Raw genomic sequence first — 57,671 nt, 5'->3', positions numbered from 1 at the left:
ATGGTTTGTTTTATTAATATGAAGATTAATATATTAACACATCTTAAATCTGATTTATAATTAGCTTGCTAAAATATTTAATGCGCAAATTGATAGTTTATTAAAATTTAGATAACTTGTTTAGGGCCCTAAATATTAAGCTTATCAAAGCGACACCAATAAAATTTTTTTTAAGATGGGCTTTATTAGCATGATATATATTAAATATAATGTAAATAATTAGAACATCTGTTTCGTACTATAATGAGTTTAATACCATTATTTAGGTGCTCTAATGCCAAAGGATGCGAATACATTAGTTACGGCTTGGAATCCTGACAAACAGGCAGCTTATGAATTTATAAAAAAGCTTTCTATACAGGCTGTGACAAATCAAGTTGGCAAATGTAAAAATTTTGAGGATTTGTACAATTTTACTGCTGGGCTTAGAAAAAAAATTGCTGAGTTACTAAATCAACCAGATAAAAATGATTTAGGGAGGTTAAGAGTACCAAAAAGTACTTCAGATACAATGAAAACCATCATTGATAATTCGGGTCGATATGCAAGTTTCTATAATGATATTTTAATTTTATTCAAACAAATTGAAGAGAAATATAAGTTAGAAAAAGGAGCAAATTCAGTTCTCCATTACGGCATTTCAGACATAAAAAAAATAAATTCAGTTGGTTACCACATAGTAGAGTACAATGGAATAACTTATTCCACTTTAAATTTAATTCATGCCCAAGATAAAAATAATGCGGATGTAACTTACCTTCGTATTGATCATACTAATGACAGAGATTTACCCAAAATATTCGCGGTTGTAGATACAATTTATAATAGGCTTTCTGAAAACATTAGTGATTCTGAAAAATCGGAATTGATTAAAGAAATAGCCTGGCACCTTGCACAAGGAATGCCATGTTTTAGAGGTAGCGCTGCAATATGCGAAATATTATATGAGGCTCTATTAAATATTAACAATCTAATTAATATATCCAGTTCAGAGCCAAATGATATTCCTTTGGATTTAAAAGCAATTTTTACAGCCTCTCCAGTTGAGTTCTCACGACTTGTATCCATTCAGTCCAAGCAATATCAAGGCACTTTCAGTAAACTTAAACAAGCACTAACTGATTTCAGCCAAATCCAAACAGGCAAAGAAGAACCCTCATTTACATTTTTCCTACCTCAAGGCCAAGCAAGTAAAATTATACCGACAGAGCTCGAGACTAACGCGGCTAAAAAAATTCTTGCGCTGCTAGAGGGTAATCTTGACATTACTTTTACATCTGAAGAAAAAGAACTATTGGAAAAAGGTGCTTTAGCCCAGTTGTTAGATTCCTATAAAGATGAAGATGGCTTTAATAAAGAGCATTTATATTTTTTTACAGCAGAGCAAGAATTAACCCAAAAAAATATACCTTCTTAATTAAAAACTTCTAAGCAAAAGAGGTCTATTGCGCACATAAACAATAAAAAGGTTATTTTTCTCCGGATTAGTCGATAAAAAATATTAAAATTCACTTTATTTAATTTTTAGAATTTAATTGTTATCTAAATTTTTTATCTCTAATTTGTGTTGTTAAGTTATCACATTCTGAATTTTTTTGATTAGAAAGTAATTTTTGACTAAAAAACTTAAATAAAGCTCTGCCTTGATTAATTCCTCCAGTTACATCAATAGGATAAAGTGGGGACATTTTTAGTTTTTTTAATGGTGAACTAGTGTTTAATGAATCCTTTATTAAATTTGTAGATATAGCTTGAGCCTTTCTTTTAAGGGTCTGCGCTTGGCTATAAAGGTTTGTTGGTATAGTCAAAACTCGTTGTATTAAAGGATGTGGTGGGTTATTTTGCATGATAGAAGCCAAAATATTGAGTATGTCTTCTTGATTTAACAGTTGATGAAAGTCTCTTAGTGCTAGCAAACTGCGGCGAACACGCATTAAATAATGAGCGCCACTAGTGTCATTAGTTACACAACGATTAATTTGCCTAGCTAGGGCTGCGTCTATTCCTTCATTATTGTTCAAAAGATTTAATGGGTGTAACAGTTCTTGAAAAACGCCAGCTAATAAAGCAATTTCATGCAATGTCGGTGGCACGAGTGACATTTCACCGAAATCATAAAGCCCTAAATGAATAGTCTTATTTTCCTTATCAATCATTGCGCGAAGCTGGTTACCATGTCTGTCACTATCAAAGGCGCGGCCTTGTAATATGTGGGTAAGTTCGGTAGTAACCACAGCGATTGCAATAGCTTTTTTAATTTCTTGTTCCTCAGCGGTTTGATTAGGCAAATCATTAAATTCAATACCATGCATTCTATCGATTAAACGGTATCCTGGGCCACTTTCAATGACTTGGATAGGTCTCATCGTTACGACGTAGTGTGTTTTATTAATATTAATATCCAAGGAAGAATGATACATTTCTTGGGCTTGCTTAATTTGCTGGGTAGAAATAGTGTGATCCATCTCAGCTTTAGATAAGGTTTGCGCTTCCTCAAGCATAGAGCTTAGGCTATCTTTAAAGGTAAGCGCTCGAGGATGAGTACAGGCATTGATAGTTGCCTTTAAATGCTCAAAACCTTCAGCTGTATCTCTTGCAGCATGTTCGCGTAGTAAGATAAGTACTACTTGTTCACCTGTTTGTAATTCAACTTCTAAAGCCAAATTATAAGATGCTGAACCTAGCAGTTTACCTACATATTTAATCTGACTAAGTGTCTCAGTTGGTAATACCTCTTGCATTAAACGCCATAAATCCCAACGCGGTGGCGGGTTGGCATGTCCTTTAACATGTGCCAAATCGTTGCGTACTGCTTCCGAGGTAGCAGGATGGCTATGAATCGCTTGTGCGAGCTTAATATAGGCAGGACCCATATGTTCACATAAAAGTGCTAACTTTTTACCGGTACTTAAAGTTTGATTACGCTCAGTTGTTTCATTTGATACCACTAACATGCCAGCTAACAAGAGACTACGAGTGTATTTATTTGCGGTATTTAAATAAGCTTTTAAAAAGGATACCGCCAGTTCATCATCTGAATTAGGTCTATGATGCTCAGGAAATAAAGCATCGGCTGCGTAGTTAAAAGTATCTTGATAAGCTTCACTGATGTCTTTTTCAGTTAATACAACGCTTGCTGGAATGACAAGATAATCGATTAAAACTGCCCGTTCAGTTAATGGTCTGTCCCAAAAGGAATGATAAAATAAATAAAGCTTAGCTTTTAAATAATTAACTTTTTCTATTTCATTTAATTGATTAATATCATTATGATCGTTTTGTAAGTATTTTAATAACTTTTTTGCTCGTTTTGTTTTGATTAAAAAAATAGCAAATGTGGTGGCAGTTTGATCCGTTATAGGTTTAGAAATAAAATCCAAAGTAGCTTTTTGACTGTCTTTTGCTTCGGCTAAAAAACGAGTAGCACTTCCTAAACCACTAATAATAAAATCTTTTTGATTATTTTTAATTTCTTTTTCAAACGATAAGTATTTTTCTGGTACCAGTTTAATACCAATATATTCGCTAATTTTTTTCTGAGCCATAATATGATTGGCTAGTAAAGATAGTATTTTTTCATGATCTCTGCTAGCTGCCTTTGTAAGGATTCGATCAATTATTTTTTTAAAAGTATTGAAATAATTTTCTGTATTATCATCTGGCCCATATTCTTTAACAATTACACTTAACCACAAGTTTATGAGCTCATTTTGTAAGATAACATCTTGGCAATTAAAGAAAAGCTCCTCTAAAGTTTGTATTTTATCTTTATTATCTGCAATAGTCTGAATTTTTGCTAAAAGTAAGGAGCCAAAAGTATGCATATCATGATAAAAGGATAACAAATTATATTTTGCGCAACCTTGATAAATAATGATAGCGTCATTGATACTTATTGATGATAGCCTATCTTGACTAGGGCAGGTCCAGCTAATTTCTGTTAAGAGCTCCATGTCGCGTTCAAACATGTAGTAGTTTTTAATTAATTGAAAAAGTTTAGCGGTGTCTTTACTAATCATCTGTAGTTTATTTTCTTGAAGAAAGTTTTGCAAAATATCAAGATAGGATAGCTCAAGCTCATTGTCTTTAGATTTTTGAAAAAACAAAGTAATGTTATCAAGCGATAAGATGTTAGGGATATTAAAGTAATTTATTAAGCATTCTAGGGGAATAGCGTGATGCCTATCAAATTTTTTGACTAATTGGATACATTCTTCATTAGTAAATAAATTAAAGTGTGTTTCATTAAATTTTTGATAAAAACAAAATTGAAAATAGGGCGAATCAAAATTAAGTCTAGCAAGTAAATTATGAGCATAAGGAAGATATAAAGTGGCTAAATCTTTTTTATCTTCTCTACCCAGAAAAAAACTTTTCACAACCTCTTTTTCAGCGGTGCTACCCGTTAAAGCGACTATGGTAAATCGTTCTAGTAAGGCATTGACGGCGTCATTATTACAATTTAAATTGTCGATGCTATCGGGGCAGCGCAGTGCATCTTCATTTAATTCAATAAATTGTTTAAATTGTGTCTCAAAATCTAAATCCTTTTCAAACATGGATATATTAAGCTGATGTTTTTGGGAAAAATAAATAGCTATATCTTTTTTTAGATTCCGTGCATCAACATAATATTGGCTTAAAAAAGGAGGACAGCGAAGGTTGGTACTATAATGATTTGCAGCTAATTCACTCTCTATTAATTCTCGCGGCATAAAATTTAAAACATCAGGGTGAGTTTTAACCCCCATTAACCACAAGCAATGCGGAAGAATTTTTTTTTCTTTAATCATAATGTCTATAAGATTAGAAAACTGATTTTTATTACTAAAAGAAGGCCAATTGATTTTAGTACCTACTTGTGAACCAAAAAAACGTGCTGCGCCAGTTGGCACTGAACCTTGATGCTCAGCCCTATATTGATCTAAATATTCATTAGCATACTTACGTAAATTTTCGTTGATAAAATGATTTTTTAATCTCGGATAAAGTTCTAAGTAGGTTGTAGCAGCCGCTATAATGTCATTAAAATCTTTAGAAGTAGTCACCGTTAAAATGGCATTATAAAATTGTTTAAATGGCCCTAAGGGCTTATAGTTCTGATGCCTATCGATAATATAAGCAAAATCATCATGGTCAACTTGCATTAAAGCCGCATAAATGCGATCAAAACCAGGTACTCTAAGTTGCATTGCTTCAGTTATAAAATCATCAATAGCCGCTGCTTCCTCGCTATTTTCCCAATTAATAGTTAGGCGTCGTACAAACTGACAAAACTCACGTACTCTGCGACTCGGTAAAGTTGTCATTTCATAGGGTAACAATTCTTGCTCTTTTAATGAGCTTAATTGCTCTTTTAATAAATTAATTTTATCAACTGTAGTGCTCTTATCATTAAAGGTAATCTGATAACAAAGTGATGAATTACCAAGCTTCTGATAACTTGATAAATCTTCATATTGTATTAGACTTGTTACATGCCTATTAGGGGTAGGCTTTTTATCTTCTCCGGGATTTAACTCTTTTACAATAGATGCTTTTTCTGCAAAAAAAGTCATGAGATTTTTAATTCGTTGTTCTATGGTAGCAGTCGTGCTAAACATATCTTGACTTGCGCTTGGAATAATTAAACCTGCTTCATCTTCTTTCAATACTTTATATAATGCTTCATTGCGTAAAAAACGTATAGCTGCTTCATTATCTTTGGTTATTTCCCAAGCTTGTTTATCGAGTTCAAATTGAGAGGCAGCAGAAATTTTATGAATAGTTCCTGTACCATAGGTTTCTAAGTAAACTAAATTGACTGCTAAAGAAAATTTTAGCTCACCTAATTTTTCTGGCGTTAGGTTAGTAAAAACATTAGCGTCAACAATTAGTGTGGGTTTAGAGAATCCTGAAAGGGTTGTAACTAAATGAGTAGGTGTTAATGTTAAAAATAGTTTGATAGGCGCCGTAAAGTATTGAGGCCTTACTTCTTCAATAAGTTTTAAAAGTAGCTCTTTAGGCTCAGCTAAATTGTTGTCTTTTAAAGAGATAAGCTGATGTTCCTCTATTAAAGTTTGTTTGAGAGATTTTGCGTCTTTATTTCCCGTCATAGCTAAAAGCTGTGCAGTTTTGTTGAGGTTATCTAAAAGTTCTTTATCATTTCTTTTATAACGAGTAATGGTATAATTGCCATTGAAAAAATATAAATCTTTATGCGATTTCGCAACAAAATTTCCCCAGGAATCAAAAAAGATAGCTTCTTCACCCCATGTCTTACTATCCAACGTGGCATCTAGAGGAAGGTTAATAACTAAAAAAGTATGATTCTCCCCGCTTGGATAATCAATTTGAATTTGAGCGACCTCATCGTCATAAGTTAAAATTTCACGTTCAATTATTTTATATAATGCTAAAGCAACATGCTCGCCACACTGTGCATACTTGGCCTTTGTTTGCTCAAGATAATTACCTTCGCTTAAGGTCAAAATTTTTTCATTAACCTCATTGTTTAAATTGCCTAGGTAAATAAAGTTAGCGTTTTTAGCAACGTTCGAAAAATTTTTTCTATATTCACCCAACCCTGCAAGCTCATGGCCTACAGAATTTAAATTTAAGTTAATAATTTGCAGGCTTTCACCACTTAAAAGCATTTTTAAAATGGACTCAGGATTAAGTAATTCAAGTAGACTTAAAAGTCTAGTATTAAATAATTTTAGTTGCTCAGTTTCTTTTTGAGTAATAGATGAAGTGGAAACTGGATCATTTAGGTTATTAAGGTAAATTTTTATTTCATTAATTTTGTTATTAATTTTCTTAGTGATTTCTAGAAGTAAATTACTTTGATTCATTTCTTTTGACTTAAGAAATGTGTTACCCAGTTGATTTAATTCTTTTAAAAATAAATGATATATTTCTAGAGCTAGTCTATCTTCTAATTTATGCCCTTCACGGTCAACTGCATTAGGTTTATAAGGCAGCTGTTTTTGTATTTCTTCATTAAGCGCTATTAATTGTTGCAATAATTTATCACTATGAGTCACTATGCTTCCCAGGCTATCTAAATGGATAAATTTTAATCAAAATAGAAAAACTTTGGAATATACTAAATTGGAAACTAAGAGTTTCTGAAATGGCAAAAGAATTTAAATAGGCAATGTAATGCGAACGCTTAAACCGCCTTCGTTTCGATTACTAGCGGTAATACTACCATAATGTAAGTGAATAGCTTTCTCAGCAATAGCTAAACCTAAGCCATAACCCCCCGTTTTTTTTTCTCGTGATGTATCAACACGATAAAAAGGACTAAATATTGTTTTTAATTGCTCATCGGGCACGCCTGGGCCTTGGTCTTCAATATCTATAAAAAGATTGGTTTTTTCCGGGTTAGTCGATAAAGAAATATAGACTTTTTTATCATTTGGAGAATAACGCATTGCGTTTCTAACAATATTTTCAATAGCTCGATGTATTAAACGCTCATCGATTAAAAGTTGATAATTTTCGGTAGCAATCAGTTCAATTTTAGCGGAATCTTCACCACATTCAAAATTAGCATCTTCGATAATGTGGTTAACTAAATCTAAAATATTAACTTTTGTTATGTTAAGTTCTTCTGCTGAGCGATCTAATCTTGCAAATTGTAAGATTTCACTAATTAAGTTATTTAAACGCAAACACTCCATATCCATTCGGCAAAATTCTATATCAGCAATGGGAGATGCTTTTTTACGACCTAGTTCAATAGCAATTTGTAAGCGGGCAAGCGGTGAACGTAATTCATGAGAAATATCTTGTAATAAACGCTCTTTCGAGTTAACTAAACCTTCTAGCTGTTCTGCCATTCTATCAAACTCGCTACTTAATTGAGCAATTTCATCTCGATAATGCCCCTTAAACTGGCCAACACGCGTACTTAGCTTACCGGTTGCTATAGATTTTGCTGCAAGACCTAATGAACGTAAAGGTTGAGTTAAATAAACAGAAAGTAAATAGCAAATAAGTCCACTGATGAAAATAGCGATAGTTAAACGAATAGTTAATCCTGCCCAAGGAATAATAACAAAATGTGAAAGTGGTTTTTCACTAACTGCGGCTAACCGATAGGCTTTGCCTGAAGTTGATAAAATTTCATGACTAACAATTAAATTACCGAACTTAAGTAAACCTTCATCAAGTTCCTCATTAACTAAATCAGCAGCTACACTTTTAATTTGGATAGGCGGCGGGGAATTGCCTATTATTTCACCCGTGCTACATAATAAATATAATGTCATTTTTTTAGATTCACCAGTCTGAGCAAGCCATTTTCTAAGGGCTGCATGTTGCCCAGATTCAAAGGTTGCAACGGCAGCATTAGCATAGCTATCCATAAAGACTTGTTCACGAGCAGGTATAGAGGATTTTTGGGCAATTTCACTGGTTACCCAGGCTGTGGTGATAATGATGAGAATAGTTGCGAGCCAAAAAGAAAGGAAAATTTTCCAATACAAGCTACGCATTAAACATATATCCAAACCCCCGGACAGTTTTAACTAAGGGCTCACCAAGATCATTATCACCTAATTTATTACGTAAATTACTGATATGAACATCAATACTACGATCGTAAGCCGTATACTTTCGGCCTAGGGCATATTCTGTTAACTCTTCTTTTGAGAAGGCCTGTCCAGGTGATTTAATTAACATTTCCAAAATATTAAATTCTGCATTAGTTAATTCCATAGGCTGGCCATAATAAGTAACTATGCGCTTAGAGCAATCAACCACAATATTTTGATGTTCGATAATAGGGCGTTGAGCAGGAATCTTTTGTGTACGACGTAAAATGGCCCGCAGCCTTGCAACTAGCTCACGTGGATTACATGGCTTAGGTAAATAATCATCGGCACCAATTTCTAGGCCTACGATACGATCAATATCATCACCGCGAGCAGTAAGCATAAGAACTGGCGTTTCTAAGTGTTCGCGAATAGCTTTTAATACTTCAAAACCATTTAATCGAGGCAACATGACATCTAAGATAATCGCATCAAATGATTGATTTAAGGCTTTTTTGACAGCATTCTCACCATCATGGACACAAACAACATGAAAACCTTCTGGCTCAAGATATTGCTGTAATAAGTCAGTAAGTTCTATATCATCATCAACAATTAAAATGTTACTGTTCATTTAATATTTAACCTTAAACTCTAAGAAGATAATTCTTATCATTTTTGCTTTGAAAAGACAGGTAGGCTGTCTTGATAGAGTTCATCTGCTTTATCGATAGTATTAGCACGTTTATCAAAGCAACCTAATAGTTTTATTCGTCTTGCATCGGCATTTATAACTTTAAATTCAAATTGGTCAATAGTTGTGACTTCACCCCGTTTAGGGAGGTAACCAAAATTAGCCATAACAATACCACCAATTGTATCATATATTTCATCGCTAAAATGAGCATTTAATTGCTCATTAAATTCCTCAATAGGCATATGCGCTTTAATAATATAATGCGAATCTCCATGTTCCTTAATATAGGCTTCTTCATCAACGTCAAATTCGTCTTCTATGTCGCCAATTATTTGCTCAATAATATCTTCAATAGTGACAAAACCGCTAACAGTGCCGTATTCATCAACAACTAGTGCCATATGATTACGATTACTGCGAAAGTCACTTAATAATAGATCTAAGCGCTTACTTTCAGGTACAAAAGTAGCTTGGCGTACAATATCACTTAAGTCAAACTCACTAGCATTTTTAACATGAAATTTTAGTAAATCTTTGGCATGCAATATGCCAATAACATCATCAGAATTATCGCCTGTTACAGGAAATCGTGAATGACCTGAACTGGTAACGATATCAATTACTTTTTCAAAGTCATCATCTTGAGAAATGGTGGTCATTTGTTTTTTAGGTAACATGATATCACGTACTTTCATTTGTGAAAATTGAATGACACCCTCAATCATGCCTAATGTTTCGGCATTAATAAGTGAGCGAATTTGAGCATCACGTAGTAAACTAATTAATTCCTCTTGATTTTGTGGTTCTACTTGTAAGAATTGTTTCAAACGCATAAACCACGAATTAGACTCATCTTCTTTATTCACAAGTTGCATCCTCTTGTTGATAAGGATTAGCAAAGCCAAGTTTTGCTAATAATTTAATCTCCATTGTCTGCATTTGGTAAGCTTCTTGCTCTTTAATATGATCATAACCTAATAGATGCAGTACGCCATGAATAATAATGTGTGCCCAATGAGCCTTAAGCGTTATTTTTTGCTCCCGACTTTCTTGCTCTAAAACATCCGGACAAATTATAACATCCCCTAAGAGGGGATAATCTAATTTAATTTCACTAGGCAAATTAGTAGGAAAAGCAAGGACATTAGTTGGCTTATCTTTTTTTCGATAGAGTTTATTTAATTCGGTAATTTCTACTATTTCTACGAAACGTAATGTTAATTCAGCAATTTTATTATGCTCTGTTAAAGTAAGCTTAACCCAGCTTCTTATTGTGTCTTCAGTAATAGGTAGTGGACTTTTACAAGCTATTTGAATATCGAGGTAATCGGTAATATCGATACTAGGACAATAATCATCCATTTTTTTCCTCCACTTCTCTATCATAAGTTTCTACAATACGAGAAATTAAGGGATGTCTTACCACTTCACGGCTTGTAAACCTATGAATACTAATCTCATCAACATTCTTAAATAAATTAACTGCATGCGAAAGCCCAGATTGCGTTCCTTTAGGTAAGTCTACTTGGGTCATATCACCAGTTACAACGACTTTAGAGCCAAATCCCATTCGCGTTAAAAACATTTTCATTTGCATGGTAGTAGTATTTTGTGCTTCATCTAAAATAATAAACGCATCATTTAAAGTACGCCCACGCATAAATGCAAGGGGAAGAATTTCAATAACATCATTTTGAATTAACTTTTGTGCTTCTTTAAAACCTAACATTTCATAAATTGCATCATAAATAGGCCTAAGATAAGGAAGAACTTTTTCAACTAAGTCACCAGGTAAAAAGCCTAACTTTTCTCCTGCTTCCACCGCAGGCCTTACAAAAACTAAACGCTGTACTTCGCCTTTTTCAAAGCATTCTATAGCTTTAGAGACAGCTAAATAGGTTTTACCAGTACCAGCAGGCCCTACAGCAAATATTATATCATTTTTATCAATACTGGTTAAGTATTCGGCTTGTTTACTATTACGGGGTAGAATAATTTTTCGACTTAATTTAATAGATTGAGCAGAATTCATAGTTGTTTCATTTTCCTCAATAGTGAGTAGAGATTGCACCATATCTGGGCTAATAGGTTGTTCAGCAAGACGGTATAACTTGTTAATAATAGCTTTCGCTCGAAGTAGAGAAGTGGGAGAGGTGGTATATATAGTTAGCTTATTTTGCTGAATTCTTATAGTTAGCTGAAGAGATCGTTCTAACAGAATGATATTTTCATGTAAGACGCCACATAAATTAGCCAAACGCTGCACATTTAAGTGAGGTAGATAAACGTATTCGCTTTGCGGTGTACTACTCAAGTTATGTTTAATAATAATAGATCGTTTATACCTAAAGAATAGTTCAAAAACCTATACTTCTCAAGTGTTTAATAATTATTCAAAAGAATCCCTTATCCTCTACCTATTAAATTTTATGTATTTTTTATGCGGTAATTAGCATTAATATAGTAAAAAATTATAAAATTTAATGATTAAAATTATAGTACTAGTTTTAATAATTATTCATTAATAGAATAAAAAATAATGTATAATTATTATTATTTACTAAATTAAATAATTTTCTTGATTTATAGGACTTAGAAGCAAAGTAAAAATGTTATATTTACCTAAATTTTATATAATTCAATTATATTTCCTAGCTCTAATGAAGTATCGTTTATGATTGATTTGCATTGTCACAGTCATTTTTCTGATGGATTGCTTTCACCTAAAGAATTAATAGAGAAAGCAACTGCAGCTAATCTACAAATATTGGCGTTAACCGATCACGATACTGTAGAGGGCGTTAATAACTTATTAAAAGAAAAAAAACCCAACTCGCTTAAGCTTATTAGTGGTATTGAATTTAGTACGCGCTGGAAAAAATATGACATACATATTATTGGACTAGGAATAGATACTACTAACCTTGCCTTACTGACTTTAATTGATAAGCAAAATGCTAGCCGAATTGAGCGAGCTAAAAAAATTGGCGAAAAATTAGCGGCTATTGGAATTTCTAATGCATATGAGAAAGCATGTCAGCTTGCAGGGCACAATAGGATTGGCAGGCCTCATTTTGCAAAATTATGTGTAGCGGAAGCAAAAACCAGTGATATTCAATTAGCGTTTAAGCAATTCTTACGTCGCGGTAAACAAGCTTATGTTGAAACACCATGGATTACTATTAGTGAAGCAATAGCAGGTATTAATCAAGCTGGCGGACAGGCTGTTTTGGCGCATCCGGTAAAATATCAGCTAACGCAAACGAAATTAAACGAATTAATTAAAGAGTTTAAGCAAGCTGGTGGAGAAGGGTTAGAAATAGTATCTGGCAATGTAACGAAGGAGCAAATAGATCTCGTTGCTCTACTTTGTAAGCGCTTTGAGCTATTAGCCTCAACTGGTTCAGATTACCATGGAGATAATTTATCAAGTATTTCCCTTGGACGGCAAGCAAAACTACCGGTAAACTGTATGCCTATTTGGCACAATTGGAACATCTGACAGGGGACTATATGAGTCAGTTTTTTGCAATTCATCCCGATAATCCGCAAGCACGTTTGTTAAGGCAGGCGGCAAAGATTATTGAAGATGGCGGATTAATTGCTTATCCAACCGATTCAGGCTATGCCTTAGGTTGTAGTTTAGGAAATAAGCCTGCATTAGAGCGAATACGGTTGTTAAGACATTTAGATAAAAATCATAATATGACTTTAGTTTGTCGCGACCTATCGCAACTAGGTACTTACGCCCGCGTATCAAATTCTATCTTTCGCCTTCTAAAAGCATTTACTCCTGGATCTTATACCTTTATTTTAAAGGCGACTCATGAAGTTCCCCGATTAATGTTACATCCTAAGCGGCGAACATTAGGGCTACGTATACCCGATAATAATATTACCTTAGCTCTCTTAGAATATTTTCATGCTCCTTTAATGAGTACGACGCTTATACTTCCTGGCGCAGAGGCTCCGTTAAGTCAGCCTGAGGCTATTCAAGATCTATTAGGAAATAAGATTGATTTAATTATTGATGGCGGAAATTGTGGTTACGAGCCGACAACAGTAATCGATTTAACTGAGGATTATCCGGTAATTTTAAGGGAAGGAAAAGGAGACCCTGAGCCTTTTAAATAAAATTTAAATATTAATAGTGGAATTTTTTTTGAGGTTTTATGTCTGCCTTATTTAATTTAAATAAACGAGTAGTGTCTGGCATGCGAGCTAGTGGCCGCCTACACCTTGGCCATTATCATGGGGTATTAAAAAACTGGCTTACCCTACAACATCAGTATGACTGTTACTTCTTTGCTGCAGATTGGCACGGTCTAACAACTCAATATGATGAACCTGGCTTTATTGAGTCTATTTTGTGGGATATGATAATCGATTGGTTAGCTTGTGGCATTAATCCTAGCTTATGTAAGTTATTTATTCAGTCTTGGGTGCCAGAACATGCTGAACTACATTTACTTTTATCGATGATAACTCCTTTAGGCTGGCTAGAACGTGTTCCCTCTTTTAAAGATCAACAAGAAAAATTACGTGACAAAGATTTGGCAACCTATGGTTTTTTAGGCTATCCCTTACTACAAAGTGCCGATGTTTTACTCTATAAAGCGTCTTATGTACCTGTCGGTGAGGATCAAGTATCTCATATTGAACTGATTCGAGAAGTCGCTCGTCGCTTTAATTATCTATACGGTCGAGAGCCTAATTTTGAAGCGTTAGCTCAAGAAGCCATTGCTAAAATGGGAAAAAAAAATAGTAAATTGTATACTCAATTACGCAGGCAATTTCAACAAGATGGTGAGCTTGATGCATTAAATACAGCACAGGCGCTTTTAGCTAATCAGCATAATTTATCGCTTGGCGATAAAGAACGTCTCTTAGGTTACTTAGACGGTTCTGGTAAAATTATTTTACCAGAGCCACAGTCATTACTTACAGAAATACCTAAAATGCCCGGTATAGATGGGCAGAAAATGTCAAAATCCTATAATAATACGATTAGTTTACGAGAGGAGCCAGATTCAGTAGAGCGTAAAATTTTAACTATGCCAACTGATCCAGCTCGAGTCAAACGCACTGATCCAGGTGATCCAGAAAAATGTCCTGTTTGGCAATTTCATAAAATTTATTCTGCAAATGATGTGCAAGCTTGGGTGCAAAAAGGTTGTAAGACAGCAGGTATTGGTTGTATTGATTGTAAAAGACCAGTTATTGAGTCTATTAATCAAGAATTACAAGCTATTCAAACATCTATTCGTGATTTTGAGGAAGACAGAGGCTCGGTTAAGCAAATCATTGCCGAAGGTAGCGAGGCGGCACGTGATGAAGCTAATAAGACCTTAAAGGATGTGCGTGAAGTCATGGGACTTAATTATTAATGTCCTTAGTTAACGAACAAGCAAATGTTACTATTGCAACAATAAGTGGTAAACCATTTACCCAAATGCCAGCTGATCTTTTTATTCCGCCAGATGCTTTAGAAATTTTACTTGATTCATTTACAGGGCCATTTGATTTGCTGTTGTATTTAATACGACGGCAAAATATTGATATTATGGATATTCCTATTGTGTTGATAACGAAACAATATATGCAGTATATTCAGTTGGTAGAAGACCATCGACTTGAATTGGCTGCTGAGTATCTAGTCATGGCAGCGATGCTTGCCGAAATTAAGTCCAAGCTTTTATTACCAAAAAACCCTCATTTAGATGAAGAGTTAGAGGAAGACCCAAGGCTTGCTCTAGTACGACAATTACAACGTTACGAACAATTTAAACAAGCAGCTGAGGCTATTGATAACTTACCGCGTTGTGAGCGAGATATCTTTCGCTTTAGCATAAATTCACAAGCCTTACCACGCATAATTTACCAGCCTGATGTTACATTAGTTAGCTTAACACAGGCTATGTTAAACTTAATTAAACATCAGGAACATACCAGCAGTCATCAGATTATTAAAGAGACTCTATCGGTTAAAGAGCGAATGCTAACTGTTTTAGAGCGGATAGAGCAGAATAAATTTATCAATTTTTCAGAACTTATTGTGAGTGCAGAAGGCCGTATGGGTATTGTTGTAAATTTATTGGCCATTTTAGAGCTAGCACGGCTTGCGCTTATAAGTATTATTCAAATTGACACGTTTGCTTCTATTCGTTTAGAAGCAAAATAACATCTTTAAAATGTCGCTATTTTTCATGTACACTGTGCTTGCAAAATATTCTTTACTAGCAGCTTGGAAAAATGTGCATGACTAATAATGAGTTAAAATGCATTATTGAAGCCTTATTAATGAGCTCAGAGAGTCCTTTAACTATTGAGCAGATGATGGGTATTTTTGAACCATGGCAGAAGCCTAGTCGAGATTTGCTTAAGCAAATTTTATGTGAGCTTATTACAGATTATAACGAACGTGCTATTGAATTGGTGGAATTAGCAGGTGGATATTGTATTCAAACGCGAGCTCAATATGGCCTTTGGATAAGTCGTCTTCAGGCGGACAAGCCCGTTAAATATTCAAAAGCGTTACTAGAAACCTTAGCCATTATTGCTTATCAACAGCCGGTAACCCGAGCAGATATTGAGGCAGTTCGTGGTGTTGGAGTAAGTACTTCAATTTTAAAAACATTACTTGAAAGAGAGTGGATAAAAATAGCGGGTTTTCGTGATGTTCCAGGAAAGCCTGCAGTGTATGTTACGACAAAGCAATTTTTAAATTATTTTAACTTAACAACGATTGAACAATTACCGCCTTTAAAAGACAATATAGCGTTATCTACTAGAGAAGATACACTAGCCCTTGCAGAAGAGTATATTAAGACATGAGTGCTGAACGATTACAAAAAATATTAAGTCAAGCGGGATTAGGCTCGCGGCGGGAGATGGAACGATGGATTGAACAAGGCTTAGTTCGCGTAAATGGCCAATTAGCTAAACTAGGTGATAGCGCCACTAACAATGATAAAATTACTGTTAAAGGTAAGTTAATTAACAATCCCTTAAAAAAAGAGTTAAAAACGAGAGTACTAATCTATCATAAGCCAGTTGGTGAAATTTCAAGTCGCCATGATCCTAAGCATACACGTACCGTATTTGATAAATTACCTAGACTGCGGCAAGGTCGATGGGTACAGGTTGGCCGCCTAGATATTAATACCTCAGGATTATTACTTTTTACTAATAACGGTGAATTAGCTAATCAATTAATGCATCCAAAGTTTGGTTTAGAGCGTGAGTATGCAGTGCGTGTACGTGGACAAGTAAGCCCGGAGATAATTGCTAATTTGTTAAAAGGCGTGAAGCTTGATGATGGGTTAGCTCAATTTAAGCACATCGAATTTCGAGGTGGCGAAGGTAGTAATACTTGGTACCATGTTGTTTTAACTGAAGGAAAAAATCGAGAAGTAAGACGACTATGGACGTCTCAAGGGGTTGAAGTTAGTCGATTAATCCGTATTCGCTATGGTAATATTACTATGCCTCGTTTTTTAGCACGCGGTAATTATTATGAGCTATCAAAAGAAGAAATAAATTCTTTACTATCCTCTATCTTGAGCTAGGTTCTGTTAAACTTAAGGTAGGTTGGGCCTTAGTTCATAGCTGTTAGATAAGGGTTCAAGTGATTAGAGCAAAGCGGGCAAAGTTGCGTTTGAGTCCTTTTTAGAATCGCCGAAACCATCTTTGCGGCTCGATGTTGGACATCCATGTCTAACAACGTTCCAAAAAGAATTCAAACGCAACTCTGCTTTGAGCATGTAAAGGTTTAAGAAGCTAAGTGCAACTACAAAAATTGCTTAGCGTGAAAGCTATGGGTCAAAGCCCAACCTAAAGTTACTATTTAGTAATTAGTTTTGTTTTATATTGAATTAGAGTTTGTATAATGAGAAATAAGCGCCAGTTAGCTCTTGACCCCCAAATCGCCCAAATTGAAAAATTTAGTCATGATGGCCGTGGTATTGCACGCATTAATGGAAAAATTACCTTTATTGAAGGCGCATTACCCGGCGAGACAGTAAGCTTTCAATACACTAAAATAAAAAAAGATTTTGATGAAGGTAAAACAGTTACTGTGCTAACAGCCTCTAGTATGCGTGCTGAGCCACGTTGTCCTCATTATCAAATATGCGGCGGATGTTCTTTACAACATTTAAATGAGCAAATGCAAATTCAAGAGAAAGAGACGCTTCTGCTGGATTTACTGCAACGGATTGCTCATATTCAACCAACTATAGTTTTACAGCCTCTAGCTAGTTTAAGTTGGAATTATCGTAATAAAGCGCGCTTAAGTGTCCGATACGTAGAAAAGAAAAAAACAAGTCTAGTTGGCTTTAGAGAAAGAAGTAACCCACGCTATATTGCCGAGATTAATCAATGTCCCATTTTAAATACTAAAGTAGATAAACATATACATACCTTAAAACAATTAATTAATTCGCTAGATAATCCTCATAGTATTGCCCAAATTGAAGTGGCTGCTGGTGATGCTCAAGTAGCATTAATTCTACGCAACCTTGAGCCTTTATCTGAGGCTGATGGTGATAAACTAAGGCTTTTTGGAGAAGAAAATGAATTTGTTATCTTCTTACAACCTGGGAATGCACAAACAGTTACCCGGTTTTACCCACTAGCTGATAGTGATTTTTTAACTTACACATTATCAAGCGAGAAATTAACTTTTAAATTTCACCCAACTGATTTTACCCAAGTTAATGCGAGTCTAAATCAATTAATGATTAATCAAGCTATCCAATTAATGGATTTAAAATCAGATGATATTGTCTTAGATTTATTTTGTGGTTTGGGAAATTTTTCCCTACCACTTGCAAAGCGTTGTGCACAAGTTATTGGTATTGAAGGTAGTGATGCTATGGTTTTAAGGGCGAGACTGAATGCTGACAGTAATGGCATTACTAATACCATTTTTTATTCTGCTAACCTGGATAAGCCAGATGGCCTTAGCCAATTTCCTATTAATCAAGTGAATAAAGTTTTAATAGACCCACCTCGTTCTGGCGCCTTAGAAGTTATTAAACAATTAGCACATTTAAACCTCGATAGAATTGTTTATGTATCGTGTAATCCTGCTACCTTAGCCCGTGATAGTGATGTACTAGTAAATCAACTGGGTTATCATTTAAAAGCTGCAGGGGTTATGGATATGTTTCCTCATACGGCACATGTTGAATCTATTGCTTTATTTGAAAAGGGGTGAAATATGGTTAAAGTTAAAGAAAGTACACCCTGGATTACGGAAGATGGCCATATTGATGTTGAACAATGGTTGTCGCAATTAGGTTCAAAAGGTTATTTTCAAGATTTAGATCGCATAAGAAATGCCTGTAGCTTGACCCAGTTAGCTTGTGGTGATCATGCTACTGACGCAGGTTTCTCCTGCTTACAACAAGGCCTATTAATGGCTGATATTTTGGCTGATTTAGAGGTCGATCAAGAGACCTTAATTGCAGCTATTATTTTTGTTAGTGTTCATTATGCAGATTTATCGTTAGATGATGTAGAAGAACAATGTGGTGCTTCTATTGCTAAGCTTGTTATAGGCATTGAAAAAATGAATGCTATTAACAACTTAAAGCCTTTAAGTACTTATCAGCAGCATAATAAACATCAACTCGATAATATACGTAAAATGCTATTGGCCATGGTCGATGATGCGCGAGTTGTGTTAATTAAGCTAGCTGAACGTTTGTGTCTTTTACGCGCGTCTGCACAATTACCAGAGGCTTTACGCAAGCAAATAGCAACCGAAGCAATGGATATTTATGCGCCACTTGCCAATCGGTTAGGTATTGGGGCTATAAAATGGGAAATGGAGGATTTAGCTTTTCGCTATTTACATCCTGATGATTATAAATTTATTGCTAAAGGTTTAAAAGCAAAGCGCTTAGAACGTGATCGATATGTAGACTTAATCGTTGCGGAGCTTAATGAAAAAATTAAAGCTTCAGGTGCTAAGCATTTCGCTGTTTACGGCCGCTCTAAACATATTCATAGTATCTATCGTAAGATGACTAGGAAAAATGTTTCTTTAGAAGAAATCTATGATGCGACTGCGGTTAGGATACTCCTTGAGACGGTTGATCAATGTTATGATGTTTTAGGTATGGTTCATTCCTTATGGAAACAAATTCCCGCAGAATTTGATGACTATATTACAAATCCTAAGGCCAATGGCTATCAATCATTGCATACAGCAGTAGAAGGCCCTGAAGGGCGCGTATTTGAAGTACAGATTCGAACTTTTCAAATGCATGATTTAGCCGAGATGGGTGTTGCTGCGCATTGGAAATATAAAGAAGGTGGAGTAAGCCGTAAAGAAAGCCATGAACGAAAAATTGAATGGCTACGCGATGTATTAGCTTGGCATAAGGAAATGGCTACAACAAGTGGCGTTCCAGAGGCCATGGAAAGAGAATTTTTGGAAGAGCGTGTTTATGTGTTTACTCCAGATGGCGATGTATTAGATTTACCTAAAGGAGTAACACCACTTGATTTTGCCTATCATGTTCATAGCCAAATTGGCCATCGATGTCGAGGTGCGAAAGTCAATGGTACGATTGTTCCATTAACTTATGCTTTAAAGACAGGTGACAGAATTGAAATTCTTACAGGAAAGGAAGAGCGCCCATCTCGAGATTGGATTAATCCGCACCTTAATTACTTAAAAACATCTAGAGCTAAGGCTAAAGTATTACACTGGTTTAAAATGCAAGATTATGATAAGAATCGTGCTGAGGGCCAAGAAATATTAGATAAAGAATTAAAAAATTTAGGTATTAAGGCGGAGCGTTTACATGAGGTAGCTATCTCATTTAACTTTAAGCGTTTAGACGACTTACTTGCAGCTTTAGGGCGAGGCGATATTAAGTTAGGACAAATCCTTCATCGCTTATCACCTGCAGAGGAGATGGGTACTGAACAGCAAGTGGTAGTTAAAACAAAGCCTCTTCCCATTCCAGATTCGCGAGGCAGTGATTTACAAATTGAGGGTGTAGGTAATCTACTTACCAGTATGGCTCGTTGTTGCCAGCCTCTACCAGGTGATGAGGTTATTGGATATATTACCATTGGTCGTGGTGTTTCTATTCATCGGCAGGATTGCCCAAATATTATTCATGCAGGTGAAAGACAACGACAGCGTTTTATTCAAGTTAATTGGGGAAATACAACCCGGGATCATTATGTCGTTGATGTTATAATAAAAGCCTTTAATCGTCCGGATTTATTGCGTGATATCACGTCTTTACTTGCTAATGAACGTGCACATGTTTATTCCTTACAAACCCACAGTAATAAGCAAGATAACACAGCTTTTATTACCTTAAGTGTCGAAATAGATGGATTAAATAACTTATCGCGGCTTTTAAATAAGTTAGAACAGATTCCTAACGTACTTGAAGCACGTCGACAAGTATAAGCTTTACAAATAACAACTTAATAAGACTAACCTTCCTAGTTAAAACAGTTGTAATAGCACAGGTTAGATGTATTAAATCTTAATTTATTGTTGGATATGAGTTCATTTTGGATGAAAAAAACCTTAAAAATTGAGTGTAGTGATCTACACGAATATTTTAAAGTATTTTTTGCATTTAAAAATGTGTCAAGTACAGTCTTATGGTAGGTAGAGCAATCTATTACAAACATTTTTTATCTAAACCATGAAGGAATGCTTTTCGCAAATTTTGATTATGTTAAAATGATTCCTAAAGCTACTTCACGTTGTTCGCTTAGTAAAATGTTATAAGTGCGACAGGCTGCACCAATTGACATTGATTCAAGGCTAATGCGTTGGTTTGATAAATTTTGTAACAATGAAATAGGAGCAAATTTACCTAATAGAGTATGTCCAATAATAATTATATTTGGTTTATGCAATAGTAAAGGTGCTATGTTTTCATCATTTAAGTGTTGAATAGTAGGTAAATTCCAATTATCTATGACGCCATATTTACTTACTACAACATTATTTTGGTAAATAATGGAGTCAATTTTGATTTCTGTTTCGCTGTAACCTTGAATTGCGTATTGGTCACTATTTTCTAAACTAATATGCATATTTATTTCAGTATTAAAAAGTACTATTTCCAGTATAACACAGAGGTAAAATTATGAGTCAATTTTCGCGCATTAAACGCCTGCCACCTTATGTATTTAATACATTGACACAATTAAAGGCGGAAGCGCGAGCGCGTGGCGAAGACATCATTGACTTTGGTATGGGAAATCCTGATCAACCTACACCGCCTCATATTGTTAATAAGTTAATTGAAACTGCAAAACGCCCTGATACCCATCGGTATTCTATGTCAAAAGGTATTCCTCGTTTACGTTTAGCAATGACAAATTGGTATAAAAGAAACTATGATGTTCATCTTGACCCTGAAAAACAGGTACTTACAACGATTGGCTCAAAAGAGGGCTTGGCTCATCTAGCACTAGCTATAAGTGGGCCTGGAGATACAGTATTAGTGCCTGATCCAGCTTATCCAATTCATACTTATGGCTTTATTATTGCTGGCGCTAATGTTAAACAAATACCGTTAAGCGAAGAGCAACAATTTTTACAAGCTATTGAAGAGGCGATTGAGCAAACTTGGCCACGTCCTAAAGCGCTAGTTCTTAATTTTCCAGCCAATCCTAGTACTCATTGTGTAGATTACGAGTTTTTCGTAGAGGTGGTAGCCTTAGCGAAAAGACACAAAATTTGGATTATTCATGATTTAGCTTATGCAGATATTGTATTTGATGGTTACAAAGCGCCTTCCATTTTACAGGTACCTGGCGCTATTGATGTTGCTATCGAAACGTACTCTTTGTCTAAATCGTATAATATGCCTGGCTGGCGCGTTGGTTTTGCTTGTGGTAATGAAGAATTAGTAGCGGCTTTAACACGAATAAAATCTTATCTAGATTATGGTACTTTTACTCCTATTCAAGTTGCAGCTATTACGGCTTTAGAAGGTCCAGATGATTGTGTAAAAGAAATATGTAAACTATACGAAAAACGCCGTAATGTTTTATGTGAAGGCTTGCAAGAGTTAGGTTGGTATGTAGAAAAACCTAAAGCAACTATGTTTGTCTGGGCTCAAATTCCACCTTTTTATCGCCATCTAGGTTCGTTAGAATTTTCAAAATACTTATTAAAAGAAGCTTTTATAGCTGTTTCGCCGGGCATAGGCTTTGGGCCTCAAGGTGATGGTTTTGTTCGTTTTGGCTTAATTGAAAATAACCAGCGCATAAGGCAGGCATTAAGGAACTTAAAGTATCTTTTTAAAAGAGATGGTTATGCAAAAGCAATTTAGAAATTAATTACTATGCTCTGATAGGTAGGTCAGGCTAAGCCCAATAGACCATGAAAAGCTTTATAGCAAATGTAGCCTCGGTGAAGGCCAGTTGGGCTGAAACCTGGGTTGCACTTCGTTTCACCCAGGCTACGATTACGGGATGCCGATTAATTTGTTGGGCCAAGGCCAACCTACCCTATTAAGCGATTTAAAGGTAATAAGATATGGATGTAATCCTCAATGATGATAATAAATCCGGTATAGCGCCAGAAAATTCGAAACCTTTAATCTCGCAGGCGAGTTATGAATTAAATTTTTTAAACGTGTTAGGCTATGAACCAGAAAAGCCACCTTTAGGCGATTTTTTAAGACAGTATCATAGGCTTGAAGGGCAATGGCTTGTTGCTTCGCCAATTTATTGGCAAGCAACCCATAACGATGCTTTTATCATTGCTGCAAACAATGAGCTAGATTTAAATGAGGAAGAAGCTCATAAGTGGTTTAATGAGGTAGCTACTTTCCTTAAAGAAGAAAAAATTTCTCTTTATTATCACAATGCTTATACTTGGCTAATTAAAGTAGATAATAAACCATCATTAAATAGCCCGCCTGTTCAACTTATAATGCGCCAATCGTTAATGCCTTTTATAGAAAAAATGGATACAACACTTTACTGGCAACGTCTATTTACAGAATTGCAAATGTTTTTGAGTAATCATGCTTATAATAATCTACGAAACGAAAAACCTTCTATTAATGGGTTATGGCTATATGGTGAAGGGCAGTTTTCTTTAAATTCAAAAAGGCCTATTTTAACTAATGATGCACAATTATTATTAGTTTTTGCTAGTCAAGTGAAATCATTGGATTTTACACAGGTTATTAATAATAAAAGTATTGTTTTATTAAAAAATTCAAACGAGTTAGACAATGATAAGTTTACACACCAACTACAAGGTAAGTCAGTTAATTGGTTTTGGAATAATATAGCTTATCAAACCGTTAAACAACATTGGTGGAATAAATTATGGAGAGGATTAGTTAATGCTAATTAAACAAAGGAAATTACCGGATTCACTACCTGCCCTAGGCAATATTTCACCTGTTTTACAACGTATTTATGCTGCTCGTGGCATCACTGATGAAACGCAATTAGACAAGCGCTTACAGACTTTACTCCCTTTTAACCAATTAAGTGGTATAGATAAAGCCTGTGCACGTTTAGAAAGTTCGCTGCGTTTAGGCGAGCGAATATTAATTATTGGTGATTTTGATGCAGATGGCGCAACCTCTACTGCTTTGGCGGTATCTGCTTTACGGACTATGGGTGCTGCATTTGTCGAATATTTAGTTCCTAACCGCTTTGAATATGGCTATGGCTTAACACCGGCAATTATTGAAGTTGCTAAAAAATGGCAGCCTAATTTAATTATCACTGTTGATAACGGTATTACCAGCTTAGAAGGTGTCGATGCAGCTAATTCTGCAGGAATTGATGTCATTATTACAGATCATCATTTACCTGCAGAAGTATTACCAAAAGCTTGTGCAATCGTTAATCCAAATCAGCTAGATGACTTATTTCATAGTAAGGCTATTGCAGGAGTGGGGGTTATTTTTTATGTTATGTTAGCCCTACGTAGGCATCTTAGTAATCATGGCTGGTTTGCCGAGCAGTCTTTACCTGAACCTAATATGGCTCAATTTTTAGATCTGGTGGCATTAGGAACAGTAGCTGATGTGGTGCCACTTGATCAAAATAATCGTATCCTAGTTAATCAAGGATTAGCTCGTATTCGCCAAGGTTTATGTAGGCCGGGTATTAAAGCACTAATAGAAATTACAAAGCGTGATGGGCTTCGCCTACGTGAAAGTGATTTAGGTTTTGCGATTGCACCCAGATTAAATGCCGCAGGCCGATTAGATGATATGTCTTTAGGAATTGAATGTTTGTTATGTGAGGATTTTAATCACGCCAAAAAATTAGCAGCACATCTAGATGAACTAAATCAAGAGCGGCGTATTATTGAAGCAGAAATGAAAGAGCAGGCGCTTAGAGCCATTGAGCAATTAACCCAAAAAATTGAATATAATAAGCAGCTTCCTATTGCTTTATGCTTAGTTGATCCTGCCTGGCATCAGGGGGTTATCGGTATTTTAGCTGGCCGCTTAAAAGATCGTTATCATCGGCCGGTAATTGTTTTTTCTGTGGTAAGTGAAACTGAGATAAAAGGTTCAGCACGCTCAATAGCGGCGCTAAACATTCGTGATGTACTCGCTGCAATTGATAAAAACCATCCGGAACTAATTAATAAATTTGGTGGTCATGCCATGGCTGCTGGCTTAAGTTTACATCCGGATAATTTTAATCGTTTTCAACAGGCATTTATTGCTGAAGTTGAAAAACACATGGATATCTCTCATTGTGAAGGATTATTATTAACTGATGGACCATTGGAAATTCATGATTTAAGCCTCGAAATGGCAACCCTATTGCAACAAGCTGGTCCTTGGGGTCAACAGTTCCCTGAGCCTTGCTTCGATAATGAGTTTGAAATATTAGAACAACGCTTAGTAGGTCAGCATCACCTTAAATTAACTCTGGTCCATAGTATAGGCGGCGAGCCTCTTGATGCGATAGTTTTTAATGTGGATTTGACAAGCTGGCCTAATTATAGAGCCAAAAAAGTTCATATTGCCTATAAATTAGATGTAAATAGCTTTCAAGGTCGCTCAAAACTGCAGTTACTGGTAACAGCAATAAAAGCTATAGTATAATTTATGGCTTTCTGGTAAAATAATAAATCAATATTGTTAAAATTTATAACAAATCAAATAGCAGCGTAAGTTGGGCCTTGGCCCAACCTACATTAAGGCCCTAAGTTGGCACTATGTGATTTATTATAAAATCCCTTTTTAATTCTAAAATAGATTATAATAGAATTTTATTATTTGTTGTTCGTATTCTTACATGACTAATGCGCTTCTATCACCACTAGCAATAGCTCCAATGATTGATTGGAGCTATACTCATTTCCGTGTCTTAATGCGACTTATTGCGCCTTCTGCATTATTGTATACTGACATGCAAACTGTAGCTGCTATAAAACACAATCCAAACCGTTGTTTGCATTTTTCACCAATGGAGCGTCCGTTGGCTTTGCAACTTGGTGGCGCCGATAAAGAAGCTTTAGTTACTTGTGCCAAACTTGCGGCAGATTTTGATTATAATGAAGTAAACTTAAATTTGGGTTGTCCAAGTGATAGAGTTCTATCAGGCCGTATGGGTGCGTGTCTAATGGCTGAAGCAGACCATGTCGCTAATTGTATTGCGGCTATGAAGCAGGCAGTAAATATTCCTATAACAGCCAAAACTCGTATTGGCATTGACCAGCAAGACAGCTATGAATTTTTCGCAAATTTTGTTCATAAATTAGTTGCGGCAGGCTGCGATAAAATCATTGTGCATGCAAGAAAAGCTTGGCTTAAAGGTTTAAGCCCTAAGCAAAACCGAACTATCCCCCCGCTACATTATGATTATGTTTATCGAATAAAAGAAGAATTGCCAACAATTCCTATAATTATTAACGGTAATATACTTGATTTATCTGCTATTAGACATCATATGAATTATGTAGATGGTGTTATGTTAGGACGGCTTGCTTGCAAAAATCCATATGCATTAGCAGCTATTAACCAATGGTTTTTTCCTGATGTAGCGATTAAATCGCGTAGTCAAATTATTAAAGCCTATCTTGATTATGTTGACAGTCAGTTTCACCAGGGTGTGCCGTTAAGTATTTTGATTAAACCTATTTTTAATTTTGCACATGGGTTGCCTTTAGCTAAACATTGGAAAGATAAACTAGTTTTAGCGCAACAAGAAAAGGCAGTTTTTTATTTAAAAGAAGCATTAGACTGGCTTAAAGAAAACGAAAATGCTATAGAAAATGAAAGGGAATATGAAGTAGAACTCATTTAGTTTCAATTAATTTTACCTAAGTTTTAAGTAAGAAATGCAAATACTACTTAATTCATTGATATAGGTGAAAAAATGAAACATACATGGCAATTTCACTAGAATTCTAGTAAATTAAGTGGTTTTGATGCAAGACAGTTAGAGGATTATCGAGGCAATGCTAAATACGTTGATTAAAAAGATGTTTGGTAGTCGGAACGAACGTACCTTACGACGCATGGAGAAAGTTGTCGAATCAATTAATGCATTTGAACCCTCAATGCAGAGTTTATCCGATGAACAACTGGCTGCAAAAACACAAGAATTTAAAGCACGATTTGCAGAAGGTGAAACCTTAGATGAAATGTTAGCTGAAGCTTTTGCTGTAACGCGTGAGGTAGCTAAACGAACGCTAGGACTTAGACATTTCGATGTGCAATTAATAGGTGGTATGGTTTTACATGAAGGTAACATAGCTGAAATGCGCACAGGTGAAGGTAAAACGCTTGTCGCCACCTTGCCAGCTTATTTAAATGCGATTAGTGGTGCCGGTGTTCATATTGTAACCGTTAATGATTATCTTGCGAAACGCGATAGTGAGTGGATGCGTCCTATCTATGAGTTTTTAGGTTTAAAGGTAGGGGTTATCTTTCCAGATATGCCTCATCCAGATAAAAAAGAAGCGTATGCTGCTGATATTGTCTACGGTACCAACAATGAGTTTGGTTTTGATTATCTTCGCGATAATATGGCATTTAGTTTGGATGACAAAGTACAACGTGAACTTAATTTTGCAATAGTCGATGAAGTAGATTCTATTCTTATTGATGAGGCACGCACTCCGCTAATTATTTCCGGTGCTGCTGAAAATAGTTCTGAACTTTATATTAAAGTAAATAAGTTAATTCCGTTACTTAAAAAACAAGAAGCAGAAGGCGATGGTGGCGATTTCACTATTGATGAGAAGCAAAAGCAAGCTCATTTAACTGAAACAGGTCATCAACATGTTGAAGAGTTATTGGTTCAGGCAGGGCTCTTAACTCAAGGCGATAGCCTATATCATGCTAGTAATATTATGCTCATGCATCATGTTAACGCAGCACTTAAAGCGCATGCTCTGTTTCATCGTGATGTAGATTATATTGTTAAAGATAATCAGGTTATTATTGTTGATGAGCACACTGGTCGTACAATGCAAGGTCGCCGTTGGTCAGAAGGCTTGCATCAAGCGGTTGAAGCAAAAGAAAATGTTTCTATTCAACAAGAAAATCAAACGCTTGCTTCTATTACCTTTCAAAACTACTTCAGAATTTATAATAAATTATCAGGAATGACCGGTACTGCTGATACAGAAGCTTATGAATTTCAACAAATTTATAACCTTGAAGTAGTCGTTATTCCGACTAATAAGACTATGTGCCGCAAAGATGAAGCTGATTTAGTTTATCTGACCCAACAGGATAAATATCAAGCGATTATTGAAGACGTAAAAGACTGTATTGCACGTAAGCAACCTGTTTTAGTAGGTACGACTTCAATTGAATCTTCAGAATTAGTTAGTCATTTATTAAAGAAGGCAGGAATTAAGCATCAAGTACTTAATGCAAAATTTCATGAAAAAGAAGCACAAATTATTGCTGAAGCAGGTCGCCCAGGTGTGGTGACTATTGCTACTAACATGGCTGGCCGAGGTACAGATATTGTACTAGGTGGTAGCCTTTCTGCAGAACTTGCACAACTTCCCGAAGACACCACTGCTGAAGAACGTGATAAAATTAAGGAAGCATGGGAAGTGCGCCATGAAGAAGTATTAAAAGCAGGCGGGTTACGAATCATTGGTTCAGAACGTCATGAGTCACGAAGAATTGATAATCAATTAAGAGGACGAGCTGGCCGCCAAGGTGATCCAGGTAGCAGCCGTTTTTACTTATCTTTAGAAGATAACTTAATGCGTATTTTTGCCTCCGAAAGAGTTGCAGGTATGATGCGTCGGCTTGGTATGCAGCCAGGTGAACCTATTGAACATAGCTTAGTAACAAAAGCAATCGAAAATGCCCAACGCAAACTAGAAGGACATCATTTCGATGTTCGTAAACAATTATTAGATTATGATAACGTCGCTAATAACCAGCGTAAGGTCATTTATACGCAGCGTGCCTCAATTATGGCTATGACTGATCCTAAAGAAGTAGTAGAGGCTATGCGTGAAGATGTTATAACTAGTTTAGTTGATAGTTTTATTCCACCGCAAAGTATGGAAGATCAATGGGATTTGCCAGGGTTAACTAAAGCTTTAGAAGAAGACTTTCAAATTAAGGTTAATATAGAGCAGTGGGTTGAAGAAGATCATCACATTCAACCTGAGCAGATACATGAGCGTATCCTTGCGTTAAGTAAGCAGCAATATGCGGAAAAGGAAATTCAAGTTGGCCGAGAGATTCTAGCTCAATTTGAAAAATCAATTATTTTGCAAACGATGGATAATCATTGGCGCGAGCACTTAGCAGCTATGGATTATTTACGCCAAGGAATCCATTTACGCGGTTATGCGCAAAAAGATCCTAAGCAAGAGTACAAACGTGAAGCATTCTCATTATTTTCAGAAATGCTAGAAGCTCTAAAATATGATTTAATTCGTATTTTAAGTTCAGTGCAAATTCAAGGCGAAGCAGACGTTAATGCTGTTGAAGAACAGCGACGAGCTGAGCAAGCGCATAAGATGCAGTTTTTACATGAGGATGAATTAGCTAGTGACAGTGAGGAAACCGAAGCTAGTAATTTAATTCCATTTCGCCGCCGTGAAGAAAAAGTCGGTCGTAATGATCCATGCCCTTGCGCATCTGGCAAAAAATATAAAAACTGTCATGGCAAGCTAGCTTAGCTTTAAGCTGACCTAGCATTTTACTTAATATAATAAGGTTGCTACTTTATTAATTAATAAAATCCTGGCTAATGTTTAACTCCTAGATTCCGCGCATAAAGCGCGGAACGTAGGCAATAGAGATTTTGACTATACGCTCTTATCTCAATATTATGACTCGCAGGCTGTGTACAAGCTTAAGTTTTTGATCCTTTTTGAAGTCCTATACATAAGGTGTGGCATGTAGAGGTAAGGTTTTAAATATAAGCTCTCATTTCACCTTAAGAGTATCACCTACGTCCCGCGACTTGTTCGCGGGATCCAGGCCTTGGCTCGATAACTGTGCGGAGAGAGTCTTACATATCGCTTTTTTTAAATGAGCTTAAAAAGGTTTTTGCTAGCTAATTTAAGGTAGGCCAATTAATATACCCTTCAGCGCCGCCACCATACCACGTTGCCTTAGGAGCAGAAAGTAAAGGTGCACCAACTTCAAACCGCTCTACTAAATCAGGATTAGCGATATATAAGCGGCCAAAGGCAATTAAATCTGCTAAATTTTCTTCTAGCGCATGTTCTGCTAAGTCTAGAGAATAGCCATTATTAGCCATATAAAATCCTTTATATAGTTTACGCAATGTAGCAAAGCTAAAATCTTTGGGGATATCCCGAGGACCAGTAGTTACTCCTTCTACAAAGTGAATATAAGCTAATTCAAACCGATTGATTTGTTCAACTAGATAAGAAAATGTAGCCATAGGGTTGCTATCAGCAATATCATTAGCAGGACTAACAGGTGAGAAGCGAATTCCTACTCGCTTACTTGGCCAAATTTTAATTACCGCTTCAATTACTTCTAAAACCAGGCGGCAACGGTTCTCAAGACTACCGCCATAAGCATCTTCACGTTTATTAGTTTGGTCACGAATAAATTGATCAAGTAAATAGCCATTTGCGGCATGAATTTCAATACCATCAAAATTAGCACGCTTTGCACAAAGTGCAGCATGAGTATACTGTTCAATGATATTAGGGATTTCTGCTAATTGTAAAGCTCGTGGGGTAACTAAAGGTTTAAATCCTGACTCAGTAAAAGCTTCACCTTCAGGCTTAATCGCTGATGGGGCAACGGGTAATTGATTATCTATTTGTAAATCTGGATGAGATATACGACCAACATGCCATAATTGGGCAAAAATACGGCCATCTTTTTCATGTATAGCATCAGTTGACTTTTTCCATCCAGCTACTTGCTCATCACTATAAATTCCCGGTGTAAAAGCATAACCCTTTCCTTGTGGCGATATCTGTGTTGCTTCAGAAATAATAAGGCCAGCTGAGGCTCGCTGAGCATAATATATATTGCTATATGGACCAGGAACATCATCTTTACTAGCGCGGCTGCGTGTTAAGGGTGCCATAACAATGCGATTTGGTAAATATAAGTCGCCTATAGTAAGTGGGTCAAAAATATGAAGTTTTTTAGAAATAGCCATTTAATATTTTATCCTTTTAAAAATTAATATATAGCTAACTTTCTTATCTGTAGAATAGCTTAATTACTTTAATAATTAAGAATTAAGTGAAGAAAATTTATATATTGTTTAAAAGGATTTATGTTGACTAGATTATCCGCGTTTAGCAGGAGTAATTAATGGCTAAAGTAAAGTTGTTTTAGAGATAAGCAACTTTTAATCAATAGCGGTTAACGTTTAACTTAAAGAAGTACCTAAGGCAGTTATTTTTATCAAAAACCAGTAAAGTGACTGTTTTTATCACATTTTTAAAAAGGTAATAGTTTTAGAATGAGACCTGAAGGAATAATACCTAACAAGAGTTAATCGATAAAGAAATTTAATGAAATAGTCATATCGTTAATTATAAGTATTAATAGAAGATTTTTGATAAGACTATCTAAGCAATAATGCTATTAAAATTCATTTAAAATACGAAATATGTATAGCCTAAATGCTATAATTAATAAAAGGACTTAATGTGAAGTAAGTTTATGAGTGCTGTTATTTATGAGGGATTAATTAGGGTAGAAAACAAAGTTGTTTTTAAAACTAGTGGAGATGATTTAGATCACTTGATTGCCGCTTTAAGTGTGCACTGTGAGTTAGAAAAATCAGGAGCTGAAGCTGAAATTGTGGAGCTTAATAGCAAAAATGTTGTCTATCGTTGTCATAAGCAAAGTTCTGCCGATGATTAAAAAATTTTATCAATACATTAATATCTCTATTTTCATCTAAAATTAGCAATAATTAGTCCAATTTAAAATTTAATGTTATATAACTTAGGAAATTTCCTATAGTTAATAATGGTCTATGATTCTTTTTCTAGTAGAGGATAAGATAGTAGGTTTACTTATGCCTATAAAATTAGTTTGGAATATTCTTTAACAGAGTTTTGTTTTCCTTTATAAAATTAAAGTTGTCTAAATTATAATTGGCAACAACGCATGGTCATGCTATAACCGCCTTAATTTATCTTATTAATTCTAGTTTTATAAGTATGTCAATTAAAGTCGTTGTTGGCGTTATAATTAATGCACAAAATAAAGTTCTTATTGCTAAAAGGCCTTCACATGTTGATCACGGGGGTTACTGGGAATTTCCTGGTGGAAAAATAGAAGATTTAGAAATTCCTTATGATGCACTGGTGCGAGAAATTAAAGAAGAAATTGGTTTATTAGTACAAAGAGCTGAATTTTTGATTAAAATTGACTATCAATATTCTGTTAAACGTGTCACCTTATTAGTTTATCGCATCACTACTTTTACAGGAACACCAAGCTGTCAAGAAGCGCAAACAGATTTACGTTGGGTTAATCTAAGTGAGTTAAAAGATTATACTTTTCCTGAGGCTAACCAGTCTATCATTAATCTGCTTTTAAACAATTAAGTATCTACTTCAATAGTTATCTCACGCGCATCAGAAAAACCATGATCATCGACAACACGGACAATGAATTTACCCGGTTTGGCCTGCCAAAAATAGGTTTCATCTGGCCGCGTTTTAGCCAAGAATGAATCATTAACAAACCAATATAATGATTTAATATCGCCATCTGTTACAGCTGAAAGAGGAATAGAGGTTTTTGCTAAGCTATCAGCTCGTAAAATATAATGAAGATCTGTTTGGGGGGAGGTAATTTGTGGCTTTAAACCATTGATTGCTTGTAAGGCACAACCTGCTTCAAACTGCGGTGGTGTTCGCCGTTGAATTCCGGCTTGTTTAAAAATAGCTAATAAATCGGAGGGCCAAAATTCATAGATTTCAAAGCGGGTATTTGCATCAAAGTGACAAGTTCTAAGGCCGGTTAATTTATTAATCGCAACTTCGCGATAAATATTGTCAGTTTTGATAGGTGATTTACCTGGAATAAACCAAGTTTTTTCCGAATCATAACAAAATCGAGTTGGTAAAAGTCCAGAGGCTTTACAAACGTTTGTTTTTATAAGGTTTAAAGAATGTAAATTATTAGGTAAAGAAGGTACTATTACTTCGTGTTTAATAGCATCAATAAGCTCAAAAAATAAAGGGGCAGCAACAGTTTTCCCCACAAAAGCAGGATTGCTTTTATTATCAAAATTCCCAACCCAGGTGATTAAAACATAAGGGCCAAAAACACCTGCAGTCCAAGCATCGCGATAGCCCGACGAAGTGCCTGTTTTATAGGCTATGGTATTGGTAGCTAGCTGGTGAGGTTTATCATTATAATTATCTGCGCTATGCGGCGTATCTTTAAGAATATCTAAAACTAAAAAGCTTGCTTCAGGGCTTAGTAACCTTTTGCCTACTGTTTTAGGCTCATCTTGACGCATACGCAGAGGGTGCCATAAACCTTCATTAGCTAATATAGCATACAAGCTTGCTAATTCTTGCATACTAAGCTCAACACCGCCTAATGTTAAGGCAAGCCCATAAAATGATTCTGATTTTAGCTGACTTACTTTAGCTGCATTAAGCAAGTCATACAAAGTAGGATGAGTCAGGAGATTTGCTAAATAAATAGCAGGAATATTACGACTTAAGATTAAAGCGTCTTTAGCTTTGATAGGGCCCATAAAATCATAATCAAAATTTTCTGGATTATAATGACCAAAGCTAGAGGGTACATCTTTTAAAACCGTATAAGGATGAATTAACCCTTGATCAAAGGCTAAACCGTACACAAAGGGTTTTAGTGTTGAACCTGGCGAGCGCTTTGTTTCTGTGCCATTGATTTGTCCTTTAATGGCTTGATTAAAAAAATCAGCTGAACCAACAGCAGCCTTAATACTCATATCACGAGTATCTACTAATAAGGCTGCCGCATTATAGACACCAAGGTTATATTTGCGTTGAATGTAGTTTTTAGTAATGCGCTCTAAGATTTTTTGCAGTTGGCTATCTAAGGTGGTATGAATTTCTTTTACAGAGGACGATGTATTTTGTAATACAGAGTTTACAAAATGAGGTGCTAAAAAAGGTAATGAATGAGTGGATTTCATTGCTAAGGGCAGTTTCATTACCTTTTCATATTTTTTATCTTCAGGATGAATTTCTAACCATCGCCTAAATAATTTATTGCGAATTTCTTTTAATTCGGTATTGCGTGGAGTACGCTTGTTTGGGTTTTGCGGTATGACTGCTAAGATTAACGCCTCAGGCAAGTTAAGTTTGTCTGCCGTTTTATTAAAATAAATTAAACTCGCAGCGCTGATGCCTTCAATATTACCGCCATAAGGGGCTAAATTAAAATAGGCTTCTAATAACTGTTTTTTGCTATAGTGCATTTCTAATTGAAAAGCGCGAATAATTTGCTCTAACTTACCAACAATTTTTTTGGAATTTAGATTAAATCGTAATCGCGCAAGTTGCATGGTAATGGTTGAGGCACCCATGCGACGTGATTTTATAAAATAAGTCTCCCAAGTTGCTTTAAGCATGGCTAAGGGATTAATGCCATAGTGAGAATAAAAATAACGGTCTTCTTGTAATAAAGTAGTAGAAATAAGAATAGGGTTAATTTTTGTAAGTGGGGTATAAACCCGATATTTATCTTCTTTATTAAGTGTTAACCGTAATAATTGTTGTTTATCATCATAAATAACTGTTGAAAAATCTAAGTTGTCTAGTAAGGGTGGTATGGGCAAAAAATATAAACAAGCATAAGCTGCAGCAAGTAAAGCTAAAATTGTTAAAGTTAAGTATGTAAAAAAAGACTTCATAATGCTTGAATCTTATCTTTTAAAAAAATACAATGCTCGGCAAAGTTGGCGTTTTCTAACTTCATTAAATTTTGAAGCACTTTAGTATTAGACTTCTTTTGAAACGCAGCTTCTATTAATATCTCTTTTGCTTGGCTGGATTATATATGAACAATACGCCCATTACTAAAAAAAAAGCCAAAAGCAAAGCTTTTTTAGCACTTTTATTTGGGCAAATTAGTTGGTCTAGTCCACCTTGGATTCTTTTTTTAAGAAAAAAATCAAAAGCGCGTCCTTTTTTATTTTGGTCACTTTTTGTTTTTTTATTAGTTTTGCTATTAGCAGCTCTAGGCGGATATTTTTGGTATAAGAGTTTACCTAAACCATCATTAATCACTGCTAAAATTACCGCTCCACAAATTACACCTATAGCCGATACCTTAGAGCCCGATTCATTAACAATAGATTTTGGTTTACAAGAGCAAGAATTTATTCCTAAATCTGTAGCTCCTTTAGAGTTGGTTGGTAAAGAGGTTTCTAAGTTTGTTCAGCTAAAGCCAAGTCTTGCTGGTGTATGGACTTGGGAAAATGATCATCAATTAAGGTTTAAGCCTGAAAAAGATTGGCCAGCTGGACAAACTTATACAGTGCAATTTGAGCAACCCTTTTTTGCAAAAGGAATTAAATTAGAACGTTTAGCTTACACGTTTGCAACAGAACCTTTTCAAGCTAAAATTAAAGAGTTTAAATTCTACCAAGATCCTATTGATGCTAAAATTAGACAAGCGATTGCTACCGTAGAGTTTAATTTTCCTGTTAATCCCGACAGCTTTGCTAAAAAAACCTCCCTCTTTCTACAAGAATTAAAAAATGACAAATTCAATTTACAAGCAAAGCAATTTAAGTGGACTGTAGATTATGATGAGCATAAACGCACTGCTTATATTCATTCAGAGACGCTACCTATTACCGACTTAGCACGTTATCTTGTGTTAAAAATTGATAAAGGCGTGCAATCAAGTACGGGTAGTGGGGTTAGCGCAGAAGAGGTAAAACAAAATCTATTAATTCCTGATGCAGCCAATTATTTTAAAATCATTAGCACGGCTGCCTCGATTGTCCGCAATGAGCAAGATAGGCCAGAGCAAGTACTAACCATAGAAACATCTATTGGGGTAAATGATACGCAAATTAATAAATTTTTACATGTTTATTTACTACCTAATAATTATCCTGCCACGCGCTTCGCGGACGAAAAAGAAAATTACGAATGGCAAAATCCTGGTGAAGTTACTTCTGCTGTTTTAGCGCTTGCCAAGCCTTTAGTATTACAGCCAATTCCATCGGATAGAAATTATTCAACCCTACATAGCTACAAATTCAAAGTAGCGAACTCTCGATATCTTTATCTTAAATTAGATAAAGGAACAAGAGCATTTGGTGATTTCACCCTGACTAATGACTATACGGCTATTATCAAGGTACCTGAATTACCACAAGAAATTAGTTTTCTACACAAAGGAGCATTGCTTGCTTTAAGTAGTGAGCAAAAATTATCTATTCTTGTGCGTGGACTTGAGGCCGTTAAGTTTGAAGTAGCTCGCGTATTACCTAACAATATTAATCAATTAATTACGCAGACGCAGGGAGATTTTAATAATCCTTATTTTATTAACACCTCTTTTAACCAACAAAATATAAGTGAAATTTTCTCTGAAATCCAAACCTTTGCCGATAATGATTTAACTAAGCAGCAATATACAGCGCTAGATTTAGCAAGATATTTAGCAGCGCCGACTAATTCAGATGGTATGAAAGGATTATTTTTGCTAAAAGCGACTGGTTGGAATCTTGCTGATAAAACGCCTTTAGATATTAAGTCAAGTCGTCTCATTTTAGTTACAGATTTAGGGCTGCTAGTTAAAGATAATAGTGATGGAACACATGACATTTTTGTACAATCTATTGTCGCTGGTAAACCAGTTAACGGTGTAGAAGTGTCAATTTTAGGCAAAAATGGCGTGCCTATTTTGTCAGGTGTTACCGATACTGAAGGGCATGTGAAATTTCCTTCTCTAAAAGATTTTACTGACGATAGAGAGCCTGTTGTTTATTTAGCACGCTTAGATAGTGACGTGTCCTTTATCCCTTACAATAATCCTAATCGTCAACTCAATTATTCTCGTTTTGATGTGGGTGGGCTTTACAGTAATAATCAAGATTTACCCAGCTTAAGTGCCTATCTTTTTTCAGATAGAGGTATTTACAGGCCAGGTGATCTGGCTCATATTGGTTTAATTATTAAAAAAGCTTATGCAGAAGCACAACCTCCTGGGCTGCCACTGGAAGCTGTCATTATTGATCCGCGTGGAACAACTGTTTATGACCAAAAATTTATTCTTGATAAAGTTGGCTTTTTTAATTTTGACTTCAAGACCAATGCGACTTCTCCAACTGGGCAATATACTGTTTATCTCTACACTATAAAAGATAAACATAAAGAAGCTGTTTTAGGTAATACCACGTTTAAAGTGGCTGAATTTCAACCGGATAGAATGCGTATAACTACTCATTTGCTCCCATCTACAAAAGCAGGATGGCTTTCCCCAGAGCAGGTTGTTGCCAATGTTAATTTATGGAATCTTTATGGCGCGCCGGCTGAAAATAGGCGAGTTAGTGGCAAGCTATTATTAACACCTGAACGAATAGAGTTTGAAAAATATCCAAGCTATATTTTTCTAGATCCTTTATTTGATCCTAAAAAGCCACCAAAAACTTATACTGAAACCTTATCGGATGGTCAAACAAATGAAAAAGGTGAAACTGAGTTTAATTTGCATTTAAATCGTTTTGCCCAATCTACTTATCGCTTGACCTTTTTTGCTGAAGGATTTGAAGCTGAAGGGGGCCGAAGTGTTACCGCTCAAACTAAAGCATTAATTAGTCCGCTTCCTTATTTTATTGGCTATAAGCCAGATGGCGATCTTAATTTTATTAAGCAAAGTAGCTTACGTACGGTTAATTTTATTGCCGTTAACCCTGAACTTAATACACAAGCTGTCAATAATCTTAAAATCCAATTAGCAGTATTACAACCGATAACAACACTCATTAAAAATACTAATGGGACTTATCAGTATCAATCTGTTATGCAAACTAAAATATTAGATACAAAACCATTCTCTGTTAATGAGCAAGGAATTAGTTATTCTCTGCCTACAAATCAAGTTGGAGATTTTGTTTTAAGTGTATTAAACCAAGATAACACTGAATTAAGTCGAGTTAAATTTTCCGTTGTTGGTACGAGTCAACAACCTTTAGCTAAAAATGCAGAACTTAGTGTTAAGCTTAACAAAACAGAGTATACAGCTGGTGAAGATATTGAGTTACAAATTACCGCGCCTTATACGGGTTCTGGCCTTATTACTATTGAACGAGATAAAGTATACGCAACACAATGGTTTAAAACAGATACAACCAGTTCAGTACAAAAAATTCATATTCCTGAAAATTTTCAAGGCAACGGTTATATCAATGTAGCTTTTGTTCGTGATTGGAACTCACCAGAATTATTTATTAGCCCGCTTAGCTATAGTGTTGTTCCTTTTAAACTCACTACCGATAATCATAAGGTAAATGTAAATCTTAATACAGTAAAGTTAGCTCGCCCAGGGGATGATTTAATCATTAACTATAGTACAGATAAACCTGGGAAAATTATTGTTTTTGCAGTAGATGAAGGTATTTTACAAGTTGCTAAATATCAAACGCCAAATCCACTTGCCTTTTTCTTTCAAAAGCGTGCACTCGAAGTGCTAACCCAACAAACAGTCGATCAAATTTTGCCAAAATATATTCGCGAACGTGAACTATCCACTGTAGGAGGCGATGGTAGTGAAGCACTTTTAGCAGCTCACCTTAATCCTTTTAAACGAAAAACTGACTTGCCTGTGGTATTTTGGTCAGGCATTCTTGCCACTGATAATAACTTGCATGAAATTAAGTATCCTATTCCTAACTATTTTAATGGCTCTATTAGGGTAATGGCTGTTGCGGTTACCGAGAATGAAGTAGGCTCTGCAGAGAAATCAACGGAAGTACGCGGTAATTTTGTTATCAATCCTAATGTCCCTACCTTTGTTGCACCTAATGATGAATTTGAAATAACAGCGAGTGTTGCCAATAATGTGCAGAACTCAGGCGTTAATGCACCGGTAACGGTTAAACTAACTGCCTCTTTAGGACTTACCCTAATTAATTCAGATAACACTACAATAAATATTAGCGAAGGACATGAACAAACAGTTCGCTTTAAATTAAAAGCTAAACCTGATTTAGGTGACGCCAAAATTACTTTCACTGCTTCTTTCGGCGATAAATCAAGTAAGATTGATGCAACTTTAAGTATAAGGCCAGCTAGCAATTTTGTAACAACGATTGATAGTGGCATAACAAAAGAAAAAAGAAAAATACTTTCATTAAATAGAGATCTGTATCAAGAGCATCGGCAAGTAGAAATTGCGACTTCTAATAGTCCACTTATGTTGGTAACTGGCTTACAACATTATTTAGATAATTTTCCTTATGGATGTACAGAGCAATTAACTAGTAAAGCAATGCCTTTATTAGCATTGGCTAACCAGCCTGAATTTATACAAGATAAAAATCAAGTTGCCGAAAAACTTCAAGATACCATAATGAAGTTAAGACAACGACAAATGTCTAATGGCAGCTTTAGTTATTGGCCAGAGGTAAGTAATCCAAGCAATGATATTTTTGCCACTATCTATGCAATGCATTTTTTAACTGAAGCTCACGATCAAGGTTACCCTATACCAAACGATTTATTATCTTCAGGTATTAGCTACCTCAAAGATTTTGTTGCACAAAATGCTACTAATGAAGAAACAGCACGTCTACAAGCTTATGCTATCTACATTTTAACGCGCAATGAAATTGTAACTACGAACTATTTAACTAACTTATTACTTTATTTAGATCAAGATAAAGAACTTAATTGGCAGAAAACAATAACAGGCGCTTATCTTGCTGCGACTTATAAACTATTAAAAAATGAGCATGAAGCACTACAGTTAATTAATCGCTATCAAGTTCAAAATGCTAATCTAATTAATTCAGACTTTTACAATGCAAATATTGCAAATGCTCAGTATGTATACTTATTAGCGCGCCATTTTCCTGAACAATTAGCTAAACTAAATAATGACCTATTGCTAGAGCTAGTTAAGGCAATTAACAGTACGGAAATCAATACTTTATTATCAAGTTATACCAGTTTAGCATTAGCCTTGTATCATCCTTCTCTGCAAACTAGTACCCCAGAGCCATTAATTATTGGTGCATTGCTAGAAAATAATCAGCAAAAAACGCTTGATGATGCAGCTAGTTTATACAAAAAATTAAATCTTAATGAAAATATACAACAACTCATTATCGATAATCCTAAAAATCAAACTTATTTTTATCAATTAACTCAGGCAGGCTTTACTAAACAGCAGCCAAATAAAGAAGTTAAGCAGGGGATAGAAATTTATCGTGAGTATTTATCATTAGAGGGTAAGCCAATTGAAGAAGCTACCCTAGGTAGTGAGATAGTAGTTCATCTAAAAATTCGCAGCCTAGATAATCATTCTTTTAGTAATATTGTAATTGTTGATTTGCTACCAGGTGGATTTGAAGTAAATAGAGATTCTATAAATAAAGAGGCTGCCGATTATATTGATGTACGTGAAGACAGGGTAGTCCTTTTTACCAGTGCAGAAAATGATACAAAAGAGTTCCGTTACCGTATTAAACCAACAAATATTGGCAAATTTATCGTACCACCTATTTATGCGGAGTCTATGTATTATCCAGCCATACAAGGGCAGGGGCAGTCTGCAACCATTAATGTAAAAGCAAGGAACTGAGGTTAAGATTGGAATAATATAGCTTCTAAAGTGAAGTAGATTTCTAAGCAAAGGGAATATTAAATAGAAGAAGGTTGACTCGTCAGTATAATTGATAAATTTCTTTGCAATTACATAGTTTAAAAATGACCAAGATTTTTGTAGTTATTATAAGTAAATAATTTAGCACATTACCAAAATGTTTTTATCAAAAAAATAAAAAAATTTAAAACAAAAATAATTCTAACAAAAGTGGGAAAACAACATATGGGAAAATGGACTACATATTTCAAAGCTCATCAGAAAAGTAAACATCATCCACTTGTTGAAGAAGCTTACAAAAAATTTTCAGATGAAAGAAAGGTTAATCAGCAACCACTAAATGCATTAGATCTCGGATGTGGTTCGGGTAGAGATACCGTCTTTCTACTAGAAAAAGGATGCGATGTAACAGCGCTTGATGCAGAAAGTGAAGCAATTGAGATAACTCGTGCAAGAACTCGTCATAAAGCTGGGCATATAACTTTTATTTTATCTAAACTTGAAGAAATGCAACTTCCCAAGCAATACGATTTAATAAGTTCTAATTTAACTTTATCTTTTGTCGCTTCTAAACACTTCAGTGATGTATGGTCTAATATCGTTCAGCATATAGCATTTAATGGCCGCTTTTCTGGCCAATTCTTTGGAGATCAGCATGAGTGGGCCAATGCAGAGCAAAGTTTTTTTAGTTATGCAGAAATATTAAATTTATTTCGCTTAATGTTTGAAATTGAAATTCTAAAAGTATCTTTAACCAAAAGAGAAACTGTGTCAGATGGCATAAAATTATGGCATCAATATGATATTATTGCTTGTAAAAAGCACGGTCTCCAGAAAAACCTTTGACCATGAATCCAGCAATTTTTTTTAATAAAGATGGTGATATAGAGAAAGAACAACCGATATTAGAGCTGACAAATACAATATGAGTTTTTAAATAGTAAAAATGACATTAGTTTAGTTATGTCTGATTATAGAAAAGATGACAGCCAATAAAGCAATTAATTTATTGGCTATCGCCTAAATCTATAAACGCGTGAAAAGGTTATTTTAAATGATTGAAAAAATTCTAACCTCATGCGGATTTTTTAATAGCAAATCATCACTATCATTAACGAATTAAAAACAATATACAAAAATTAAGTACTGCTATATAGTAGGTCACTTCATTAAAGGACAGGACCTTAAGCATAATGGTTTGGGCAACAGCAAAGCAAGAATTTCTTAAGCAACTTGAAAACCACTTAAATTTATCTCTAGCTGTAAATAATCGCGAATTAAAGAACAAACTTCTTGATAATTATATAGTGATTAAAGGCCGAAAGCTTTTACGCGGACTTGAGGGCTTAAAAACTATTTTAAATAAAGAGAGTCATGAGTTATTACTATGTCTTTTAATTACAGCCACTCGTAGTATCGAAACACCTAATAATGAAAACCTTGCTGCTTTAAAAAGCCAGTATCAGCTTTTACAGCAATTACTAAATGAAACGAAAACCTATAACAAAGTGACTACAAGCGCTAATTTATTTTTTAATTCTATTTTCGCAGTTTCTGGTTTTCTAGCAAGTTTGACCGGTTTTGTGTTTATAAATACAGCGCTAGCAAATTTTACTAGCATAACTGCGGGAGCGATGGCACTAGCTATGGGTCCTTGGGGATTATTAGCATTAGGTATTGGTATTGCCATTATTGGTACAGCAATTGCGGTAATTTCAGCAACAGAAGCCTATGAAGACATACGTTTTCTTCAAGATAAGCAAGTCAAGGAAATAGGGGAACTTGTAAGCTTCCTAGAAAATCCTGAGACCGCGATTAATGAAGAAATACCTGAAGCTTCTAATTATTTAAGTTTAAGTAGTCGATAAAAATAAGATGCAAGGAGTAGCTTTTTTTATTCTAAAAAGCTTAATGCTTGCATTCTAAACTAAATTCGTTAAAGTATTGGCAGTGCCGTTTTTAACATAAGGAAATAATTATGAAATACTCATTAAGCAAAGGAATTTGTAGTGTATTTTTAGTATCTGCAATAGCAAGTGTGTATGCTGCACCAGTAACACCACCAACTACAACTACCAATTCAACTGCAAACGCACAAATTATGCAGTTAAATACACAAATTCAAAATCAACTTAAGCAAATGCAAGCACAAACTCAACAACAAATTTCTACATTAAATAATCAAATGCAGCAGCAATTAAAACAATTACAAGCTGATTTTCAAAGCCAGATACAGCAATTAAATACACAAAATCAAAACCAACTTCGTCAGGTTCAAGCTAATTTTCAACAGCAAATGCAGCAATTGCAAAAACAAATCAACCAGATTGGTAAAGTAGGTACTTAAGTATAATTACTATATAAAGCAACTAACTTCTTATGCGTTCATAATTTGGGCCAAAAGGCCCAATACCTACTTATTTAGCAGCCATTATAAGCCATGATATAATTCGCTGAAGAACCTTTGACTGCCTACTAATAAATAAATTTACACTTCAGTTAAATGAAGCATTTTATCAATACTATCTTTTAAATATTGAACCGAGGTAAACCCGGCAGTCAGTAAGATATTAAGAGCATCCATACTTCGCTTACCAGATTGGCAATAGATAATAATGTTGTCATTAAACGATAATTCATTTAAGCGCTGTGTTAACTGTGCTAATGGAATGTTTTTGCCCCCTATATTTTGTATTGCATGCTCTTCCTCTGAGCGAACATCCAGTAAGATTATTTTCTTATTTTGTTGCAAATTGGTAAGTAGTTGGTTTGCGCTGATGGCATAATCTCGTAAATTAATATTTTGTAGCGAGGGTATAGCTATCGAGATATCACTTAAAAATTGTTGGTGAATGCATAATTGACATTCAGGATTTTGCACAAGCTTAATTTCTTTAAATACCATAGTTAAAAGATCGACAACTAATAATCGTCTTTCTAATGAGTTACCAATTTTAAGTATCCACTTAATAATTTCTGCTGCTTGAATGCTCCCTAATATACCTGGTACGACACCAAAGACGCCAGCCTCGTTACAGTTTAAAGTCACTTTACTATTATTAGCAGGAACAGGAAATAAGCAGCGCAGACAAGGACCACGTTGGCCAAAAAATACTGCACTATGACCTTGAAATTGCGCAGCACTAGCATAAACATAAGGTCTTGATAGAGCAAAACAGAAATCATGGACTAAATAACGAGTAGAAAAATTATCAGAGCCGTCAGCAACAATATCATATTGACTAATTAATTCAGCAGCATTGTCAGTAGTAATTTTTTCAGAATAAGTATGTACGGTAATTAAAGGGTTAAGTGCTATAATTTGTGCTAAAGCGGCTGATGTTTTTGGTAATGTAACATGCGATGTACGATAAAGTACCTGCCGATGTAAATTACTCACTTCTACCACATCGTCATCGACTATGCCTATTGTGCCTACACCCGCTGCTGCTAGGTAAAGTAATAAAGGCGAACCTAAGCCGCCTAAGCCAATACATAACACACGAGCATTTTTAAGTTTTTCTTGGCCTGTAAGACCAATTTCTTTTAACTTTATTTGCTGCGCATAACGTTCTAATTCCATATTAGAAAGGGAATGATTAAGCATAGTTTAGCTCTTTTATTGTAGTTAGAAGTTGTTGGGTTATCGCTTCGGGATTAGCGGCTTTAGTGATGGCTGAGATAAGCGCAATTCCTTCAACTTTACTTTTACAAATTTCAGCTAATTTTGCAAAGTTTATTCCTCCAATAGCTACTAATGGATAATGAAGGGTACGCCGCCAGCGCTCTAATTGTTCGATCCCTTGTGGTTTAAACAGCATGATTTTACTGGTTGTTGGATAAATAGGGCCACAGGCAATATAGGAGGGTCTGATTGTATGCGCTCTTGCTACTTCATAATAGCAATGAGTACTTAAACCTAAATATAAATCTGATTGATAAATCGTAGCAATATCAGCTTTTTTTAAATCCTCTTGGCCAAGATGAATACCAATGGCGCCAAAACGAATCGCAAGTTCCCAATAATCATTAATAAATAGTGTTGCCCCATATTTTTTTGCCAAAGCAATACTGGCTTTAATTTCTTTCTCTAAGTCGGCTTTTTTCTTATTTTTAATGCGCAATTGAATACATTTTACACCTTGAGGTAATAATTTTTCTAACCAATGGCTACTATCAACCACTGGATATAAACCTAGTTCGCATTGTCTGAAAGGCTTAGGTAAATTTAATAAAGGATTGGGAGAAAGATAGGGAAGATCAACTTCTTCTTCTGGCCAGCCACCATGAACTAATTTAGCCGTATGTTGATTAAGTGCTAGGGCTTGCCGAATGCCACGATTAATATACATTTTGGCAATGACAAGTGCATCTTTTAAGCTATAGCTTAAAGCAAGGCACGCTGCAATAACCGAAGAAAGCATACAACCAGTGCCACGATAATTTTTATTAACTGATCGTTGATTAGCAAGCCAAAATGATTCTTGCCCATTACTCCAATAATCCTGGCTAAACAGGCTATCGTCGACATGCCCGCCTTTAATAAGCACGCTTTTAGCGCCTAAGGCTAGGAAGGTTTTAGCAGCTTTCTCGATAGCTTGATAAGTATTAAGCGAACAATTTAAAAGTATTTCTGCTTCTAAGCGATTCGGCGTAATTACCGTGGTATAAGGAAAGAGTTTTATTAAATTTTCTAAATAAAGTTTTTTATCTGCAAGCATTAAAGGACTTCCAGCAGACGCATTGAGCAGGGGATCTAAAACGACATATCCTGCATAGGTTTTTAAAAATTGCGCAATTTTTTCTTGGGTAGCTAGCGTTCCTAACATACCTATTTTAATGGCCTGTGGTTTAAAGGTTTGGTATAAAGTTGCACATTGGATTGCAACATGCTCACTTGAAACAGGTGCAATAGCAGTAAGGCTTTCACTATTTTGGGCCGTGACTGCCGTAATAACTGCACAAGCATCAACTTGCAAATTTCTAAAAGTTTCTAAGTCAAGGTAGGTGCCAGCAAGTCCGGCTGGATCAACGCCAGCAATAGACCAGACTATTGGTTTTTTCATCTATTCTCCTGGTGCCAAAAAGGGGTATCGATTAAAGACGTGCTTGGTTTGGCCATATTTCTCTCAATCATGAGACCTGCTTGAAAACCTAGATGTCCAGCTATAACAGCATGGCAGAAAGCGTTAGCCATTGTCACCGGAGAAGTTGCAAGGGCTACGGCAGTATTTAATAACACCCCATCAAACCCAAGCTCCATCACTGCGGTAGCATGAGAAGGTTTACCGAGTCCTGCATCAACAATTAAAGTAGTCTTTGGTAGGCGATGGCGTAGGGTTTCCAAAGCATAAGGGTTCATTAATCCTTTCCCTGAACCAATCGGTGCTGCCCAAGGCATTAAAATATCGCAACCTATATCTACTAATTTTTGACAAATAACTAAGTCATCCGTGCAATAAGGAAAAACAATAAAACCTTCATTAATTAAAATTTTAGCGGCTTTAATTAATTCAATAGGGTCAGGCTGTAAATTATAATCATCTCCAATGACTTCTAATTTTACCCAGTTAGTGGCAAATAATTCTCTTGCTACATGCGCGGTATTGATAGCCGTTTTGGCATCTCGGCAACCGGCCGTGTTTGGTAGTAAATGGCAGTTTAATTTTTTTATCATTTGCCAAAAAGTATTATTATCGGGCGCGTGAGGTGCTTGGCGTTTTAATGATAGTGTAATGACTTCAGTTTGCGACGCATCAATAGCTTGTGCTACGGTGTCTAAGGAAGGATAGCAGGCTGTTCCTAATAGCAGGCGACTTTGTAATGTTTTTCCAGCTAAATTCCACATCCTCAACCCCCTTGCATGGGAACAATAATATCTATCCGGTCATTAGGTTTTAAGGTTATCGTTTGATAGGCATTGCGTGGAACAAACTCATTATTTAAGGCCACAGCGAAATGCTCATCAGTTTGATTATTAGCTAGTAGAAAATCGTGTAATGATTGAATAGATGCAAGCGTGCACAGTTGATTATTAAGGTAGATGTTAATCATAATTAATTTCCCAAATTTCTGGATAATGAATGGTTTGGAGATTGGTCTTTAAAGCGCGTAAAATGTCTGCAGCAAGAGCCGGCGCTATTAAAAATCCATGCCGATAAAGTCCGTTGACAGCAATTAACCCCTCGGTATATTTAATGCGCGGTAAATGATTAAGCAAGGCTGGTCGGCAATGAGTTGAGGTTTTTATAATACGTGCTTCAGCAAAACCTGCATGTACGTAATAAGCGGCCGTTAATAGTTCTAAGGTTGTTTGAACTGAAATAGGACTATAATCTTCGGCTTCAATTTCGCTGGCACCAATAAGATAAATATCATCAGGTCGTGGCACTATATATAAATTATAGCGAGGATGGAGAAGACGAACTGGTCGTTGTAAGTTCACTTCAGGCGCATGTAACCAAATTAATTCACCGCGTACGGCGCGTAAGTCTGGAAAAACAAGCTTGGCTCCCAACCCTCGACAATCAACAACTAAATCAAAGCGATGCCTACCTGTTAAACCTGTGTCAATTAATTTTGGTTTAATCGCTACAACAGTGGTATTGGTAACATACTTGACATCTTGGGTTAGCAAATAGGTTTTAAGTGCAGCCATGATGGCTTGACTATCAATCTGCGCTTCATCAGGAAAATAATAAGCTTGCTTAAATTTATCAAGCTCAGGCTCAAGCTTCACTAATTGCGCAGCTGTTAAGAGGTGCAAATAAGTGTTAGTTTGGTTAAAGTATCTAGCTATCCGCCGATTAAAATGCTGCCATTCAGCCTCATCTTGTGGATGACAAAGCATAACACTCCCTTGGTGTTTAAAATAAATATTGGCTGATAATTGGTTAATAATAAGTGGCCAGCCGCTATGGATGGTTTCTTGGCCTAGACGAAAAATTAAGAAGTCGGCTTTATCTAATTCTGAAAAGGGTGTTAATAAACCTGCTGCCGTTAAACTACAATTAGACTTCCCTGTAGTTTGGTCAAAAAGGGTAACTTGCCAGCCGGCATTCTGTAATGCTAAGGCTAACAAGCTTCCCATAATTCCCATGCCAACAATCCCTACTTGCATGATTAGCCTGCAAGGCAACTGGCAATCGGTGCTAAATCAGCGTGAGGAGTAGTCGGTAAAAATTGATTAGTGTAGCATTCGTCTAGCGCAAATTTATCATCAATAATATTAAGATGTTTAGTGTAGCGGCCGACTTTATGCCAGTCTTTGTCAATATTAAGTAAATTACGCGAGAAAAAAGGTAGCGTGCGCATAAAAATCTTTTGATACATAGGTGTTCGCAAAGCAGGTTTTGCTTGGCATAATAATTCATAGGCTTTTTCAGGTTGTTCTGTAGTGAAAGCTGCTCCTCGTTGAGTAGCTTTAAGAAAACCCTGCACTAATTGAGGTTGGCGTAGTGTTTGCTCGGGCACAATAAATTGAATGGAGCAAAAACAACAGCAACCCAGGCCTGCTAATTCATCCAGGCGCAAAAAGATTGTTTCACCGCGTAAATGTTCTAGTTCTACTTGCTGAAAATTAATAAAGCCAATTCCGGTGTCAATGATATCGCGACAAATAGCATCGGTAACATTCATACCAATACGAATGGTTTGATAACTCGTAGGTTCAATTCCAGCAAGGTTTGCTAAATCATCAATGATTCGTTTGCCAAATTCACCAATATAGCCAACGCGTTTGCCTTTAATATCGGCAAAAGAGCGAATGCCACTAGATTTTAAAGCAATGAGTCCTGTAGGGGGTTCATCAAGCAAGGTGCCAATCGAGGTAACAGGATAACCTTTAGCTCGTGCTGCAACGGTATGAATCATCGCTTTTACACCAAAATTAACACTACCTAAGCCCACTAATTCAGTGACATCACTAGGATCAGCTGGCTCTAAAATCGCTAGTTTAATATCCTCATGAAGGTAAAAGCCTAACTGCTGTGCTACGATAATGGGTGTGTGATAAGGATTCGTATACCAATTGAGTAATAACGTGGTTCTAGATTTGAGTGCTGACATAACCATAACTCCCTCTATTAAAGTGAATAATATTGGAGATGGCAAAAGGGAACCTATCCTAAGAATAAAGGATATGGATTTTTTGAAGGCGTCCTTACGCTGATATGAATCAGATCAAGTTCGACGGGTAACTCTCAGCCGGTTTTCCGACACCCCGCGCCATCTAACAAACACTATGCTAGATTTTAATTTCTAACTTGTCAACTTGTTAAAGCAGGCTAGGTTTTATACACCTTACATGATAACTTTTTAGGCCACCCATTAATTTTTAAATAAATGGTTAACTAGTTACTACAATGCGTTTATTTTTCGGCAACCAAGTTATCTAATTTTTCAATTATTGATCTTTTTAAAAGCTAACTTGACAATAAGGTTAATTTTATGCCATTATGCAAAATTTGCTACTATTGTGTATTTAAATAATCCTATAGCTTAACCATTAATGTAGTAACGGTCTATAGTAAAAATAAGATTAATTACATACACAATAATTTTTAGTCTAATAAGAGTTAAGGTAATTAATAATGTTTCGATATAAAAATAAATCTTTATCACGAGTTGAGTCTTTCATTGAAGATGAACATGGCGTTACTTATTTTCCAATTGCAAAGCCTTCAGCGGGGTTTAGTGCGGATAATCGTTTTTTTGGACGAATTAACGAAAAAAATTTTCTTGTTAAACGTCCTAAATACTACGATAAATTTGGTGAGTTTAATGCACAACAAATTAAACAAATTGATAAGGCCCAGGAAGAAAGTTATAGACTTGAATGTGAAAGATGGAATTTAGTTTATCCTAATAATAAAGCGTGTTTATTTACCGAAGACGGTTTGCGATTAGTTCTACCTTGCTTGCCTGGTAAAAATTTAAGTGAATGTCTGAGTGACGATGAACTTATTCGCTGTAAACAGCTACTTAGCGTGGCTTATGCTATTCAGAAATTTCATAATTTAGGTTTTACGTATACTGATTTTAATCTTGATAACGTATTACTTGAGGAAAAATCAGAAGGTGTTTTTCAAGCTTATCTAATCGATTTTAATGACCTTGATACGCTTAAAGACCATATGGGTGCTAAGCAAGAGCTTTGCGCGATTAGCCACCTACTTCCCGGCGCCGATTGGCATTTGCAATTTAATTCAAGTGAAAAGCTCATTAGCTATTTAACTGATAAAATAGAGCAATTAGAAAACTGTCCACAAGAAAGAAGTGACTTTGGCCTTTAAGCAACTTAGCTTTTGGTACCCTTAGGATGCCAAAAGCTAGTAATAGAAAAAAATTAGCTCTATGCAATTTACATTTTTTCCTAAGTGATTAGTTTAAGTTTTTAAGGTTAACTTAGGAAAGGAATTCAAGAGCAAGCTATATAATTAATTCTTAACGCGCCAACGCCTTACAGCCAAAGTTTAATTTTTTTACCATTTTTGCACTTTTTGATTAAAAATAATTCAATTTTAATACTCACTTAATAATTTTCCTATATTATAAAAGCTTAAGCAATAGCAAAATAAATGCTATAGCTGGTGATTTTTAAAGCTATGAATTGTGATTTATTAAATGATGTAGACTATGAAAGACATTAAAAAGATTATTCTTATTGCTTTTAATTTACTCCATAATCCCACTTTTGAGAAATTAAGCTTTGACGATCAACTAGCCGTGTTAGGTATTGCAACGATTAATACTTATAAGGCAGTTAAAAAGGCACGGCCGGACGCCTACGTTATTGTCGCTTGGCGAGAACGGGGACTTTGTAATCAACTTGCGCTAAGTCAAGAGAATGTTGACAAACTTATAGATATATTAGGCAGGATAACCCAGCAAAAAGACCTTTTAATTATTGCAGGTAGTATTATTTCGCAAAAAAAAGTTATAGTTTCTGAAAAGCAAGACAAGCTAATGGAGGTTAAGGATGCGTATAACCAGTATCAATTTGTTGAGACGCTAGAAAAGGCTAAAAACTATAGTTTCTCTTTTCTAGATCACAAAAACCAATTTAACCTCATAAGTAAAGAAGCACAATTTTTTAAAATTAAGCACACTAGTTTATTTTTTAAAGATGGTGCAAAAGTATACCGAAGACATAAAATTGCCCCTTGGGAAGAAATTCCTAGAAATGTGGAAAAACCCCATGCTTACACGCTTAAGAAGCAAGAGCTTATTTATACACTAGATGAGGAAAATCATAAAACTATTGGAGTAGAAATGTGTTTTGAGCATAACTTAGGTTTAATGCAACATGCCGTTAAAAATCAAATGATACCTGCACCAACCATACACCTTATTATTGCGGACTCCAATACGCTGATGCCTGAACATGCCTGTGGTGATTATACGGTACGCATTGATTCTGATCCGGATGATTCCATTAATTTTGGCATGAAACCAAACGCTAATAATGAGTTTCTTGAAGTCTATCAAGTTAACCCTTATCAGTATCAGAATCCTGTTTTTGTGAAAATTGTGCCGCAAATTTATAACTCAATGGAGAATTTAGTTGCCGAAGCGCCGGGCCGACAGGATGGAGTAGAACTTAAATTATAATTTAGTTAACTGTCTTAGTCGCTAAGTTTGCTCTATTTTTTTGAAATGTAAGGGTTACCAGCAATATAAAAGCGAAAAGGTTTTTCTGCCCATTCTTTCGCGTAAGCCACACCAATGCGGGGTCGACTAACGATGGTAAAATTGGGTGCATCATTTGCGCAGGCTACATATAAATTATCACTTAGTAAATCATGGCCATTTAAGGTTTTATTAATCTGCATTGCTTTACAAAGGAGGCCCGGGCCTTGCGTACGTTCCGTAAGATTTTTTATAGGTTCAAGCGCTCGAATTAAAACCGCCGAACCGTAACCTGCTTCGCGCGTTACGACATTCATACAATAATACATACCGTAAATTAAATAGACATAGGCATAACCTGGTGGACCATACATGATAGTGGTGCGTGGGGTTATACCTTTTGAAGCATGGGAAGCTAAGTCGTGCGGACCAATATAGGCTTCAACTTCGACTATTTTGCCTATTTTTTCTTGACCATCTACCACATGAATTAAGTAGGTGCCCAAAAGTTGCTTCGCAACGGTTAAAGTATCATTGGCATAAAAATCGCGACTGAGTTTTATCATTTATTAAAAAAATTTTCTATTAAAGCTAATTAGGTTAGCAGTATATAAGTCTTCATGTTTAAATCAATTTATTTAATAGCTTTTAAGGTTAACTTAGTCGATTCCACAATCCAGTTTCAATTTCAACTTGTTCATGGGGATCTTTAATGGTCGTATTAGTTTTGTCTAACCTTCCATAATGATGAATAGCATAGAGAGTGATACCTAAATCATCCATTATATCGCCATGCTCGAGCCCCTCATTTGCTGTTGCTTTTAATAGTTTTCTCAACATGCGCGCATGGTTTGGTTGATTATGAACACTTATTTCGCCTTGATATTTTTTCACTAAATCTGTCTTAAATTGGGAAATGGCATGACACTGCTTTCCTTCCATAACAGGCATAATTTTTTCAATTTCTCTTGCCAACTGTATTTCAGATAATCTAGCTTCTGAGAAGGCTTGCACCAAGCAAATTAAAGCAGCTTGCGCGCCCATATTATCATAGCGCTGCCGTTCAGCCCTACGCCAGAATTTTAAAACGCTAGGTTTGTTATCCGCAACTAACTTATTAATCTTTTGTAGTTTAGTTTTCCAGCTTAATTGATCATTATTGATAATTAAATAAAGTTTTGCTTTATTTTCTAATTCAAAATGCTGATGTCGCTTTGGCCAATTCCAAAATGCGAGCACAAAAGGTTTTTTGGGTGCATCAGTAGTAGAGTCTATGCTCTTTAAGAAAATATTAGATTTATCAGCGTCGTTAAGTTGATTAAGTGGTTTATGAGCATCTGCCCAGTTCCAAGTATTTATACTTTTTGCACCTTGCAACAAATTTTGTATTGATAATTGGGTAATATTAAGGTCGGTAGGTAGAAATAGTTTTTGTAACCTTTGCAGTTGTAAGTTAGGTTCACCTAGAAGGTATTCTGGCCTAAAATACAATTCTTTTTGCAATTCTTCTAAGGCCGTGCGTAATTGTTCTTGTGTAGCATAATAATAACGGGTTAAATACTGAAAATCTATTTTTATTTGCTCAAGTTTTTCAGGATTTTTTTTGAATTGTTTTTTCAGCTGTTTATGCTCATTAATTGCTTGCTGGTATAAATGATTTAATTGTAAAAATCCTGTTTTAATTTGCAGCGTTTTATCAAATAAACTTTTGTCATCTAGGGTAATAATAGCTTGAATTTTATTATTCATTTTTAAAAATAAATCATTAAAATTCGCTAGCTTATTATCAACTAGAAAAGCTCTATAGGGATAAAGGTTATGTTCTATTCCTAGATTTATTATTTTAATAAAATTTATTGCAGAAGGAGGCATTAAGCTTGCTAAATGCTTGATAATTCTGATTGCTTCTTCAGAACCTTTAAAGTCAAAATCTTGCATCTTAGCGTAATCTTTAACGTCTTTTCCTTTTTGTATAAATTGATTAATCACCTTATGAAGATCTTCAAATAAGGTATCAATATAATCCTTAACCTCAATATCTGGTAACTCAGAAATATTTATTTTTACTGTTTCAAATTGCTCAACTAAACTTTTTAAGACATGATGCAGTTGGTAATCGTCTGTAGAAATTAATTTCAACCTATCAATGGCAAATCCAAGGTAACAACTATATTTTGCTTGCGGTGTTTGACTATTAGTAATGACTTTATTTTCTTCGTCTTCAATATATTTCTTTGCTTTGATAGCGAGTTGTTTTTCCAGTTCTTGTGTGTTTTTACGTACTTCGGGTGGTGTGGCAATCGTTAATTGCTTATCAAAATACGGAATAATTGCACCAGCTCCTACTTTACTTAATCCCTCTTTGCCATACGTGGCACAATTATTAGTAACAATCTTATAGTCATTAATAATTCTAAATGTCTTTTTGTTGGTAGAACTAGATACTTCTACTTGAGGATATTTTCCTAGCGTATTGGCTGCCCATTGATAACCCGCGTCAAAATTAAGCTCAGCACCTGGACGATTACATTTTATTATGGTTTCTTCACAACGAGCGAATTTTTTGCCTTTACCTACTAGGGAGCGATCATGCTCTAAATCGACAAAATAACCTTTAGCCGTATCGGTAATGGCTGGAAAGCCACAGCGGTTTAAAAAATTACCTATAGTAGATTTAGGTTGATTTGGAAAAACATAAAAGCCTAAATAAACGCGGTCATTTTTATTGCGATAAAATTCTATTGTAGTATGGCCACCTGAAGGAATACCAAATAATTGACGATGTTCCTCTTCGTCACTTTCAGAAGCATACCAGGTTCTAATAATAATAGAATTTTCTAATTTCTTTTCTGAAATTTTTTCAATTTCTGTTTGAACTTGGGTAAGTTGTGCACCAAGAATACTTTTAAATTGAGTTAAAGCGTTATCTATAGCTTGGTAATTAGTTTGAAATTCATCCTCTTTTGTTTGGCCTATATTCTTTTTAAATCTACTTTCTTGAACTAGGTAGCGTTTTCCTTTAGTAGCAGAAACAATTTTTTGTATTGCATCGATGTATTGCCACTGCTTTTCTATCACTTGCTTCTTTTGTAAAAGTTTTTCCTCTTTTTCATCTTCTGATTCATCAGCAAAGGAAAGGTTGAGGTTAGAATCTATTTTTGCAATAGCTTGCAAAAACGCATTAATATCAAATTTTGCCAAATTATCTGGAAATTGTTCTATAATGCTCCTACCTGCCTGGCTTAAGTAAGTGTTACCTAATTTATAGAATGGTTCTAAGCTTTGATTAAAAGAATCCAAAAACTCAGCAATAACGACTTCAGCCGTAACCGATTGTTTCGGTTTTTCTATCTTATCAAACGAGATGGTAATTATAGGCTGAGTCGTAGCAGGTCTAGCGACACTCTGAATAAACGGTTGGCTTTCAGGTTCTATTTGCAATTCTAAGGGTTCTTCAGTAGCTTTAACTTCAAAGAGTGCTTCTTCTTCTTTCTCTTGTTTATTTTCTTCTTTTCTTAGCAAGACCTCGGGTTCGCCAACTCTCTCCTCATAAGGCTCATAAGAGTAAATGTAGTCTTCTCTTAAATTTTTTGCTGGAGTAGGCTTTTTAGCTTCACTTTTCAATAATTTAGCTCTAATGTCTTTGTACGCTTTATTAGCTTTTTGCTTATTTATATCAAATTCATAATGTTCATCACCTACAATGATATGCGAGCACATGACATGAATTTCTGAGTCTGCTGGCTCAGCACAGTCTGTTATCTTTTGTTTGATTTCTTGAATCAACGATTCATCCTCGACTTCAAAGGAGCGAAACTCATATTTATCCTTTCTGTCAGGAATTTCTATATAAAGAGAAATTTTCATGATAGCTTGCTAGATTTTAAACATTTAGGCCTATATATTGATTATACGCGCTAAAACTTAAGCAAGTATTACCGAACGTATTTATCTAACTTTTAGATTATTGTTTTTCTTTCAAACTTCCCTATAATCCTTTCTCTTTTAATATCATAGATTTACCCTTATGCCGAATACTGAGCAAGTTATTCCTAATCAAAATTTTCCTTCAAAAAATTCACTAAATTTAGCTGTGATAATCTCATGGACTACTCTAACCCATGCCTATGCTCATCCTTTTGGTACGGCATTTAATCGCTACCAAATAGACAGAACAAAAATCTCTACCTGGAATGATGTATCGAAGGTTATTTTTTTACATCAACACAATGCTTCTTGGGCGACAAAAATTAAGTCGCTATATCTTAGTTTCTACAGCGCAGGCTTTTACAAATTGTTAGCAAGAACATTCAAATACGGTGGGCAACCTATCGTATTTGAATGTTTAGAGAGTTTAATGAATGAAGAATTAACAACAAAGTTAGGGGATAAGCGTAAACCGCTACTACAAGCAACAGCCGGAGCCGCTATCGGTGTATTAGAATTACCTTTTCTGCATCCATTAGATACGATTAAGTTAAAACGGCAAATAGGCAATAACATTCCTGTTTTAGAATTAATAAAACAAGAAAGGTGGGCGCTCTATAATGGCTGGGCTTTAGCGGGATTTAAAAATATTTTAAGCTTATCCACTTTCTTTGGCGTTACTGCTGCTACCAAACTTATGCTTGAACAAAAAGAAGGGAAAGCCACTTTCTTTCAAACCCTTTTACTCTCTTCCACCATGGGAGCGGTAGCAGATGCGTTGGTGACCAACCCATTGAGTGTCATTAAAAAAAGGCGTCAGGTGCAAAGTAATCTATCAGCATTTTCTATTTTTAAAGAATCGATAAGGAATGAAGGCATTAGCGTTTTATACCGAGGCGCTTTTTTTAAAGCGGCTCAATCTGTGGCTAGGAAAGCATTGCCGCTTGCGGCCACCCAATATGTGGTTGATGAATTAACCCATAAAGTAGAGCCTTGCAAACCTAGATAATGATTAATACGTGTTATTAAATTTTTTTATTGGTAATCTGCAATGGTGGATTTTAATAACAGGTTATCTTGCTAGCAATAAATTGTTTTAATTTGATCTAATTGGTTAAATTTAGATATAATTGCTGCAATTAGAAAAATCAGAGATTAAAATTGAAGAGAAAATTTGTAGAGGATGATGCTCAAAGCAATGAAGAGCATGCAGCAAAGTATGTATATAAAAACTATTTAGCAAAAATAGAGCAAAGTTTTGGTATTGCTAATCTTGAAGCAAAGCCTTCGGCAAATTTCTCATTTTATCCCTATGCTAATGATATTCAAAAACTTTATTTTGATGATTATCTTTCTAAATTTAATACCCTCGCTAAACAGCGCTTTTTTTCGCAACCTATTACTAATAAAAATACGAATAAAACTATAGGGTTGGTAGTAGGCAATGGTTATATATTGTCTTTATTGCCGGATTTAGCCGTAGACGATGTTATTTTAACTGATATTGAGCCTGCTGTTCATCATTTTATTTTATTTATAAAAGATTTAATTTTAAACACAGAAACTAAAGATTTTTTGCAAAAGCGCGCTGAAATAATAACAAAAATAAATCACTATTGTGGAAAGATAAAATCATTTAAATTGCTATCAGAAGAAGATACTCTAGCATCGGAAATAACGGCTTTAGGGGATAAACATTTTTTAGCTAATGAAGAGCGGTTTAATGAGTGTAAAAAAGCATTGCAAGAAAAAGATTTATTGCCTATTAAGTTAAACATTTTAGATTATAAATCTGTTAAAAAATTAGCTGAGTTGTTGGAAGAAAAAGGGGTAAAAATTTCTTTTATCAATATTACTAATGTAGGTGATTATGACCGCTTTCGGGTGCTGCCTACCATTTTAGCGTGTCTACCCCTAGCAAAAGAATTTGCCATTATCTCTACTTCTTTAATTTCTACCGCTAACCGAGAAGATTTATTTCCGCGTAGTTGTTTTATAGCTAATAATTTAGAACAATTAGAAGAAAATCTATCCTATAATTACCAGCGTAATATTAGATAGGCGATATTAACTTGACGTATTAAACTAATTTATACTTTCGTAGCAGCACTTTTAATCCAAAGAGTTCGCCTTGCAATATTAAGAAGGTTCACCAAAGCTACCAGATTGTAGCGGTAGTTAAAAGACAAAAAATCATACATTAAGCCTATTATTTATCAATGGTGCTTATAAAAAAGCGCATCAAATGCTAAAACAGTTAAAGCATGCTATGATAAGTTTCTAAATTCTGAGATTAATTTTTAAATAAGGTAGGGCCTGTGATTTCTCGTTCAATTAAAGAAATTTTTCATTTTTTAATGCTTGCTTTTTTTCTTTTTGCGGCGCGTTCTGCTATTGCTGATTGGAATCGTATTCCGTCAGGCTCTATGGAGCCAACACTTTATGTAGGTGATTTAATTTTGGTAAATAAATTAGCCTATGATCTTAAGGTACCTTTTACGACCTATCATCTTGCTAAATGGGCAGAGCCTAAACCAGGTGATATTGTTGTTTTTTATAAACCAACCGATGGTCAGCGATTAATTAAACGAGTGATTGGAACGCCGGGTGATATTATCCAAATGA

42 protein-coding genes and 1 riboswitch (1 of these 43 cut by a window edge) are annotated in these 57,671 nt (G+C 35.3%); of the genes, 25 read left to right on the top strand and 17 right to left on the bottom strand.

Annotated features, from left to right (window positions below; all coding sequences use genetic code 11):
• The first annotated feature begins 274 nt into the window (after nt 1-274).
• Complete coding sequence (locus ACNVED_RS07975) at nt 275-1,417, top strand: hypothetical protein (RefSeq protein WP_419418494.1); 1,143 nt, start codon at nt 275-277, stop codon at nt 1,415-1,417.
• 121 nt (nt 1,418-1,538) lie between these two features.
• On the opposite strand, the gene ACNVED_RS07970 is transcribed toward ACNVED_RS07975, so the two are convergent.
• From ACNVED_RS07970 to ACNVED_RS07945, 6 genes are all read right to left on the bottom strand, one after another.
• Nucleotides 1,539-7,025 (bottom strand): AarF/UbiB family protein, encoded by a 5,487-nt coding sequence (locus ACNVED_RS07970; RefSeq protein WP_419418493.1) that lies wholly within the window; start codon nt 7,023-7,025, stop codon nt 1,539-1,541.
• Between the two features lie 102 nt (nt 7,026-7,127).
• Nucleotides 7,128-8,483 (bottom strand): two-component system sensor histidine kinase CpxA, encoded by a 1,356-nt coding sequence (cpxA, locus tag ACNVED_RS07965; RefSeq protein WP_419418492.1) that lies wholly within the window; start codon nt 8,481-8,483, stop codon nt 7,128-7,130.
• On the bottom strand, nt 8,476-9,156 hold the full coding sequence (gene cpxR / locus ACNVED_RS07960) for a two-component system response regulator CpxR (RefSeq protein WP_419418491.1): 681 nt from the start codon (nt 9,154-9,156) through the stop codon (nt 8,476-8,478). The genes cpxA and cpxR overlap by 8 nt, the downstream gene beginning before the upstream one ends.
• 38 nt (nt 9,157-9,194) lie before the next feature.
• Entirely contained in the window at nt 9,195-10,094 is a 900-nt protein-coding gene (locus ACNVED_RS07955) for an HlyC/CorC family transporter (protein ID WP_419418490.1), read from the bottom strand.
• The gene (ybeY, locus tag ACNVED_RS07950) at nt 10,078-10,554 is read right to left on the bottom strand and encodes an rRNA maturation RNase YbeY (RefSeq protein ID WP_419421160.1); all 477 of its coding nucleotides are present in this window, start codon (nt 10,552-10,554) and stop codon (nt 10,078-10,080) included. The genes ACNVED_RS07955 and ybeY overlap by 17 nt, the downstream gene beginning before the upstream one ends.
• A gap of 19 nt (nt 10,555-10,573) precedes the next feature.
• Entirely contained in the window at nt 10,574-11,533 is a 960-nt protein-coding gene (locus tag ACNVED_RS07945) for a PhoH family protein (RefSeq protein ID WP_419418489.1), read from the bottom strand.
• 360 nt (nt 11,534-11,893) lie between these two features.
• Here ACNVED_RS07945 and ACNVED_RS07940 point away from each other — a divergent pair, with 360 nt between their 5' ends.
• The 8 genes from ACNVED_RS07940 (at nt 11,894) to relA (ending at nt 20,659) form a co-directional block, all read left to right on the top strand.
• A complete protein-coding gene (locus tag ACNVED_RS07940) occupies nt 11,894-12,721 on the top strand; it encodes a PHP domain-containing protein (RefSeq protein WP_419418488.1) in 828 nt (275 codons plus the stop codon).
• An 11-nt stretch (nt 12,722-12,732) separates the two neighbouring features.
• Nucleotides 12,733-13,353 carry an L-threonylcarbamoyladenylate synthase gene (locus ACNVED_RS07935; protein ID WP_419418487.1) on the top strand — a complete coding sequence of 207 codons (621 nt, stop codon included), beginning with the start codon at nt 12,733-12,735 and terminating at the stop codon, nt 13,351-13,353.
• 38 nt (nt 13,354-13,391) lie between these two features.
• Nucleotides 13,392-14,606, top strand: coding sequence for a tryptophan--tRNA ligase (locus ACNVED_RS07930; protein ID WP_419418486.1), 1,215 nt, complete (start codon nt 13,392-13,394; stop codon nt 14,604-14,606).
• Nucleotides 14,606-15,400, top strand: a complete 795-nt coding sequence (locus ACNVED_RS07925; RefSeq protein WP_419418485.1) for a segregation and condensation protein A — start codon at nt 14,606-14,608, stop codon at nt 15,398-15,400. The genes ACNVED_RS07930 and ACNVED_RS07925 overlap by 1 nt, the downstream gene beginning before the upstream one ends.
• A gap of 77 nt (nt 15,401-15,477) precedes the next feature.
• A complete protein-coding gene (scpB, locus tag ACNVED_RS07920) occupies nt 15,478-16,053 on the top strand; it encodes an SMC-Scp complex subunit ScpB (RefSeq protein WP_419418484.1) in 576 nt (191 codons plus the stop codon).
• Nucleotides 16,050-16,787, top strand: a complete 738-nt coding sequence (gene rluB / locus ACNVED_RS07915; RefSeq protein WP_419418483.1) for a 23S rRNA pseudouridine(2605) synthase RluB — start codon at nt 16,050-16,052, stop codon at nt 16,785-16,787. Before scpB ends, rluB begins: the two co-directional genes overlap by 4 nt.
• A 317-nt stretch (nt 16,788-17,104) precedes the next feature.
• Nucleotides 17,105-18,439 (top strand): 23S rRNA (uracil(1939)-C(5))-methyltransferase RlmD, encoded by a 1,335-nt coding sequence (gene rlmD, locus ACNVED_RS07910; RefSeq protein ID WP_419421159.1) that lies wholly within the window; start codon nt 17,105-17,107, stop codon nt 18,437-18,439.
• 3 nt (nt 18,440-18,442) lie between these two features.
• Nucleotides 18,443-20,659: a GTP diphosphokinase gene (gene relA / locus ACNVED_RS07905; RefSeq protein ID WP_419418482.1), complete on the top strand. Its 2,217-nt coding sequence runs from the start codon at nt 18,443-18,445 to the stop codon at nt 20,657-20,659.
• 272 nt (nt 20,660-20,931) lie between these two features.
• Here the strand turns inward: relA and ACNVED_RS07900 are convergent, their stop codons facing one another.
• Nucleotides 20,932-21,300, bottom strand: coding sequence for an Mth938-like domain-containing protein (locus tag ACNVED_RS07900; protein ID WP_419418481.1), 369 nt, complete (start codon nt 21,298-21,300; stop codon nt 20,932-20,934).
• 53 nt (nt 21,301-21,353) lie between these two features.
• On the opposite strand from ACNVED_RS07900, the gene alaC reads away from it, so the two are divergent.
• From alaC to secA, 5 genes are all read left to right on the top strand, one after another.
• Nucleotides 21,354-22,547, top strand: coding sequence for an alanine transaminase (alaC, locus tag ACNVED_RS07895; protein ID WP_419418480.1), 1,194 nt, complete (start codon nt 21,354-21,356; stop codon nt 22,545-22,547).
• A gap of 206 nt (nt 22,548-22,753) precedes the next feature.
• Nucleotides 22,754-23,584: a hypothetical protein gene (locus ACNVED_RS07890; RefSeq protein ID WP_419418479.1), complete on the top strand. Its 831-nt coding sequence runs from the start codon at nt 22,754-22,756 to the stop codon at nt 23,582-23,584.
• On the top strand, nt 23,574-25,307 hold the full coding sequence (gene recJ / locus ACNVED_RS07885) for a single-stranded-DNA-specific exonuclease RecJ (RefSeq protein WP_419418478.1): 1,734 nt from the start codon (nt 23,574-23,576) through the stop codon (nt 25,305-25,307). The genes ACNVED_RS07890 and recJ overlap by 11 nt, the downstream gene beginning before the upstream one ends.
• A gap of 193 nt (nt 25,308-25,500) precedes the next feature.
• Nucleotides 25,501-26,511, top strand: a complete 1,011-nt coding sequence (gene dusA, locus ACNVED_RS07880) for a tRNA dihydrouridine(20/20a) synthase DusA (RefSeq protein ID WP_419418477.1) — start codon at nt 25,501-25,503, stop codon at nt 26,509-26,511.
• A gap of 154 nt (nt 26,512-26,665) precedes the next feature.
• Nucleotides 26,666-29,368, top strand: coding sequence for a preprotein translocase subunit SecA (secA, locus tag ACNVED_RS07875; RefSeq protein ID WP_419418476.1), 2,703 nt, complete (start codon nt 26,666-26,668; stop codon nt 29,366-29,368).
• Nucleotides 29,369-29,748: 380 nt separating this feature from the next.
• Here the strand turns inward: secA and ACNVED_RS07870 are convergent, their stop codons facing one another.
• Nucleotides 29,749-30,840, bottom strand: coding sequence for an alkene reductase (locus tag ACNVED_RS07870; protein WP_419418475.1), 1,092 nt, complete (start codon nt 30,838-30,840; stop codon nt 29,749-29,751).
• 512 nt (nt 30,841-31,352) lie between these two features.
• Between ACNVED_RS07870 and ACNVED_RS07865 the strand changes: the two genes are divergently transcribed.
• Nucleotides 31,353-31,556, top strand: a complete 204-nt coding sequence (locus tag ACNVED_RS07865) for a hypothetical protein (RefSeq protein WP_419418474.1) — start codon at nt 31,353-31,355, stop codon at nt 31,554-31,556.
• Nucleotides 31,557-31,858: 302 nt separating this feature from the next.
• Complete coding sequence (gene mutT, locus ACNVED_RS07860) at nt 31,859-32,248, top strand: 8-oxo-dGTP diphosphatase MutT (protein ID WP_419418473.1); 390 nt, start codon at nt 31,859-31,861, stop codon at nt 32,246-32,248.
• Here the strand turns inward: mutT and pbpC are convergent.
• Entirely contained in the window at nt 32,245-34,560 is a 2,316-nt protein-coding gene (pbpC, locus tag ACNVED_RS07855) for a penicillin-binding protein 1C (protein ID WP_419418472.1), read from the bottom strand. The two genes, mutT and pbpC, sit on opposite strands and share 4 nt — an antisense overlap.
• Before the next feature lie 146 nt (nt 34,561-34,706).
• On the opposite strand from pbpC, the gene ACNVED_RS07850 reads away from it, so the two are divergent.
• The 4 genes from ACNVED_RS07850 to ACNVED_RS07835 all read left to right on the top strand — a co-directional run bounded on the left by ACNVED_RS07850 (nt 34,707) and on the right by ACNVED_RS07835 (nt 42,837).
• On the top strand, nt 34,707-40,469 hold the full coding sequence (locus tag ACNVED_RS07850; protein ID WP_419418471.1) for an alpha-2-macroglobulin: 5,763 nt from the start codon (nt 34,707-34,709) through the stop codon (nt 40,467-40,469).
• Between the two features lie 246 nt (nt 40,470-40,715).
• Nucleotides 40,716-41,336: a class I SAM-dependent methyltransferase gene (locus tag ACNVED_RS07845; protein WP_419418470.1), complete on the top strand. Its 621-nt coding sequence runs from the start codon at nt 40,716-40,718 to the stop codon at nt 41,334-41,336.
• Nucleotides 41,337-41,683: 347 nt separating this feature from the next.
• Nucleotides 41,684-42,358: a hypothetical protein gene (locus tag ACNVED_RS07840; RefSeq protein ID WP_419418469.1), complete on the top strand. Its 675-nt coding sequence runs from the start codon at nt 41,684-41,686 to the stop codon at nt 42,356-42,358.
• A gap of 110 nt (nt 42,359-42,468) precedes the next feature.
• Nucleotides 42,469-42,837: a hypothetical protein gene (locus ACNVED_RS07835; protein WP_419418468.1), complete on the top strand. Its 369-nt coding sequence runs from the start codon at nt 42,469-42,471 to the stop codon at nt 42,835-42,837.
• Between the two features lie 141 nt (nt 42,838-42,978).
• On the opposite strand, the gene ACNVED_RS07830 is transcribed toward ACNVED_RS07835, so the two are convergent.
• From ACNVED_RS07830 to ACNVED_RS07805, 6 genes are read right to left on the bottom strand one after another with little or no spacing between them, the layout of a single operon-like run.
• Nucleotides 42,979-44,097: a ThiF family adenylyltransferase gene (locus ACNVED_RS07830; protein WP_419418467.1), complete on the bottom strand. Its 1,119-nt coding sequence runs from the start codon at nt 44,095-44,097 to the stop codon at nt 42,979-42,981.
• Nucleotides 44,090-45,556 carry a thiamine phosphate synthase gene (thiE, locus tag ACNVED_RS07825; RefSeq protein ID WP_419418466.1) on the bottom strand — a complete coding sequence of 489 codons (1,467 nt, stop codon included), beginning with the start codon at nt 45,554-45,556 and terminating at the stop codon, nt 44,090-44,092. Before thiE ends, ACNVED_RS07830 begins: the two co-directional genes overlap by 8 nt.
• Nucleotides 45,553-46,338 (bottom strand): thiazole synthase, encoded by a 786-nt coding sequence (locus tag ACNVED_RS07820; protein ID WP_419418465.1) that lies wholly within the window; start codon nt 46,336-46,338, stop codon nt 45,553-45,555. Before ACNVED_RS07820 ends, thiE begins: the two co-directional genes overlap by 4 nt.
• A 2-nt stretch (nt 46,339-46,340) precedes the next feature.
• Complete coding sequence (gene thiS, locus ACNVED_RS07815; protein ID WP_419418464.1) at nt 46,341-46,544, bottom strand: sulfur carrier protein ThiS; 204 nt, start codon at nt 46,542-46,544, stop codon at nt 46,341-46,343.
• Nucleotides 46,537-47,610 carry an FAD-dependent oxidoreductase gene (locus ACNVED_RS07810; protein WP_419418463.1) on the bottom strand — a complete coding sequence of 358 codons (1,074 nt, stop codon included), beginning with the start codon at nt 47,608-47,610 and terminating at the stop codon, nt 46,537-46,539. Before ACNVED_RS07810 ends, thiS begins: the two co-directional genes overlap by 8 nt.
• A gap of 2 nt (nt 47,611-47,612) precedes the next feature.
• Nucleotides 47,613-48,557, bottom strand: a complete 945-nt coding sequence (locus ACNVED_RS07805) for an ABC transporter substrate-binding protein (RefSeq protein ID WP_419418462.1) — start codon at nt 48,555-48,557, stop codon at nt 47,613-47,615.
• 74 nt (nt 48,558-48,631) lie between these two features.
• Nucleotides 48,632-48,724: riboswitch (TPP riboswitch) on the bottom strand.
• Between the two features lie 357 nt (nt 48,725-49,081).
• Here ACNVED_RS07805 and ACNVED_RS07800 point away from each other — a divergent pair.
• Both ACNVED_RS07800 and ACNVED_RS07795 read left to right on the top strand, forming a co-directional pair.
• Nucleotides 49,082-49,783, top strand: coding sequence for a lipopolysaccharide kinase InaA family protein (locus tag ACNVED_RS07800; RefSeq protein WP_419418461.1), 702 nt, complete (start codon nt 49,082-49,084; stop codon nt 49,781-49,783).
• Nucleotides 49,784-50,126: 343 nt separating this feature from the next.
• Nucleotides 50,127-51,101, top strand: coding sequence for a hypothetical protein (locus ACNVED_RS07795; protein ID WP_419418460.1), 975 nt, complete (start codon nt 50,127-50,129; stop codon nt 51,099-51,101).
• A gap of 32 nt (nt 51,102-51,133) precedes the next feature.
• On the opposite strand, the gene ACNVED_RS07790 is transcribed toward ACNVED_RS07795, so the two are convergent.
• Nucleotides 51,134-51,685: a DNA-3-methyladenine glycosylase gene (locus ACNVED_RS07790; RefSeq protein WP_419418459.1), complete on the bottom strand. Its 552-nt coding sequence runs from the start codon at nt 51,683-51,685 to the stop codon at nt 51,134-51,136.
• A gap of 88 nt (nt 51,686-51,773) precedes the next feature.
• Nucleotides 51,774-54,986 carry a hypothetical protein gene (locus ACNVED_RS07785; protein ID WP_419418458.1) on the bottom strand — a complete coding sequence of 1,071 codons (3,213 nt, stop codon included), beginning with the start codon at nt 54,984-54,986 and terminating at the stop codon, nt 51,774-51,776.
• 160 nt (nt 54,987-55,146) lie between these two features.
• On the opposite strand from ACNVED_RS07785, the gene ACNVED_RS07780 reads away from it, so the two are divergent.
• From ACNVED_RS07780 to lepB, 3 genes are all read left to right on the top strand, one after another.
• Nucleotides 55,147-56,055, top strand: a complete 909-nt coding sequence (locus ACNVED_RS07780; RefSeq protein WP_419418457.1) for an MC/SLC25 family protein — start codon at nt 55,147-55,149, stop codon at nt 56,053-56,055.
• Between the two features lie 152 nt (nt 56,056-56,207).
• Entirely contained in the window at nt 56,208-57,107 is a 900-nt protein-coding gene (locus tag ACNVED_RS07775) for a hypothetical protein (protein WP_419418456.1), read from the top strand.
• 257 nt (nt 57,108-57,364) lie between these two features.
• Nucleotides 57,365-57,671 carry the 5' end (the start) of a signal peptidase I gene (gene lepB / locus ACNVED_RS07770; RefSeq protein ID WP_419418455.1) on the top strand. Its footprint extends 368 nt past the window's final position, so 307 of the gene's 675 nt are visible here — the first part of the coding sequence; its start codon is at nt 57,365-57,367; its stop codon lies beyond the right edge, outside the window.

Source organism: Legionella sp. D16C41, from assembly GCF_048541585.1.
Lineage (GTDB): Bacteria > Pseudomonadota > Gammaproteobacteria > Legionellales > Legionellaceae > Legionella_C.
This window is presented reverse-complemented; position numbering and strand designations above follow the sequence as displayed.

Excerpts from the sequence above, each read along its gene's own strand:
- ACNVED_RS07975 (WP_419418494.1), top strand. The coding sequence starts at position 275 with ATGCCAAAGGATGCGAATACATTAGTTACGGCTTGGAATCCTGACAAA.
- cpxA (WP_419418492.1), bottom strand. The coding sequence starts at position 8,483 with ATGCGTAGCTTGTATTGGAAAATTTTCCTTTCTTTTTGGCTCGCAACT.
- cpxR (WP_419418491.1), bottom strand. The coding sequence starts at position 9,156 with ATGAACAGTAACATTTTAATTGTTGATGATGATATAGAACTTACTGAC.
- ACNVED_RS07955 (WP_419418490.1), bottom strand. The coding sequence starts at position 10,094 with ATGCAACTTGTGAATAAAGAAGATGAGTCTAATTCGTGGTTTATGCGT.
- ACNVED_RS07940 (WP_419418488.1), top strand. The coding sequence starts at position 11,894 with ATGATTGATTTGCATTGTCACAGTCATTTTTCTGATGGATTGCTTTCA.
- ACNVED_RS07935 (WP_419418487.1), top strand. The coding sequence starts at position 12,733 with ATGAGTCAGTTTTTTGCAATTCATCCCGATAATCCGCAAGCACGTTTG.
- ACNVED_RS07930 (WP_419418486.1), top strand. The coding sequence starts at position 13,392 with ATGTCTGCCTTATTTAATTTAAATAAACGAGTAGTGTCTGGCATGCGA.
- ACNVED_RS07925 (WP_419418485.1), top strand. The coding sequence starts at position 14,606 with ATGTCCTTAGTTAACGAACAAGCAAATGTTACTATTGCAACAATAAGT.
- scpB (WP_419418484.1), top strand. The coding sequence starts at position 15,478 with ATGACTAATAATGAGTTAAAATGCATTATTGAAGCCTTATTAATGAGC.
- rluB (WP_419418483.1), top strand. The coding sequence starts at position 16,050 with ATGAGTGCTGAACGATTACAAAAAATATTAAGTCAAGCGGGATTAGGC.
- relA (WP_419418482.1), top strand. The coding sequence starts at position 18,443 with ATGGTTAAAGTTAAAGAAAGTACACCCTGGATTACGGAAGATGGCCAT.
- ACNVED_RS07900 (WP_419418481.1), bottom strand. The coding sequence starts at position 21,300 with ATGCATATTAGTTTAGAAAATAGTGACCAATACGCAATTCAAGGTTAC.
- alaC (WP_419418480.1), top strand. The coding sequence starts at position 21,354 with ATGAGTCAATTTTCGCGCATTAAACGCCTGCCACCTTATGTATTTAAT.
- ACNVED_RS07890 (WP_419418479.1), top strand. The coding sequence starts at position 22,754 with ATGGATGTAATCCTCAATGATGATAATAAATCCGGTATAGCGCCAGAA.
- recJ (WP_419418478.1), top strand. The coding sequence starts at position 23,574 with ATGCTAATTAAACAAAGGAAATTACCGGATTCACTACCTGCCCTAGGC.
- dusA (WP_419418477.1), top strand. The coding sequence starts at position 25,501 with ATGACTAATGCGCTTCTATCACCACTAGCAATAGCTCCAATGATTGAT.
- secA (WP_419418476.1), top strand. The coding sequence starts at position 26,666 with ATGCTAAATACGTTGATTAAAAAGATGTTTGGTAGTCGGAACGAACGT.
- ACNVED_RS07870 (WP_419418475.1), bottom strand. The coding sequence starts at position 30,840 with ATGGCTATTTCTAAAAAACTTCATATTTTTGACCCACTTACTATAGGC.
- ACNVED_RS07865 (WP_419418474.1), top strand. The coding sequence starts at position 31,353 with ATGAGTGCTGTTATTTATGAGGGATTAATTAGGGTAGAAAACAAAGTT.
- mutT (WP_419418473.1), top strand. The coding sequence starts at position 31,859 with ATGTCAATTAAAGTCGTTGTTGGCGTTATAATTAATGCACAAAATAAA.
- pbpC (WP_419418472.1), bottom strand. The coding sequence starts at position 34,560 with ATGAAGTCTTTTTTTACATACTTAACTTTAACAATTTTAGCTTTACTT.
- ACNVED_RS07850 (WP_419418471.1), top strand. The coding sequence starts at position 34,707 with ATGAACAATACGCCCATTACTAAAAAAAAAGCCAAAAGCAAAGCTTTT.
- ACNVED_RS07845 (WP_419418470.1), top strand. The coding sequence starts at position 40,716 with ATGGGAAAATGGACTACATATTTCAAAGCTCATCAGAAAAGTAAACAT.
- ACNVED_RS07840 (WP_419418469.1), top strand. The coding sequence starts at position 41,684 with ATGGTTTGGGCAACAGCAAAGCAAGAATTTCTTAAGCAACTTGAAAAC.
- ACNVED_RS07835 (WP_419418468.1), top strand. The coding sequence starts at position 42,469 with ATGAAATACTCATTAAGCAAAGGAATTTGTAGTGTATTTTTAGTATCT.
- ACNVED_RS07830 (WP_419418467.1), bottom strand. The coding sequence starts at position 44,097 with ATGCTTAATCATTCCCTTTCTAATATGGAATTAGAACGTTATGCGCAG.
- thiE (WP_419418466.1), bottom strand. The coding sequence starts at position 45,556 with ATGAAAAAACCAATAGTCTGGTCTATTGCTGGCGTTGATCCAGCCGGA.
- ACNVED_RS07820 (WP_419418465.1), bottom strand. The coding sequence starts at position 46,338 with ATGTGGAATTTAGCTGGAAAAACATTACAAAGTCGCCTGCTATTAGGA.
- thiS (WP_419418464.1), bottom strand. The coding sequence starts at position 46,544 with ATGATTAACATCTACCTTAATAATCAACTGTGCACGCTTGCATCTATT.
- ACNVED_RS07810 (WP_419418463.1), bottom strand. The coding sequence starts at position 47,610 with ATGCAAGTAGGGATTGTTGGCATGGGAATTATGGGAAGCTTGTTAGCC.
- ACNVED_RS07805 (WP_419418462.1), bottom strand. The coding sequence starts at position 48,557 with ATGTCAGCACTCAAATCTAGAACCACGTTATTACTCAATTGGTATACG.
- ACNVED_RS07800 (WP_419418461.1), top strand. The coding sequence starts at position 49,082 with ATGTTTCGATATAAAAATAAATCTTTATCACGAGTTGAGTCTTTCATT.
- ACNVED_RS07795 (WP_419418460.1), top strand. The coding sequence starts at position 50,127 with ATGAAAGACATTAAAAAGATTATTCTTATTGCTTTTAATTTACTCCAT.
- ACNVED_RS07790 (WP_419418459.1), bottom strand. The coding sequence starts at position 51,685 with ATGATAAAACTCAGTCGCGATTTTTATGCCAATGATACTTTAACCGTT.
- ACNVED_RS07785 (WP_419418458.1), bottom strand. The coding sequence starts at position 54,986 with ATGAAAATTTCTCTTTATATAGAAATTCCTGACAGAAAGGATAAATAT.
- ACNVED_RS07780 (WP_419418457.1), top strand. The coding sequence starts at position 55,147 with ATGCCGAATACTGAGCAAGTTATTCCTAATCAAAATTTTCCTTCAAAA.